The organism is Variovorax beijingensis, assembly GCF_003951285.1.
GTDB lineage: Bacteria > Pseudomonadota > Gammaproteobacteria > Burkholderiales > Burkholderiaceae_C > Variovorax > Variovorax beijingensis.
This window is the reverse complement of sequence record NZ_RXFQ01000010.1, coordinates 1-55,462: the sequence shown is the minus strand read 5'-3', so window position 1 is coordinate 55,462 and position 55,462 is coordinate 1. Positions and strand designations below refer to the sequence as shown.

Below are 55,462 nucleotides of genomic sequence, written 5' to 3'. Positions count from 1 at the left end.
GCGGCCAGCGTCCCGGCCAGCTGCAGGCTGCGGTATTTGGCCAGCACCCGCCGCGCGATCATGGGCGAGATCGGCGAGGCACCGGCTTTCATCTCCACGATGGTCTGTGCAATGTCTTCCGGCGCGGCGTCCTTGTGGATGTAGCCGACGGCGCCGGCCTCGATGCTGGCGAGCACGTTTTCCTCATCGCCGAAGACCGAGATCACCAGCGGCTCGCAGCCCGGAAAGCGCGCCACGGCCTCGCGGATCACGTCGAGTCCGCTGCCGTCGGGCATGCCGAGATCGACGAGCAGCACGTCGGGAATGATGGTGGTCTGGGCCATCCACGCCAATGCCTCGTGCACCGTGCCGGCGCTTCCGAGCCAGAAAAGGCTGCCGCTGCGCTGCACGCTCGCCTCGAAGAAGGCGCGCGCGCGGCTGTCGTCCTCGACCACGAGCACGCCCCAACGGTGCGTCTTCCCGGTGTCCGTTGCCTCGATATTCATGGGCTTGAGCATAAGCTTCGGCGCATGGCAAAAGGGCCGGCGGACCTCCCGTTTTCATGGGATGCGGACACCGGCGCGGGCCGTTGAAACTCGCTTTGACTTGCGAGTCCGGTCGCACGCTCCAGTTGAATACTTTTGGCTTCTGGGCATCGCCCATAGACCCCGTGGCAAACCAACACCTCCGTGCAGTAAGTCCTCATATCGAAGCCTCGTGCGCCGAGGACCGCGTCGAGCGCACGGTCCTCATGCAAAATCAACCGGCTCCATCAAGGGAGCTGTGTAGCCCGCACCACTTCCAGTCTCCGCCCCGCATGGACCCGCAAACCACTCACCTGTTGTACCTGCACGGATTCCGCTCTTCGCCCCGCTCCACCAAGGCGCGGCTGATGGCCGCGCGCGTGGCCCAAGAGCACCCCGATCTGCAGTGGTGGTGTCCACAGCTGCCGCCCTCGCCGCGCGAAGCCATCGACATGGTGATGAAGGGCATCGCGGACTGGCCGCGCAAGTCGATGGCCGTGGTCGGCTCCTCGCTGGGCGGCTTCTACGCCACCTACGTGGCCGGCATGACGCGCTGCCGCACCGTGCTGCTGAACCCGGCGGTGCATCCGGCGCGCGATCTCGCGCGTTACATCGGCGACCAGACCGCGTGGCACGACCCGGCCGAGCACTTCTATTTCAGGCCCGAATACATCCAGGAGCTGCGCACCATGGAAGTCGGCGCACTCACCCGCCCCGAGCGCGTGCTGGCCATCATCGCCAAGGGCGACGAGGCGCTCGACTGGCACGAAACCTCGGCGCGCTACCCCGACAGCAACATCAAGCTGATCGAGGGCGGCGACCATGCGCTGTCCGATTTCGAGGAAAACCACCTCGACGACGTGATCGCGTTCATCAATCCCGTCTGAAGCCCGGCAGGCATCGCGCAGCGCCCAGGCCCGTGCGCGTCCCCAAGTCTGGGACAATCCGGGCATGTTTGTATTGTTTGAAGAAGCCGGCAAGTACCTCGGCGGCCGCGTGCTGTCGGAGGCCGAAGCATCGGCGCAGGTCGAGCTCGACACCGGCAAGCGCGTCAAGGTCAAGGGCGCCAACGTCGTTCTGCGTTTCGAGAAGCCGGCCCCGGCCGAGCTGATCGCCGAGGCGCGTGCGCTCGCGGCCACGATGGATCTCGACCTGGCCTGGGAATTCGCGCCGGAGGGCGAGTTCGGTTTTGCCGATCTCGCATCCGACTATTTCAGCGACAAGCCCACCCTCGCGCAGCAGGCCGCGGCGCTGTTCGCGCTCTTCGAAGCGCCGCACTACTTCCGCCGCGCGGGCAAGGGGCGCTTCAAGAAGGCGCCGGCCGAGATCCTGCAGCAGGCGCTGGCCGCCATCGAGAAGAAGAAAGTGGTGCAGGCGCAGATCGTCGAATGGGCCGGCCAGCTGGCCGAGGGCATCTGCCCGCAGCCGATCCGCGAGCAGCTCTACAAGATCCTGTTCAAGCCCGACAAGAACGCGCCCGAATACAAGGCCGTGGTCGACGCCGCGCGCGCCACCCAGCGCCCGCCGCTCGACCTGCTGGAACGCGCCGGCGCCATCGATTCGCCCTACCAGTTCCACTGGCGGCGCTTCCTGTTCGAGAATTTTCCCAAGGGCACGGGCTTCCCGGCGCTCGCCGCGCCGCCCATCGTGGACGACCTGCCGCTGGCCGAAGGCGTGCAGGCGTTCTCGATCGACGACTCGCAGACCACCGAAATCGACGATGCGCTGTCGGTGCAGGGCCTTGGCAGCGGCACCGTCACGGTCGGCATCCATATCGCCGCGCCCGGCCTGGCGCTGACGCCGGGCAGCGCCATCGACCAGGTGGCGCGCGCGCGCATGTCCACGGTCTACATGCCTGGCCACAAGATCACCATGCTGCCCGACGAAGTCGTGAGTACCTACACGCTGCTCGAAGGCGGCGACCGGCCGGCGGTGTCGCTCTATGCGCGCTTCGACGAAGCCACGCTCGAGCTGCAGTCGACCGAGACGAAGCTCGAACGCGTGCCGATCGTGGCCAACCTCCGGCACGACCAGCTCGACGCGGTGGTCACGCAGCCCTGGCTCGAAGACGCTTCGTTCACGAGCGAGGACACGCCCGAAGCTGCTGCGAAGCTGCGCGCGCCGCTCTCGTTCCTGTTCCGCCTCGCCAAGCAGCTGAAGGCCCAGCGCGAAGTGGTGCGCGGCAAGCCCGAGAACTTCAACCGGCCCGACTACAACTTCCGCCTCGTCGGCAACGACGGCGAACCGAACGGCAGCGAACAGGTTCAGATCACCACGCGCCAGCGCGGCGCGCCGCTCGACCTGATCGTGTCCGAAGCCATGATCCTGGCCAACAGCAGCTGGGGCGGCTGGCTCGGCGAGCTCGGCGTGCCCGGGCTCTACCGCAGCCAGGCCAGCCTGGCGCCCGGCATCAAGGTGCGCATGGGCACGCGGGCCTTGCCCCATGCGGGCCTGGGCGTGAAGAGCTATGCCTGGAGCACCTCGCCGCTGCGCCGCTACACCGACCTCGTGAACCAGTGGCAGATCATTGCCGCCGCGCGCCACGGCAAGACCGCCGCACTGGCCGCGCCGTTCAAGCCCAAGGATGCGGACCTGTTCTCCATTCTCTCGGGCTTCGACGCCGCCTATGCAACCTACAACGCCTACCAGGGCGGCATGGAACGCTTCTGGACGCTCAAGTACCTGGAGCAGCAAGGCATCACCGAGCTCGTGGCGACCGTCATCAAGGACATTCCGAACGGCGCGCTGGTGCGTGCGGACACCCTGCCGCTGGTGTTCCCGGTGGCGGGCCAGCAGGAGCGCGGCGCGCGCCTGCGCGTGAAGCTCGGCGAGATCGACGAAATCGCGCTCGACGTGCACGGCACCGTGCTCGAGCGCCTCGATGCGCCCAAGGCCGATGTCGCGGCCGAGGAGGAAGGCGGCGACGAGGAAGTGGAAGAAGTCGCCGGCCCCATCGCCATTGCAGTCGACCTCACCGACAGCGAGGCGGCCCCGGAGAACACGCCGGCATGAGCACCGGTCATCCCATGCGCGCCAAGGAGCGTCGTCCATGAACTTCAGGGATCTGAGCACGCTGCAGATCGCACTCGGCGTGTCCGTCATCGCGCATGCCGCACTTCTTGCGGTGCGTTTCGTCGATCCCGAATCGTTCAACCGGGTCTTCAGCGAAACGGCGCTCGAGGTGATCCTGGTCAACAGCAAGACCAACGACAAGCCCGACGCCAGGACCCGCGTGATGGCCCAGACCTCGCTCGCGGGCGGCGGCGACCTCGAACGCGGCCGCGCCACCAGCCCGCTGCCGCCGTCGAGCTTCACCGCCGTCGGCGACTCGATCGAGGAGGCCCGGCGCCAGGTCGAGGCCATGCAGGCCCAGCAGATGCAGCTGCTCGCGCAGCTCAAGCGCGACCTCGCCGCCATGCCCGCGCCGGACCCCCGCGCCTCGGGCGATCCGAAGGAGGCCGTCGCGCGCGAGGAAAAGCGGCGCCAGATGGTGGAGCTGCTGGCCGAGATCGAGCGGCGCGTGAACGAAGAAAACGCACGCCCCAAGAAGCGCTACCTGAGCCCTTCCACCCGCGAGGCGGCCTACGCCATCTACGTGGACACGCTGCGCCGGCGCATCGAGGTGCGGGGCACCGAGAACTTCCCCACGGCCGCCGGCAAGAAGCTCTACGGCGAGCTCAAGATGACGATCACCATCAACCACGACGGCAAGATCCTCGACACCGTGGTCGACGAAAGCTCGGGCGACACGACGCTCGACCGCCGCGCCAAGGCCATCGTGCACAGCATCGGCAGCTTCGGAAAATTCACCGATGCGATGCGAAAAGAGACCGACCAGATCGTGCTGCAGTCGCGCTTCAAGTTCACGCGCGACGAGACCATCGAGCTCTCTTCCCAATAGACAACAGCGGATCCACGCGCCATGGACCTGTACTGCGTAATGGGCAACCCCGTCGAGCACAGCCGCTCGCCGCGCATCCATGCCCGGTTTGCCGAACTCTGCGGCCAGCAGATGGACTACAGCCGCCGGCTCGTTCCGGTCGGCGCCTTTGCCGAAGGCGTGGCCGCCTTCCGCCGGGAAGCCGCCGAGCACGGCGACACGGCGCGCGGCTGCAACGTGACCGTGCCCTTCAAGTTCGACGCCGCCGCGCTCGCGCAGCACACCAGCGAACGCGCCGTGCTCGCGCAGGCGGTGAACACGCTGCGCTTCGAAGCCGACGGCAGCATCCACGCCGACAACACCGACGGCATCGGGCTCGTCAACGACATCGTGCGCAATGCCGCCGTGCCGCTGGCGGGCCGCGAGCTGCTGCTGATCGGCGCGGGCGGTGCCGCGGCGGGCGTGCTCGGGCCGCTGCTGGACGCCGGCGCTGCGCGCATCGTGGTGGCCAACCGCACGGTCGGCAAGGCCATGGCGCTGGTGCAGCGCCATGCGGCATTGGCGCTGCGCCACGGCGCAACGCTCGAAGCCTGGGCGCTCGACGAGGTGCCCGGCAATTTCGACGTGGTGGTCAATGCCACGGCTTCCAGCCTCGCGGGCGACGCGGTGCCGGTGCGCGCGCAGGTGCTGCGCCCCGGTGCGCTCGCGGTCGACCTGATGTACGGCCCCGCGGCCGCCGGCTTCATGGCCTGGGCCGAGGCGCACGGCGCCGTGCCGCGCGACGGGCTCGGCATGCTGGTCGAGCAGGCGGCCGAGGCGTTCGAGATCTGGCGCGGCGTGCGACCGCCCTCCGCGCAGGTGCTGGCCGAATTGCGCGCCTCGCTCGCCGCCGGCCAATGAAGCGGCTGCTGCGGCTGGTGGCCTGCCTGCTGGTGGCGGGCGTGGCGATGGAGCTCTTCTTCGTGGGGCGCATCGCGGCCATGGCGGTGATCGACCCGCAGAGCACCGCGTTCCAGCGCTCCGAAGCCTGGCAGATCGCCATTCACCAGGGCCGCAAGGGCGCATGGCGCCAGGAGTGGGTCCCCTACGCGCAGATCAGCGACAACCTCAAGCGCGCCGTCATCGCGAGCGAGGATGCCGACTTCATCGACCACAACGGCGTGGAATGGGAAGCCATCGAGCGGGCGCGCCAGCGCAACGCCAAGGCCGAGGAGCTCGCCGCCAAGCGCGCGGCGCGCGCCATCGCACGCGGCAAGCCGGTGCGGCCGGTGCAGCTGCGCGGCGGCTCCACCATCACGCAGCAGCTTGCGAAGAACCTGCTGCTTTCCGGCGAGCGCACGCTGCTGCGCAAGGGCCAGGAACTGGCGCTTGCGATGGCGCTCGAGGTGCTGCTCGACAAACGGCGCATCCTCGAGATCTATCTCAACAACGTCGAATGGGGCGAAGGCGTGTTCGGCGCCGAAGCGGCGGCGCAGTACTACTTCAGGAAGCCCGCCTCGCGCCTGAGCACAGCCGAAGCCGCGCGCCTTGCCGTGATGCTGCCGAGCCCCAAGTTCTTCGAGCGCCGCATCGGCTCGTCCTACCTCAGCGGGCGGGCGTCGACGATCGTGGCGCGGATGCCGTCGGCCGAGCTGCCCTGAGGGCTTCGCGCAGCGCTTCGATGGCCAGCACAGCCGCGAAGCCGATCGCATAGGCCAGCACGTCCCACCCGTCGGCCGTGCTGCCGAGCACGATGCGCAGGGCGCGGTTCGGAATGTGCAGGTGCCAGGCCGAGGCCAGGAACTGTCCCAGCTCGACCGCCAGGCCCACGCCGAGCGCAGCCAGCGCCATTGGCAGCACGCGCGCGGCAACGAAGGTCTTGAAGACGAGGTAGACCCAGGCCACGGCCAGCACGTCGCCGAAGAAGCTTCGCAGCCAGCCCCAGCGCGCGCCGATGGTGGCCAGCAGCACGAGAACAAGGAACAGGGCCATCGCCCACATCAGAGAAAGAGGATCGAAACGCCATCGCATGCCCCGTATCATCGCGCCCATGCTGGCAAAGCTCACGGGTTGGTTGTTGTTGGGAATCGTCCGGTTGCTCACCGGCGCCCAGGCGCGCTGGTACGGCTGCCCGCCGAAGGCCGAACAGCGCATCTATTTCGCCAACCACCAGAGCCACGCCGACCTGGTGATGATCTGGGCGGCCCTGCCCGAGGAACTGCGCAGCATCACGCGGCCCATTGCGGCGCGCGACTACTGGGCCAATACGCCGGTCAAGCGCTGGATCACGACCGAGGTGTTCAACGCGGTGTATGTGGAGCGCGCAGCCACGGCGTCGGCCACGCCTGCCGCAGCGCCGGCGGAACCCGACGCTCCGTTGCCGCCCGTGCAAGATGCCGCTGCTGCGCCGCAACCCGAGCGCATCGAGCCTTCGATGGAGCCCCTGCTGCCGTTGGCGCCCATGGCACCGGCTGTCGTCGATATCACCCCTGAAGCCTTCGACGAAGTGCAAGGGCGGCTCGACCTTCCGGCTCCGCCACCACCACCACCACCACCGCCGCCGCCGGCCGCGCCGCCAGCCGTCGAGCCGGTACCGCCCGCGCCCGACCCGCTGGCACCGCTGGTCGAGGCACTGCGCAGCGGCGATTCGATCATCATCTTTCCCGAAGGCACGCGCGGCCACACAGGAGAGCCGCAGAAGTTCAAGTCGGGCCTCTACACGCTCGCGACGATGTTTCCCGAGGTGGTGCTGGTGCCGGCGTGGATCGACAACGTGCAGCGCGTGATGCCCAAGGGCGAGATCGTGCCGGTGCCGATCCTGTGTTCCGTCACCTTCGGCGCGCCGATCCGCGTCGAAGAAGGCGAGGAGCGCCGGCCGTTCCTCGATCGCGCACGTGCCGCGGTGATCGCATTGCGCGATGTCTGACATGAACCAGTTCCTGCGCAGCCTCACCCCGACCCAGCAGGTCGCGGCCCTGTTCCTGATCGTCTTCGGCCTGCTCGTGATCGTGAGCACCGCGGCCCTCTTCCTGAGCTTCAGGGAACGCCGCAACCCCGTGCACGACGCCGCCTGGCAGGCCGAGCTCGCGCACTACCGCAAGCTGCTGGGCACCACCTGGTTCATGGTGATCGTGTTCTGGGTCGGCTGGGCCCTTGGCGAGACGGTGGCCACCGTGCTGTTCGCGCTGATCGCCTTCTTCGCGCTGCGCGAGTTCATCACGCTCTCGCCCACGCGGCGCGGCGACCATCGCAGCCTGATCCTGGCCTTCTTCGTCGTGCTGCCGATCCAGTTCTGGCTCGTCGCCACCGCGCGCTTCGACCTGTTCACCGTGTTCATTCCGGTCTACGTGTTCCTCGCGATCCCGGTCGCGAGCGCGCTGGCCGACGACCCGAGCCACTTTCTCGAGCGCAACGCCAAGCTGCAGTGGGGCATCATGGTCTGCGTCTACGGCATGAGCCATGTGCCCGCGCTGCTGCTGCTGAGCTTTCCGGGCTACGAGGGCAAGAGCGCCTTTCTCGTGTTCTTCCTGGTGTTCGTGGTGCAGACCTCGGTGCTGGTGCAGCACATCATTTCGCGCCGCATGCAGCGCAAGCCCTTCGCACCCAACGTGAGCCGCAGCTTCAACTGGACCAGCTGGGGCATCGGCATCGGGGTGGCCAGCATCGTGGGCGCGCTGTTCTCGTTCATCACGCCCTTCAAGTTCGGCCAGGCCCTCGCGGTGTCCGTCATCGCCTGCATCGCGGGCTCCATGGGCCACCTGGTGATGAAGGCGCTCAAGCGCGACCGCGGCATTCCCAACTGGGGCAAGAAGGGCGTGGGCGTGACCGGCGCCAACGGCCTGCTGGACCGCGTCGATGCGCTGTGCTTCGCAGCACCGATCTTCTTTCACTCGATCCGCTGGTACTTCAACCTCTGACATGCGCATTCTCGGCATCGACCCCGGCCTCCTGACCACCGGTTTCGGCGTGGTCGATGCGGACGGCCATGCACTGCGCTACGTGGCCAGCGGCACCATCAGCACGCGCCACCTGGGCAGCGGCAACCTGCCGGCGCGGCTCAAGGTGCTGTTCGACGGCATCGCGGAAATCGCCGCGCGCTACCAGCCCGATGCCTCGGCGGTCGAGATCATTTTTGTCAACGTCAATCCGCAGTCGACGCTGCTGCTGGGCCAGGCGCGCGGCGCCTGCGTGACCTCGCTGGTCAACAGCAATCTCACGGTGGCCGAATACACCGCGCTGCAGATGAAGAAGGCGGTGGCGGGCCACGGCCAGGCCGCCAAGGCGCAGGTGCAGGAAATGGTGAAGCGCCTGCTCGACCTGCCGGGCCTGCCGGGCGCCGATGCCGCCGACGCGCTGGGCATTGCCATCACGCATGCGCAGGTGGGCCGGTCGATGGCGCGGCTGGCCGAGGCGGCCGAGCTGTCGAAGACGCACGCCGGCACCTATCGGCAGGGACGCTCGCGCTGACTCAGCGCACGATGTAGCGCAGGCCGCCGAGCCGCGTGCGGCGCTCGCGCACCTCGGCTGCCACCGATGCGCCGCCGCCCTCCAGCGCACGCGCGATCCACGACCCAAGCTGCGGCATGTCGCCGGGTGTGAAGCCCAGGCGCACGATCTCCGGCACGCCCAGACGCAGGCCGTTGATGTCTCTTTCCACCGGCGCAATCGGAAGGCCGATGCCGCAGGCCAGCAAACCGCCTTGCGCCAATTTCTTCGCGGCGCGCTGCCCACCGCCCCAACGCTCGGCCTCGAGCGCGAACTGGTGCGACTGCGTGAAGCCGCGGGCCTTCGCGAACACCGGCAAGCCCTCGGCGTCGAGCGCGCGTGCGAGCGCCTGCGCGGTCTCGCGCATTGCCGCGGCGTAGGCCCTGCCGTGCACCTTCCAGTCGAGCAGCCCGCGCGCCAGCGCCGCGGTGCGGCCCGCATCGGAGTTGGCCGTGAGGCCGGGGTAGGCGATGGCGTCGATGCGCTCCATCAGCGCCGCGTCGTTCGACACGATCAACCCGCCAGCCGGACCGCCGAGGCTCTTGTAGGTGCTCATGGTGATTGCATGCGCACCTTCCTCGAGCGGCTGCGGCCAGGCCTTGCCGGCCACCATGCCCGAGAGGTGTGCGGCGTCGAACAGCAGTTTGGCGCCCACGCTGTCCGCGATCTCGCGGATTGCCGGCACCGGGTGTGGAAAAAGATTCAGGCTGCCGCCGATGGTGATGAGCTTCGGCTTCACCTCGCGCGCGAGCCTGGCGAGCGCCGTGGCATCGACCGTGTAGCCGTCGGCATCGACCGGTGCGGGCACGGTCTTCAATCCATAGAGCCCGGCCGCGCCGGCCGCATGGTGCGTGACGTGGCCGCCGATGGCCGGCGGCGGCGCGATGATCGTGTCGCCGGGCCGGCAGGTCGCCATGAACACGTAGAGGTTCGACAGCGCGCCGGAACTCACGCGCACCTCGGCAAACTTCGAGCCGAAGACCTCGGCGGCCAGTTCGGCCGCGATGACCTCGATGCGCTCGATGGCCTCCAGCCCCACCTCGTACTTGTCGCCCGGGTAGCCCAGCGAGGCCCGCGAGCCGAGGCCGCGCGACAGGAGCGCCTCGGCGGCCGGGTTCATCACGTTGGTGGCGGGGTTGAGGTTCAGGCCCTCGCGGTCGTGGATGCGGCGGTTCTCGTCCGCGAGCCTTTCGATCTCGGCAGCAATGCCCGGCGCATCGCGCGCGGCGGCATCGCCGGCAATGGCGAGCACATGGTCTTCGCTGGCGGCGGGAACCCAGGAGCGGCGTTGGAGGGCGGCGGGCATGCGGCGGATCTCGCTGGAAGTGGCAGGTGGCCGCATGGTCGCCTGCGTCATCATTGCGGGCAACACGGATAATCTGGGCCCGAGCCCTAGAAAAACTTGGGGTTCCACATCGCATGCCGCTCGCACCACCTCGCCCTCGCCTGCCCCCGCACACGGCCGTTCGCGCCTTCGAGGCTGCGGCACGCCACGGCAGCTTCGCGCGCGCGGCCGAAGAGCTGTTCGTCACGCCGGCCGCCGTCGCGCAGCAGATCAAGGCGCTGGAGACCTGGGCCGGCGGCGCACTGTTCGAACGCCACAGCCAGGGCATCCGCCTCAGCGCGCACGGACGTCGCGCACTGCCCGCGCTCAGCGCCGCGGTCGACCAGCTCGGCCTCGCAGTGCAGGCGCTGCGCCACGAGACGCAGACCGCCGCGCGCCGCAGCACGCTGCAGGTGGCGGCCCTGCCGGCGATGGCCCAGCTGTGGCTGTCGCCGCGGCTTTCGCGGCTGAAGGCGGCGCTGCCCGGCGTGCAGGTGTCCGTGACGGCGCTCGAGCAGCCGCCGAACTTCCGCCGCGAACCCTTCGACCTCGGGCTCTTCTATGCACGCCCCGGCGATCGCATCGAAACGGCCGTCGGCGCGCAAGGCATGGCGCTCACGCGCGACCGGCTCGTGCCGGTGTGCAGCCCGCGCCTCCAGCGGGCGTTGCCCAGCGGCCGCCCGCGCGCGCTCGACGACCTGATCGATGTGCTGGCCCGCTGCGGCGGACTGCACGACACCGTGTGGCACGACGACTGGGCGCGCTGGCTGCAGGCAGCGCGCCCCGGCACCACCGCGGCCGAGGCCGATGCGCTGGCCGCCGGTCCGGACTTCTCGCTCTACAGCCTCGCGCTGCAGGCGGCGCTCGACGGTGAAGGCGTGCTCATGGGCCGCGAGCAATTGGTGGCGCCGCTGCTCGCGCAAGGCAGGCTGCACGCGCCCTGGGGGCGGCCGAAGGCATTGGGCGACACGCTGATGCTGTTGGTGCCCGCGCACCGCAGGGGCCCGCTGCTGGCGCAGCAGGTGCAGGCGTTGCAGGCGCTGTCGGAGAAGAAAACCTAGCTGAACCTAGACGACACGTTCGGCGATCAGCACCGCGAAGAAGCCGAAGGCCGCAAGCAGCGTCCACTTGAGCACGATCCAGCCGAAGCGCCGGTACTTGACCTGGCCCGTTCCCGCATAGAACGCGAACGACACGCCCGCCACCAGCAGAAGCAGCAGGATGGCCCAGCGAAAGAGAAGCATTGCCGAAGACGGCCTACCAGGCCCGCGCCACTTCGCCGAAGCCGCGCGGTGCGCGCTTTTCGTCTTCGAAGGTGACGACCTCGTAGGCATCGCTGTTGGCCAGCAGTTCGCGCAGCAGCCTGTTGTTGAGCGCATGGCCCGAGCGGAATGCGGTGTAGGCCGCGAGCAGCGGCCTGCCGATGATGTACAGGTCGCCCATGGCGTCGAGGATCTTGTGCTTCACGAACTCGTCGTCGTAGCGCAGGCCTCCGGCATTGAGCACCTTGGTGTCGTCCATCACGATGGCGTTGTCCAGGCCGCCGCCGAGCGCGAGGCCCTTGCTGCGCATGTACTCGACTTCCTTGGTGAAGCCGAAGGTGCGCGCGCGTGCGATGTCGCGGCTGTAGGAATCGGTGCCGAGGTCGAACTCCACGCGCTGGCCAGTGGAATTGACCACGCGGTGGTCGAAGTCGATCTCGAAGCTCAGCTTGTAGCCGTGGTAGGGCTCCAGGCTCGCCCACTTCTCGTTGGCGCCCTCGCCCTCGCGTACCTCGACCTTGCGCGTCACGCGGATGAAGCGGCGCGGCGCCTTCTGCAGCTCGATGCCCGCGCTTTGCAGCAGGAACACGAAGGACGAGGCCGACCCGTCGAGGATCGGCACTTCGTCGGCCGTGATGTCGATGTAGAGGTTGTCGATGCCCAGGCCCGCGCAGGCCGACATCAGGTGCTCGACCGTCTGCACCTTGGCACCGCCGGTCGAGACGGTGGAAGCCAGGCGCGTGTCGGTCACCGCTTCGGCGGTCATGCGGATGTCGACCGGCTCGGGCAGGTCGACGCGCCGGAACACGATGCCGGTGTCCACCGGAGCGGGGCGCAGCGTCAGTTCCACGCGCTGTCCGCTGTGAAGCCCCACGCCCACGGCGCGGCTGATCGACTTGAGGGTTCGTTGTTGCAGCACGCCGAGGATTTTAGGCGCGCGGCGGCCATGCCGCCCTATTCCCCTCGCTATGGCAGCGATAGACATGGGTTCTATGCCAGGCGACCGACGATGGACGCAAAGGGCACGAAGCGGACGCAGCGCCTAGAGCCGGCAGAAGTCCCTTTCAGGTCTTCCCCGTACCCCTTGCGAACCTTCGTGCCCTCTGCGTTCGGTTGCCCTGCCGTCAATCGGCTTGACGGCGCAGGAATGCCGGGATCTCGAAATCGTCCATGCCGCCCGACGACAGCGCATCCACCTTGGCCGCGGCCATGGTGCGGTTCGTGCGCCACACGCTGGGAACGGCCATGCCGTCGTAGTTCGGCTGGTTGCCGCCGCCGTGGCCGGCGTGGCCCGCATGGCCGGCGCCGAGCGTGGGCACGTTGAACGGGATGTTGTCGGTGCCGGTGCGGATCACTTCGAGCGTCGGCGCCTGGCGGCGCGCATCGGCGCGCGAAAGGCCGGTGGCGACCACCGTCACGCGCATCTGGTCGCCCAGACTCTCGTCGTAGGCCGCGCCGTAGATCACGTGCGCATCGGGCGAGGCATAGGCGCGGATGGTGTTCATCGCGAGCTTCGACTCGTTCAGCTTCAGCGAACCCTTCGACGCAGTCACCAGCACCAGCACGCCCTTGGCGCCCGAGAGGTCGATGCCTTCGAGCAGCGGGCAGGCCACGGCCTGCTCGGCGGCGATGCGCGCGCGGTCCGGGCCGGCGGCAGCGGCCGTGCCCATCATGGCCTTGCCGGGCTCGCCCATCACGGTGCGCACGTCTTCGAAGTCGACGTTCACGCCGCCGTACTCGTTGATGATCTCCGAGATGCCGCCCACGGCGTTCTTGAGCACGTCGTTGGCATGCGCGAAGGCTTCGTCCTGGGTGATGTCCTCGCCCAGCACGTCGAGCAGCTTCTCGTTGAGCACCACGATCAGCGAGTCGACGTTGGCCTCGAGCTCGGCCAGGCCGGCATCGGCGTTGGTCATGCGGCGCCCGCCCTCCCAGTCGAAGGGCTTGGTCACCACGCCCACGGTGAGGATGCCCATCTCCTTGGCCACGCGCGCGATCACGGGTGCGGCGCCGGTGCCGGTGCCGCCGCCCATGCCGGCCGTGATGAACAGCATGTGCGCGCCATCGATGGCGGCGCGGATGTCGTCCACCGCGGCTTCGGCCGCGTCACGGCCCTTGTCGGGCTTGCTGCCCGCGCCCAGGCCGCTGGTGCCCAGCTGGATGATCTTGTGTGCGTTGCTGCGCTGCAGTGCCTGCGCGTCGGTGTTGGCGCAGACGAACTGCACGCCCTGCACGCCACGCTCCATCATGTGCGCGACAGCATTGCCGCCGCCGCCGCCGACTCCGATCACCTTGATCTGGGTGCCTTGGTTGAATTCTTCGACTTCGATCATTTCGATGGTCATTTCTAACTCCTTGAATTTGCAGTTGCCGTTGTGTATCTATGAATTTTTCTGGTGTCTTGACGAGTTCAACGAAGCTGTCGTCGCGGCGGTGGACCTGTGCGCCGCCATCGCTCGTTGAAATGCAGGGGCGGACCGCCGCGTGCGAGCCAGAGTGGGGAGTGGTTCATGGTCAGAAGTTCCCCACGATGAAGTCCTTGAAACGTCCGAACGCAGTCTTTACGGATCCGTTCTTCTGCGCGACCTTGAAGCCGCGCATGCGTGCGAAGCGTGCTTCCTCGAGCAGGCCCATCACGGTGGCGGCGCGCGGCTGCGCCACCATGTCGGAGAGCGCGCTCGAATACTTCGGAATGCCGCGGCGCACCGGCTTCAGGAAAATGTCTTCCCCAAGCTCGACCATGCCGGGCATCACCGCGCTGCCGCCCGTGAGCACCACGCCCGAGGACAGCACCTCTTCGTAGCCCGACTCGCGCACCACCTGCTGCACCAGCGAGAAGATTTCCTCGATGCGCGGCTCGATCACGCCGGCCAGCGCCTGCTTGCTCAGCATGCGCGGACCGCGGTCGCCCAGGCCGGGCACTTCCACCTGCGTGTCGGGGTCGGCCAGCAGCTGCTTGGCGTAGCCGTTCTCGACCTTGATGTCTTCCGCGTCCTTGGTGGGTGTGCGCAGCGCCATCGCGATGTCGCTGGTGATGAGGTCGCCCGCGATCGGGATCACTGCCGTGTGGCGGATCGCGCCGTTGGTGAAGATGGCCACGTCGGTGGTGCCCGCGCCGATGTCCACCAGCACCACGCCGAGCTCGCGCTCGTCCTCGGTCAGTACCGCCTGGCTCGAGGCCAGTGGGTTCAGCATCAGCTGGTCGACCTCGAGGCCGCAGCGGCGCACGCACTTGATGATGTTCTCGGCTGCGCTCTGCGCGCCGGTCACGATGTGCACCTTGGCCTCCAGCCGCATGCCGCTCATGCCGATCGGCTCCTTCACGTCCTGGCCGTCGATCACGAACTCCTGCGGCTCCACCAGCAAGAGGCGCTGGTCGCTCGAGATGTTGATGGCGCGCGCAGTTTCCACCACGCGGGCCACGTCGGCGGGCGTGACTTCCTTGTCCTTCACCGCCACCATGCCGCTCGAATTGATGCCGCGGATGTGGCTGCCGGTGATGCCGGTGTAGACGCGGCTGATCTTGCAGTCGGCCATCAGCTCGGCCTCCTTCAGGGCCTGCTGGATGCTCTGCACCGTGGCGTCGATGTTCACCACCACGCCGCGCTTGAGGCCGTTGCTCGGCGCGATGCCGAGCCCCGCCAGTTTGAGTTCGCCGCCGGGCAGCACCTCGGCCACGACCACCATCACCTTGGCGGTTCCGATGTCGAGTCCGACAACCAGGTCTTTGTATTCTTTGGGCATTGAATGTCCTCGGTATTCGCTATCTATTTCTTCTTGGTCTTGGGGTCGGCAACGACCGTGGTGACGCCGCGAAGACGCAGCGCATAGGCGTCGTTGTGCCGCAGGTCGGCCCCCTCGACGTCCGCCGCAGTGCGGCGGTACTGGCCCGCGACCTGGGTCACGGTCTTCAGGAAACGCTGCGTGCGGGCCGTCACTTCCTCGGCCTGGCCGCGGCCCAGCTCGATCTCGGCGCCGGTGTCCAGCACCACCTTCCAGCTGCCCCGGCTCGACAGCGTGAGTTCTTCCACGCTGAAGTCGTAGGGCGGGAACAGCGGCGCAATCACGCGGTACATGCCAAGCACCTGCCCGGCCTGCTCGATCGGACCGTCGAGCCGCGGCAGCCGGTCGTCCACCTCGGCCACGTTGGCTTCGAACACCTCGCCGAAGCCGTTGATCAGCTTCGAGCCGGCCTCGTCACCCCAGTTGGCCACCGGCACCTGCTCGGTCAGCGTTACGCGCAGCTTGTTCGGGAACTCGCGCCGCACCACCGCCTTGCGCACCCAGGGCACCGACTCGAAAGCCGTTCTTGCACGCGCCAGGTCGACGGTGAAGAAGTTGCCCGCGAGCTGCGGCGCGACGTTGGCGCGCAGCGTCACGGCGTTGTTGTGCGTCACGTCGCCGTCGACCTTGATGCCGCCGATGGGAAAGAACGGCTGGCGCAGCACCCACCATGCGCCCGCCGCCAGCAGCATGAGCGCCACCACCACGAACGCGAGGTTCGAGACGATGTTCATGAGCTTGACGTCGAAGGGCACGGGAATGCTTTCGGCCATGGCTATTGCGCTCCCCCCGCGGCATCCAGCGAAGCCGAGGCCAGCACGCGCAGGCACAGGTCTTCGTAGGCGATGCCCGCCGCGCGCGCCGACATGGGCACCAGCGAATGGCTGGTCATGCCGGGCGAGGTGTTCATCTCGAGCAGGAAAGGCTTGCGGTCGCTCGCGCGGATCATCACGTCGGCGCGGCCCCAGCCGCGGCAGCCGAGCGTGTGGTACGCGGCCAGCGTGATGCGCTGGATCTCGTGCTCCTCGGCTTCGGGCAGGCCGCTCGGGCAGTGGTACTTCACGTCATCGGTGAAGTACTTGTTCTGGTAGTCGTAGGCGCCTTCGGGTGCGGCAATGCGCACCACCGGCAGCGCGCGCGCATCGAGCCCCTGGCCGAGCACGGCGCAGGTCACTTCCTCGCCCTCGATGAATTCCTCGCACAGCACGTCGGCGTCGTACCTGGCCGACAGCGCCACCGCATCCTGCATCTGCGAATAGCCCTCGACCTTGGTCACGCCGATCGACGAGCCTTCGCGCGGCGGCTTCACGATCAGCGGCAGCCCGAGCACGTCGGGCACGGCACGGATCTGCTCGCGGCTTTGCTGATCGAAGGCCAGGCGCACGTATCGGGGCGTCGGCAGCCCGTCGGCCTGCCAGATGCGCTTGGTCATGACCTTGTCCATGGCCACGCTCGAAGCCATCACGCCCGAGCCGGTGTAGGGAATGCCGAGCAGCTCGAGCGCGCCCTGCACCGTGCCGTCTTCGCCATGCCGGCCATGCAGCGCGATGAAGCAGCGCGCGAAGCCCTCGCGCCGCAGCTCGACCAGGTCGCGCTCGGCGGGATCGAAGGCATGCGCATCGACACCGCGCGAGCGCAGCGCCCCGAGCACGCCATTGCCGGACAGGAGCGAGATTTCGCGCTCGGCGGAGCTTCCGCCGAACAGCACGGCGACCTTGCCGAATTGCTTTGGATCCTGAAGGCTCATGATGCCTCCCCCTTGCGCCTGGTGCGCGTTGTTGGCGGCAGCGATGCCGCGGCTGCAATTTCAACCACCTTGCCCGGCACGGCGCCGATGGAGCCCGCCCCCATGCAAAGCACCACGTCGCCGGCGCGCGCGTTGTCCAGGATGGCTTGCGGCATGGCGCCGATGTCGTCGACGAACACCGGCTCCACCTTGCCGGCCACGCGCAGGGCGCGCGCCAGCGTGCGGCCGTCCGCCGCCACGATGGGCGGCTCGCCCGCGGCATACACCTCGCCCAGCAGCACCGCGTCGGCATTGCCGATGACCTTGACGAAGTCCTCGAAGCAGTCGCGCGTGCGGGTGTAGCGGTGCGGCTGGAAAGCCAGCACCAGCCGCCGCCCCGGGAACGCGCCGCGTGCGGCGGCAATGGTCGCGGCCATCTCGACCGGGTGGTGGCCGTAGTCGTCGATCACGGTGAAGCTGCCGGCCGGCTGCCCCTGCGCAGCCACCTCGCCATAGCTCTGGAAGCGGCGGCCCACGCCCTTGAAGCCGGCCAGGCCGCGCTGCACCGCCTCGTCGGGAATGCCGAGTTCCACTGCCACCGCGATCACCGAGAGCGCATTGCGCACGTTGTGCTCGCCCGGCAGGTTCAGCACGATGGGCAGGTCAGGCAGCGTGACGCCGTTGCGCCGTTGCGCCGTGAAGTGCATCTGGCCGCCCACCGCGCGCACGTCGACCGCGCGCACCTGGGCTTCTTCGCCGAAGCCGTAGCTCGTCACCGGGCAGGTGACTTCGGCCACGATGTCGCGCACCGCCGGATCGTCGGTGCACAGGATCGCCACGCCATAGAACGGCATGCGATGCAGGAAGTCGACAAAAGCCTTCTTGAGCTTCGCGAAGTCGTGCCCGTAGGTTTCCATGTGGTCGGCGTCGATGTTCGTGACCACCGCCATGATGGGCAGCAGATTCAGGAACGAGGCGTCCGATTCGTCGGCTTCCACCACGATGTAGTCGCCGCTGCCGAGCTGCGCATTGGCACCGGCACTGTTGAGGCGCCCGCCGATCACGAAGGTCGGATCGAGCCCGGCCGCATCGAGCACGCTCGCCACCAGGCTGGTGGTGGTGGTCTTGCCGTGCGTGCCCGCGATCGCGATGCCCTGCTTGAGCCGCATCAGTTCGGCCAGCATCAGCGCGCGCGGCACCACCGGAATGCGTTTCTCGCGCGCGGCCAGCACCTCGGGGTTGTCCGATTGCACCGCCGTGGAAGTGACGACCGCATCCGCGCCGTCGATGTGCGCGGCGGCGTGGCCCACGAAGGTGCCGATGCCCAGGCCCGCGAGCCGGCGCAAGGTGGCGCTGTCGGCCAGGTCGGAACCGGTGATGCGGTAGCCGAGGTTGAACAGCACCTCGGCGATGCCGCTCATGCCCGAGCCGCCGATGCCCACGAAGTGGATGTGACGAATCGCGTGCTTCATCTGGCAAGCTCCTCGCAGGCGCGGACGACCGCTTCCACAGCTTCGGTCTTCTGCATGGTCTTGGCCTTGGCGGCCTTGTCGATCAGCGCGGTGCGCTCGGTTTTCTGTAGCAAATCAGCCAGCAATTCAGGAGTGAGGTCGGCCTGCTGCACCAGCCATCCGCCGCCCGCGTCGACGAGGAAGCGCGCGTTGGTGGTCTGGTGGTCGTCGACCGCCGAGGGAAAAGGCACGAACAGCGCTGCTGCGCCGACGGCCGCGATTTCTGTCACGGTGCTGGCCCCGGCGCGCGCGACGATGATGTCGGCGTCGGCGTAGGCCTGCGCAGTGTCTTCGATGAAGGGCGTGAGCTCGCCCTCGACGCCGGCTGCCGCGTAGTTGGCGCGCAGCTCGTCAATCTGTTTGGCGCCGCTCTGGTGCAGCACCTGCGGGCGCGTGGCCGGCTCGATGCGCGCCAGCGCCTGCGGCACCACGGCGTTGAGTGCCTTGGCTCCCAGGCTGCCGCCAACCACCAGCAGGCGCAGCGGCCCGCTGCGGCCCGCGAAGCGCACCGCCGGTTCGGGTTGCGAGGTGAACGCCGCGCGCAGCGGATTGCCCACCCACTGCGCCTTCTTCAGCACATTGGGGAAGGCGGTGAACACGCGGTCGGCCACCCCCGCCAGCACCTTGTTGGCAAGGCCGGCCACCGAGTTCTGCTCATGCAGCACCAGCGGCTTGTTGAGCAGCACGCTCATCATTCCGCCCGGAAAAGTGATGTAGCCGCCCAGGCCCACCACGACGTTGGGCTGCACGCGGCGCACCACGCCAATGCTCTGCCAGAACGCGCGCAGGAGCCGCAGCGGCAGCAGGAACAGCGTGAGCGGCCCCTTGCCGCGCACGCCGCCGAACTGGACCGGCTCAAAGGCGAAGCCGCGCGGCGGCACGAGTTTTTCTTCCATGCTGCCAGGCGCGCCCAGCCAGTGCACGCGCCAGCCGCGCTCGCGCAGCGCCTCCGCAACCGCGAGTCCCGGAAAGATGTGGCCGCCGGTGCCGCCGGCCATGACGAGTGCGGTGCGGCTGCTCATATGCGGCCTCCGCGCATCAACACACGATTCTCATAGTCGATGCGCAGCACCACAGCGAGCGCCACCAGGTTCATCAGGATGGCCGAGCCGCCAAAGCTCATCAGCGGCAAGGTGAGCCCCTTGGTCGGCAGCGCGCCAAGGTTCACGCCCATGTTGATGAAGGCCTGGAAGCCGATCCACACGCCCACGCCCTGCGCCACGAGGCCCGAGAACACGCGGTCGAGCGCAATGGCCTGGCGGCCGATGTGCATGACGCGGCGCGTCAGCCAGAGGAACATGCCGATGATCAGCAGCACGCCGACCAGGCCGAACTCCTCGCCGATCACCGCGAGCAGGAAGTCGGTGTGCGCCTCGGGCAGCCAGTGCAGCTTCTCGACGCTGCCGCCCAGGCCGACGCCGAAGATCTCGCCGCGGCCGATGGCGATCAGCGAGTGCGACAGCTGGTAGCCCTTGCCCAGCGCATGCTCCTCGCTCCACGGATCGAGGTACGCGAAGATGCGCTCGCGGCGCCACGAGCTGGAGGCCACGATGGTGCCGAAGGCCACCACCACCAGCGCCGCGATCACGAAGAACATGCGCGCGTTCACGCCGCCCAGGAACAGGATGCCCATCGCGATCACGGCAATCACCATGAACGCCCCCATGTCGGGTTCGGCCATCACCAGCATGCCGACCACCACCACCGCCACGCCCATCGGCAGCACGGCGCGGAAGAAGCGCTCCTTGATTTCCATCTTGCGCACCATGTAGCTGGCGGCATAGAGCACCATCGCCAGCTTGGCGAGCTCGGACGGCTGGAAGCGCATGAAGCCCAGCGGCAGCCAGCGCCGCGCGCCATTGACGTTGATGCCGATGTGCGGAATGAGCACTGCCACTAGCAGCAGCAGCGAGGCCACGAAGAGCCAGGGCGCGGCGCGCTCCCAGGTCTTCATGGGAATCTGGAAGGCCAGCAGCGCCGCGACGACCGCGAACACCACCGAGGCCGCGTGCCGCGTGAGGAAGAACGACGCGCTGTAGCCCGCACGTGCGAAGCGCGGGTTGTCCGGCAGCGCGATGGAGGCCGAATACACCATCACCAGGCCCCAGGTGAGCAGCGCGACAGTGACCCAGACCAGCGCCTGGTCGAAGCCCAGCACGCGCATCGGCGCGGCCTTGGTCTGCGTGACGCCGGCGCCGCCCAGCCGCACCGGCAGGTGCACCGGCAGCGAATCGATGCCGCTGCGCGCGCGCCGGAACCAGCCGCCGAAACGGCTGGTCTTCGCGTTGGGCGTGGCGCCGGCGGCCGTGGTGTTCAAACCGGACCTCCCGAAGAAAAGTCGGCATCGTTCGACGACGGGCCAGCCATGCGTGGCTCGTCCGCGAGCGCCTGCACGGCCTCGCGGAACACGGCCGCGCGGTGCTCGTAGTCCTTGAACATGTCGAAGCTCGCACAGGCCGGTGACAGCAGCACGGCATCGCCGGGGTTGGCGCGCGCGGCGGCCAGCTTGACGGCCTCCTGCATCGAGCCCGCGTGCATCAGCGAAGCACCGGTGGCGGCCAGCGCCTGCTCGATCAGCGGCGCATCGCGGCCGACGAGCACCACGGCCCGCGCGTACTGCGCCACCGGCGCGGCCAGCGGTTCGAAGTCCTGGCCCTTGCCCTCGCCGCCGAGGATCACGACCACGCGCCGGTCTTCGCCCAGGCCGTTGAGCGCGGCGACCGTCGCACCGACGTTGGTGCCCTTGCTGTCGTCGAAGTATTCGACCTCGTCGACGATGGCGATCGGCTCCACGCGGTGCGGCTCGCCGCGGTATTCGCGCAGGCCGTAGAGCATGGGGCCGAGCGGGCAGCCCGCGGCGCTGGCCAGCGCGAGTGCCGCCAGCGCGTTCATCGCGTTGTGGCGGCCGCGGATGCGCAGAACGTCGGCGGGCAGCAGGCGCTGCAGGAAGATTTCCTCCTCGACCACCGCGCCGCGCTTGCGCTTCTGCGTTTCGTCGGCTTCGAGCGCGCGCACCAGCCAGGCCATGCCGTTGACGCGCTCGATGCCGTAGTCGCCCGGACGCTGCGGCATCGCGGCGCCGAAGGTGACATGGGCGCGGACCTGCGGGCGCTGCAGTTTCACCTTGACGGGCGCAGGCAGCATGGCCATCACGCCGGGGTCGTCGCGGTTGAGCACCATGAGGCCCTGGGTGCCGAAGATGCGCGCCTTGGCCGACGCATACGCCGGCATGTCGCCATGCCAGTCGAGATGGTCCTGCGTGAGGTTGAGCACGGTGGCGGCGGTCGGCTCGAAGCCCTGCACGCCGTCGAGCTGGAAGCTCGAGAGCTCGAGCACCCAGACATCGGGCAGCGTCTCGGCATCGATGTGCGCGGCCAGGGTGTCGAGCAGCGTCGGGCCGATGTTGCCCGCCACTGCGACGCTCTTGCCCGCGCGCTCGACCAGCTGGCCGGTGAGCGCGGTGACGGTGGTCTTGCCGTTGGTGCCGGTGACGGCGAGCACCGCGGGCGTGTAGCCCTTGGGCGCCGGCGGCTCCTCGATCGGCACCAGCTTGAGCTGCGGCGTGTCTTCTTCCTCGACCGCGGCGGAGGCCGGGTTGGTGGCGGAAAGTTCGGCGATCTTGGCGACGAACTCGGCGGCCTCCCTGGCGGCTGTGGGGACGTAGGCCTGGCCGGGAGCCGGCAGGCGCGACACGGTGGCGGAGGCTGGCGCTGGCGCGGGTGCCGGCAAGGGGGCATCCTGCGTCTCGGCCGCGGGCGCCTCTTCCTGCGATGGTTGCAGCTCTTCTTCGGGCGGCGGCGCGGCGGGAACGCTCAGCGACGGGTCGCGCGGCATGGCTTCGGCCTGCGCGGGGAGCGGTGCGGGTTCGGCTTCTGCTGCATCGGCAGCGATAGCGGTATCGGCAACGGGCTCGGCCGCTTCCGGCGTCTCGAGCGTTGCCGGCTCTTCCGGTGCTTCGGCAACCATCCCGTCCGCAGCTTTCGCCGATTCACCGGCGAGCGGCAATTCGCCTTGGGCTTCGGGCTCCGCTTCGGGCTCGGCCGGCACCTCCACCGCAGGCTCCTCTTCCGGCACTTCAGGCGCCGCTTCCACCACCGGCACTTCGACGGTCCGCAGGTCCAGCAGCGCGCGCGCGAACAGATCCAGTTCGCCGCCGACCGTGAGCCCCACGGCCCGCGCCGCATCGACGACCGGTGCGATGGTGGCGGGCGACAGGCCCGGCGAGCGGTACACGGCGCGGATCGGCGTGCCTTCGATCAGCGCGGCCGAGAACGGCCCGCCGATGAACGCCGCCTCGGGCCATTCCGCCCGCAGCGTCGCAAGCAGCGCCGGCGCCTCGCGCGTATCGGCCACCGTGACGACCGCGCCGTGGCGCGCGCACCAGCGCGCCATCGCCAGCCCGGACGCGCCGAGGCCGAGGATCAATACGGGGAGGTCTTTCAGATGCCGCATGTGCTTTCTCTTCTCGTCAGCGCAGCTTCAGCGTCGAAAGGCCCACGAGGCACAGCAGCATCGTGATGATCCAGAAGCGCACCACGACCTGCGTCTCGCGCCAGCCGCTCTTCTCGAAGTGGTGGTGCAGCGGCGCCATCTTGAGCACGCGGCGGCCTTCGCCATAGCGCTTCTTGGTGTACTTGAAGTACATGACCTGCGCCATCACCGAGATCGCCTCGACCACGAAGATGCCGCCCATGACGAAGAACACGATCTCCTGGCGCACGATGACCGCGATGGTGCCCAGCGCGCCGCCGAGCGCCAGCGCACCCACGTCGCCCATGAAGACCTGCGCCGGATGGGTGTTGAACCAGAGGAACGCGAGGCCCGCGCCGGCCATGGCCGAGCAGAACACCAGCAGCTCGCCCGAGCCCGGGATGTTGGGGAACAGCAGGTACTTGGAATAGACCGCGCTGCCCGTGACGTAGGCGAACACGCCCAGCGCCGAGCCCACCATCACCACCGGCATGATCGCCAGGCCGTCCAGGCCGTCGGTCAGGTTGACCGCGTTGCTCGCGCCCACGATCACGAGGTAGGTGAGGATCACGAAGCCGATGCCACCGAGCGGATAGCTCACTTCCTTGAAGAAGGGCACCAGCAGGTTGATCTTGGGCGGAAAGTCCAGGTCGAAGCCCGACTGCACCCAGGCGAAGAACAGCTGCAGCACGCGCCAGTTCGAGCTTTCCGAGATGCTGAAGAGCAGGTAGAAGCCCGCGATCAGGCCCACCACCGACTGCCAGAAATACTTCTCGCGCGAGCGCATGCCTTCCGGATCCTTGCGCACCACCTTGCGCCAGTCGTCGACCCAGCCGATGGCGCCGAAACCCAGCGTGACCCACAGCACGATCCAGACGAAGCGGTTGGAGGGGTCGAACCACATCAGGGTGGCAAAGGCAATGGCGAACAGCACCAGCACGCCGCCCATGGTGGGCGTGCCGCTCTTGGTCAGGTGCGTTTCCATGCCGTAGCCGCGAATCGGCTGGCCGATCTTGAGCGCGGCCAGGCGGCGGATCACGTAGGGGCCGGCCACCAGGCCAACCACCAGCGCCGTCAGCGCAGCCATCAGCGCACGGAAGGTGAGGTACTGGAAAACGCGCAGGAACCCGAACTCGGGCGAAAGTGTCTGCAGCCATTGGGCCAGGCTCATCAGCATGTGGTGTCGCGCGGCTCATGCGTCATGACCGGCCTCCTTTTGTTGTTGTGATTGCTCGATCGCCTGCACCACGCGCTCCATCTTCATGAAGCGCGAGCCCTTGACGAGCACGCTCCCCAACTGGGGCAGCCGCGCCAGCACCGCGGTGCCGAGCGCATCGATGTCCTGGAAATGGCGGCCGTTGTCGCCGCCATGGAACGCGGCAATGCTGTGCGCGGTTTCGGCGCCCAGCGCGTACACGGCCTCGATGCCGCGCTGCCGCGCCCAGTCGCCGACCTCGGCATGGAATTCGGGTGCGCGGTTGCCGACCTCGCCCATGTCGCCGAGCACCAGGAGGCGCGGCCCGGGCAGGGTCGCGAGCACATCGATGGCCGCACGCATGGAATCGGGATTGGCGTTGTAGCTGTCGTCCACCAGCGTGAGCGAATGCCCGCCGGGCAGAATCACCTCGCTCGCCTTGGAGCGGCCCTTGACCGGCTCGAAGGCCGTGAGGCCGCGCGCAATGGTCTCGGACGGAATGCCGGCAGCGAGCGCGCACGCGGTGGCAGCCAGCGCATTGACGACGTTGTGGCGGCCCGCGATGTGGAGCTTCGCATCGAAGTCGCCGAGCGGCGTGCGGATGCGGACCTGCCATGCGTCCTGCTGCCATTCGGCCGCCACCAGCGAGATGTCGGCGTCTTCCTGTTCGCCGAAGGTCATGCAGCGGCGCGTGGCACCGTCGCGTGCCATGTCGCTCCACAGCGGCGTGAACTCGTCGCCGTGCGGGAACACCGCGGTGCCGCCCTCCGGCACGAAGGAAAACACCGCGCCGTTCTCGAGCGCCACCGCCTCGACGGTGGCCATGAACTCCAGGTGCTCGCGCTGGGCGTTGTTGACCAGCGCGACGGTCGGACGTGCAATGGCCGCGAGCCGGGCGATCTCGCCCGGGTGGTTCATGCCCAGCTCGACCACCGCATGCTGGTGCTTCGCACGCAGGCGCAGCAGCGTCAGCGGAACGCCGATCTCGTTGTTGAAGTTGCCGGCCGTCGCGAGTGCGCGGTCGCCCCTGAAGGCAACCAGCACCGCCGCGATCATCTGCGTGACGGTCGTCTTGCCGTTGCTGCCCGTCACGGCGATCAGCGGCAGATCGAACTGCGCGCGCCAGCCTGCGGCGAGCGCGCCGAGCGCGGCCAGCGAATCGGGCACCTCGAGGCCCGCCAGGCCGGCCGCTTCCAGGCCGCCGTGCGCAATGGCGGCGACGGCGCCACGCGCCTTGGCATCGGCCAGGAATTCGTTGGCGTCGAAGCGTTCGCCCTTGAGCGCCACGAACAGGTCGCCCTCGGCGAGCGTGCGGGTGTCGGTATGGACGCGGGCAATGGTGGTTGCCGGGTCGCCCACCAGGCGTGCGCCGGGGATCCATTGCTGCGCCTGGGCCAGCGTGAACATCAACGGCGAATGGCTCATGCGGCACCTCGCTGGGTGAGTGCATCGAGCGCATGGGTCCGGTCCGAGAACGGAATGCGCTGGCCGGCGATTTCCTGCCAGGCTTCATGGCCCTTGCCGGCAAGCAGCACCACGTCCTGCGGCGCAGCCTGCGCAATGGCGTCGGCAATGGCGGCCGCGCGGTCGGGCTGCACCTGGGCCGCTTCGGGGCGCGCGAGGCCGAGCAGCACCTGGCTGATGATGGCGTCGGGGTTCTCGCTGCGCGGGTTGTCGCTGGTCACGATCACGCGGTCGGCCTGGCGCTCGGCCACCGCGGCCATCATCGGGCGCTTGATCGGATCGCGGTCGCCGCCGCAGCCGAACACGCACCAGAGCGCGCCGCCGCGCTGCTGCGCGAGCGGGCGCAGGCCGGCCAGCGCCTTGTCGAGGGCGTCGGGCGTGTGGGCGTAGTCGACCACGGCCAGCGGTGCATCCGCCGCGGCGCTCACGCGCTCCATGCGGCCCGGCACGCTGCTGAGCCTGGCGCAGGCCGCCACGGCCTGCGCGAGCGACAGCCCCAGCGCCCGCAGCGTGCCGAGCACGCCCAGCAGGTTGGCCACGTTGTACTGGCCGATCAGGCCGGTCGACATGCGCTCCACGGCGTCGTTGTCGTGCTCGGCCACCGAGAACCGCAGGCCCTGCGCGTCGTAGCCGACGTCGCGCGCCATGAGCCGCGCCGGCGCGCCGGCGGCCGACACGGTCCAGACGTCGAGCGCACCGATGCCGGCCTCGAGCAGGTTCGCGCACAGGCTGGCGCCGTGCACGTCGTCGATGTTGATCACGGCAGCGCGCAGCCCGGGCCAGCGGAACAGTTCGGCCTTGGCCTGCCAGTAGGCATCCATGCTGCCGTGGTAGTCGAGATGGTCCTGCGTGAAGTTGGTGAACACGGCCACCGCGATGCGCGCACCGTCGAGCCGGCGTTCGGCGATACCGATCGACGAGGCCTCGATGGCGCAGGCGCCGAAGCCGTGCTCGACCAGCGCGCGCAGTTCGCGCTGCATCATCACCGGGTCGGGCGTGGTGAGGCCGGTGTAGCTGAGCTGCGGCGGCACGCCGATGCCCAGCGTGCCCATCACCGCGCAGGGCGAAGGCACGCCGCGCTCGGCGCTGCCGTCCAGCCGCGGCGCGCGAACGCCGCCAGGCACGGCCAGCGTGGAAAGCGACTCGGCGAGCCACCATGCGGTGGAGGTCTTACCGTTGGTGCCGGTCACGGCCAGCAGGTCGAGCGCGGCCGAGGGGTTGTCGTAGAAGGCCGATGCGATCGGGCCGGTGGCGGCCTTGAGCCCCGGGTAGCTTGCAATGCGGTCGTCGCCATCGAAGCCGAAGGCCTCGGCGCCCTGGTGCTCGACCAGGCAGGCCGCGGCGCCCTGCGCCAGTGCCGAAGCCACGTGCTTGCGCCCGTCGGTGGCCGCGCCGGGCCAGGCGATGAAGCCGTCGCCCGCGCCCACCGGCCGGCTGTCCGCATGCAGCGCGCCTTGCACGCGCTCCTTGAGCCAGAGCGCGGCGAGCGAGGGGGAAGTGAGGGTCAGCATGCTCAGAAGCTCTCGTCGACGCCTTGCGTCACCACCAGCGGTTTGACCGCGAGGTCGGGCGGAACGTTCATCATGCGCAGGGTCTGCTGCACGACCTCGCTGAAAACGGGCGCGGCAGCCACGCCGCCGAAATACTGGCCGTCGCTCGGCTCGTCGATCATCACGCCGACGATGATGCGCGGCTTTTCGATCGGCGCCATGCCGGTGAACCACGCGCGATATTTGTTGCTCGCGTAACCTTTGCCAACCTGCTTGTGCGCGGTGCCCGACTTGCCGCCGACCGAGTAGCCGATGGTCTGCGCGCGCGTGCCGGTGCCGCCCGGGCCCGCCGCCATCTGCAGCATCTTGCGCACCGCGAGCGCATTCGACGGCGAAAACACCCGCACGCCCACGGGCGACTCGGTGCTCTTGAGGATGGTGACCGGAATGATGGCGCCGTCGTGCGCGAAGGCGGTGTACGAATGCGCCATCTGGAACAGCGACGCCGACAGGCCGTAGCCATAGGCCATGGTGGCCTGCTCGACCGGCTTCCAGGTCTTCCACGGGCGCAGGCGGCCCGTGACCGCGCCCGGAAACTGGATCTGCGGCTTCTGGCCGTAGCCCAGCGCGGTGTAGGTGTCCCACATCTCGTGCGGGGTCATCTTCTGCGCAATCTTGAGCGCGCCCACGTTGCTCGACTTCTGGATCACGCCCTCGACCGTGAGCGTGCCGTAGTTGTGCGTGTCGCTGATGGTGAAGCCGCCCAGCTGGAAGCGGCCGGGCGAGGTCTCGATCAGCGTCGAGGGCTTCACGCGGCCGGCCTCCAGCGCCATGGCCACGGTGATCGGCTTCATGGTCGAGCCGGGCTCGAAGGTGTCGGTGAGCGCGCGGTTGCGCAGCTGCTCGCCGGTGAGGTTCTGCCGCTTGTCGGGCACGTAGCTCGGGTAGTTGGCCAGGGCCAGCACCTCGCCGGTGACCGCGTCCAGCACCACCACGCTGCCGGCCTTGGCACGGCGCGCGGTCACCGCGTCGCGCAGCTTCTGGTAGGCAAAGAACTGCACCTTGCTGTCGACGCTGAGCTGGATGTCCTTGCCGTCGACCGGCGGCACCTGTTCGCCCACGCCCTCGACCACGCGGCCCAGGCGGTCCTTGATGACGCGGCGCGACCCGGCCTTGCCGGCCAGTTCCTTGTTGAAGGACAGCTCGATGCCTTCCTGCCCGTTGTCCTCGACGTTGGTGAAGCCCACCACGTGCGCCGCGGCCTCGCCCTCGGGGTACTGGCGCTTGTATTCCTTGCGCTGGTAGATGCCCTTGAGGTTGAGCGCGGCAATCTGCTTGGCAATCGGCTCGTCGACCTGGCGCTTGATCCAGACGAAGGTCTTGTCCTCGTCCTCGAGCTTCTTGTCGAAGTCCTTCTGCGGCATCTCGAGCAGCTTGGCCACCTGCTTGAGCTTGGCCCGCACCTCGGGGTCGTCGCGCTCGACGTCTTCCGGAATGGCCCAGATGCTCGGCGCCACCACGCTGGACGCCAGGATGAGGCCGTTGCGGTCGAGGATGCGTCCGCGGTTGGCCGGCAGCTCGAGCGTGCGCGCAAAGCGCACTTCGCCCTGCCGCTGGAAGAAGCTGTTGTTGAACACCTGCACATAGGCGGCGCGGCCCGCCAGCACCACGAAGCCGAAGGCGATGCCGGCGACGATGAACTTGCTGCGCCAGACCGGCGTCTTGCTCGCGAGCAAGGGGCTGGTGGTGTAGCGGACGCTGCGGCGGCTCATCGCTGGGTCCTCGCGACGGGTTTGGGCGCCGCAGTTGCGGGCGGCGCGGGCGGCGGTGCCACCACGGCCGGAATCACGGTGCCGTCGGGCCGCACGTACTGTGTGATGGCCGGCGTGGTGGTGCGCATCTGCAGCTGTTCCTTGGCCAGCTTCTCCACGCGCAGCGGCGTGGCCTGCGCGCGCTTTTCCACCTGCAGCCGGTCGTGGTCGAGCTCGAGCCGGCGGGCTTCCTGCTGGGTGCGGTCGAGCTCGGTGTAGAGCTGGCGCGACAGGTACTGCGTATGCACAAGGTAGAGCGCGGAGGCGACCACCGCGAGCAGCAGGAGCAGGTTCAGGCGCGCCATGTCAGACGGCTTCGGTGCGCTCGGCCACGCGCAGGATCGCGCTGCGCGAGCGCGGATTGCCGTGCACTTCGGCGTCGGAGGGCTTGATGCGTTCGAGCGCGCGCAGCTTCATGGCCTTGGGGGCGGCGAACGGCGCGCGGCGGTCGTACACCTCCTTCGAGTGCCTGGCGATGAACTGCTTCACGATGCGGTCTTCCAGCGAATGGAAGCTGATCACCGCGAGCCGGCCTCCGGGTTGCAGCACGGAAAGGCTCGCCTCTAGCGCCTGTTGCAGCTCTTCAAGCTCGGCGTTGATGAAAATCCGAAAAGCCTGAAATGTGCGCGTTGCAGGGTTCTGGCCCGGCTCGCGGGTTTTGACCGTGCCAGCCACGAGCTCGGCCAGTTCGGTGGTGGTTGAAATTGCGCCCCGTTCTTGTCGGCGAGCAACAATCGCCTTTGCAATCTGAACAGCAAACCGTTCTTCGCCATAGTCACGGATCACCTCTGCAATCTGCTGGAGTTCGGCCGTTGCCAGCCAATCGGCCACGCTCTCGCCGCGCGTGGTGTCCATGCGCATGTCGAGCGGGCCGTCGAAACGAAAACTGAAGCCGCGCACCGGGTTGTCGATTTGCGGCGAACTCACGCCCAGGTCCATCAGCACACCCGCCACGCTGGCATCGGGCAATTCGCCCAGCGAACGGAATCCCTGGTGCCGGATGGAAAAACGCGCATCCGAGATGCGCGCTGCTTCGGCCACCGCTTCCGCATCCTTGTCGAATGCGATCAGCCTGCCTTCCGGTGCCAGCCGCGCGAGGATCGCCCGCGCATGCCCTCCGCGCCCGAAGGTCGCATCCACGTAGGTGCCGGTGGCTGCCGTGCTGCCGGAAAGAAGGGCTTCCACCGCTTCGTTCAGCAAGACGGTCGTATGGGTCCATGGAGTGTTCACGTCGGTCCTCAGAACGCGAAGTCCTGAAACACATCCGGCATCTCGCCCTGGGTGGCCTCGGCCTCCTTGGCCTCGTAGGTCGCCTTGTCCCAGAGCTCGAAGTGGTTGCCCATGCCCAGGAGCAGCGTGTCGCGCACGATGCCCGTGGCGGCACGCAGTTCGGGCGACACCAGGATGCGCCCGGTGCCGTCCATCTCCACGTCCATGGCGTTGCCGAGGAAGACGCGCTTCCACCACTGTGCCGACATTGGCAGCGCGGCGATGCGCTCCCTGAATTTCTCCCACTCGGGACGCGGGAACACCATGAGGCAGCCGTGCGGATGCTTGGTGATCGTGAGCTGGCCGCCCGCCGTGGCGCTCAGGACGTCGCGATGCCGGGTCGGCACGGAGAGCCGCCCCTTGGCATCCAGACTGAGCGATGAAGCGCCTTGAAACACGACCAGAACCCCTGTATTGGGAATGCCGCGGCACCCGAAAGAGGCACCATCCGCACTTTTTCCCACTTAACTGCACTTTTTTGCACTGTAGCAGGAAACACTTCAGACGCAACTGGCCGTTGGTGGTATTTTTTGTAATGGAATCAACGACTTAGCGCCGATTTCCAAACCTGGAAATCGGCGAATTTCGTTGAGAATTAAGCACTTAGCTCACGCAGTGAATGTGATGCGTGAAGCGCGGCCGCCGTTACAGGGGCCGCAAAGCGGGCTTCAGAGGATGAAGCGCGAAAGATCTTCGTCGTGACTTAGTGCCGCAAGGCGCTCGTCGACATACGCGGCATCGATGTGGATGGTCTGTCCCTCGATGCGGGTCGCGTCGAAGCTTACCTCATCCAGCAAACGCTCCATCACGGTCGACAAACGGCGTGCACCGATGTTCTCCGTGCGCTCGTTGACCTCGTACGCGATGGTGGCCAGGCGGTTCACGCCTTCGGGCGTGAATTCGAGCGTGACGCCCTCGGTGGCGAGCAGCGCCTGGTACTGCTTCACGAGCGAGGCGCGGGTCTGCGTGAGGATGCTCTCGAAATCGGACACCGAGAGCGACTGCAGTTCGACGCGGATCGGAAAGCGCCCCTGCAGCTCGGGAATGAGGTCGCTCGGCTTGCTCAGGTGGAAAGCGCCGCTCGCGATGAAGAGCATGTGGTCGGTGCGCACCACGCCGTACTTGGTGCTCACGGCCGTGCCCTCAACCAGCGGCAGCAGGTCGCGCTGCACGCCCTGGCGCGACACGTCGGAGCCCTGGGCTTCGCTGCGCGTGGCGACCTTGTCGATCTCGTCGATGAAGACGATGCCGTTCTGCTCGGCGTTGGTGATGGCCTGCGCGCGGATCTCATCCTCGTTGACCAGCTTGGCGGCTTCCTCGTCGATCAGGAGGCGCATCGCCTCGGCGATCTTGAGCTTGCGCGTCTTGCGCTTGCCGCCGCCGAGCTGGCCGAACATGCCGCGCAACTGCTCGGTCATTTCCTCCATGCCGGCCGGACCCATGATCTCGAGCGGCGCGCGGGCTTCGGCCAGGTCGAGCTCGATTTCCTTGTCGTCGAGCTGGTGCTCGCGCAGCTTCTTGCGAAAGGCCTGCCGGGTGGGGTTGGGGCCGTCCAGCGCCGGCGTGGCGCCGTCGGCACCGCGCGCAGGCGGCAGCAGCACGTCGAGGATGCGGTCTTCGGCGGCGTCCTCGGCGCGCGCGCGCACCTTGGCGTTTTCGGCCTCGCGCGTCTGCTTGACGGCGATCTCGGCCAGGTCGCGAATGATCGAGTCGACGTCCTTGCCGACATAGCCCACCTCGGTGAACTTGGTGGCCTCGACCTTGATGAACGGCGCATCCGCCAAGCGCGCCAGGCGGCGCGCGATCTCGGTCTTGCCCACGCCCGTCGGGCCGATCATGAGGATGTTCTTGGGTGTGATCTCGGTGCGCAGCTTCTCCTCGACCTGCTGGCGGCGCCAGCGGTTGCGCAGCGCAATGGCCACGGCGCGCTTGGCGGCGGGCTGGCCGACGATGTGGTTGTCGAGCTCGGAGACGATTTCCTGCGGGGTCATGGACATGGTCAGAGCGCTTCCACCGTGTGGTTCATGTTCGTGTAAATGCAGATTTCACCGGCTATCGCCAGCGATTTGCGCACAATTTGCTCGGCCGTAAGATCCGTGCTGTCGATCAGCGCCTTGGCGGCCGACTGCGCATAGGCGCCGCCGGAGCCGATGGCGATCACGCCGTCTTCGGGCTCCAGCACGTCGCCGTTGCCGGTGATGATGAGCGAGGTGGTGGCGTCGGCCACGGCCAGCATGGCCTCGAGCTTGCGCAGCACGCGGTCGGTGCGCCAGTCCTTCGTGAGTTCGACGGCGGCGCGGGTGAGGTGCCCCTGGTGCTTTTCGAGCTTGGCCTCGAAGCGCTCGAAGAGCGTGAAGGCGTCGGCCGTGGCGCCGGCGAAGCCCGCGAGCACCTTGCCGTGATACAGCCGGCGCACTTTGCGCGCCGTGCCTTTGATGACGATATTGCCGAGAGTGACCTGCCCGTCCCCGCCGATGGCGACCTGATCGCCTTGGGGGGTCTTGCGGCGCACGCTCACGATGGTGGTGCCGTGAAACTGTTCCATCGAAGCCATCTGGGGATGCCGCAAGGCAATGCAAGCCCGGGGCTGCTACCGAATGTGCAGAGCGCCAAGGCGCCCTAGTTCTTTCGCAGGGCCACCGTCGCATGGTCGGCGATGCCGACCAGGTCGAACAACACCGCGATCAGGCGGTGGGCGTCCACGAACTGGACGCGCTCGCCCTGGGCGTCGCGCGCCCGCACCCAGCCGAGCAGCGTGCCGGCCGCGGCCAGGTCCATGCGCAGCAGCGCGGCGCAAGAGATGACGGGCGCCGTGGTGTTGCGCAGGTCGGTGTCCAGCCGTTGCAGGCTCGAATGCGCCTCGCCGCGCAGATCGCCGGCCAGCGCGGCAAAGCCGGTGTCGGTGGAGGGAAAGCTCTCCGATTCGCCATGGACCGAGAGCAGCGACCACACGGAGCTCGAATGGCTTGCCGCCGGTGCGGCCACCGAAGTGCAGGCGCCCTTGGGGTCTTGCCAGGCCGGCGGCGACACCTCGTAGGTGATGCAGTAGTTGAGCGCCACCAGTTCGAAGTCGTCGGGCATGTTCATCATGCGCAGCGCAGCCAGGTGCAGCTGCCACCAGACGTCCGGCGTGCCGCGCTCGTTGTTGGGTGTGGCATCGGCCAGCACGGCCAGCAATTTCGCGGCACCGATGAAGCGCAGCTGGACCGGCGAATCGGCCCAGTGCGCAAACAGCACGCGCAGCGGCGCGGCCGCGGCGGCCTCGATGGCGACCAGCGCGCGCCAGTCGAGCGTCCAGACCGAGCCGGCCTGCGACAGCGCCCGTGTGAGCTGGATCAATCCGTCGCGCGCCAGGCGCGCCGGGCTGACCCAGTCGGCGCCGGCCGGCGCCAGTTCTGCGAGCTCGCTGGCGGCCACCGCCTTCACGCTGCGTGCCAGTTCGTCGAACGAGACCCAGTCGGGCCCCATGCGCTTCATGCGCTGTGCATAGCGCATGCGCGCCGCGGCAAACCTGGCGGCATCGCCGGTGGCGCGGTACAGGTCGAACAAGGCGCGCCAGCGCGCGTCGTCGCGCTCGGTGGTGGCGTGATCGCCCTCGGCCGCTGCGCTTTCGGAGGCCAGGGCCTGAAGAAGAATGGCCTCGGCGCCGGCATCGTCGCCGTGCGCGAAGCGGATCACGGCTTCTTCGAGCGCGCCGTCGCGCGCGAGCCTTGCCGACAGCAGCGAGGTGCCGCTGGCCGCCGGACCGCCCGCGGCAGGCGCAGCGGCAGCGGCAACCACGGCCGGTGCCGGCACGACGGCGGGCGCCGGCGCGGGGCCGTAGGCCGGCGCGGCAAGCAGGCTGGCCAGCTCGGCCGCATCCACGGGCGGCGGCAGGGTCTCGGCGCCGGCATCGGGCGGCGCATTGGACAGCACCTCGCCGTTGGGGCCGCGGCCCTTCCACCACTGCTGCGACATCTGCTCCTCGATCTCGTCGATCTTCTTGAGCGTGAGCGCGCGCCCCTCGGATTTTTCCGTGGTGCTGTTCAGGTTGAAGGAAGACGGCGTAACCGTTCCTTCGAAGGCGTGGGCGGCTGCTTCGCGCTGGCGAAGCTTGCGCAGCATGTCGAACTCGCGCCGGCGAACGAAATCGTTGCGCTGGCGCCGCTCGATCATCTCCTTGAGCATTTCGCGGCTGTAGGCCTGCTCGGGCAGCGTGGAATCCGCAGTCGCATTCAGCTCGGACCAATCCTTGAGCGGATTGCGGACGAACTTTGCCACCTTGGAAAAAAGGCGGCCCGACTCTTCCTTTGGCATCGACGAGGTTTCGAGGCGAACAGGTTCTCTTCTTCGGCCGCTCAGTCCCCGAACATCTTCTGCTTGAGTTCGCGGCGCTGCTGCGCTTCGAGCGACAGCGTGGCGGTGGGACGCGCCAGCAGGCGGCCGACGCCGATGGGTTCGCCGGTTTCGTCGCAGTAGCCGTAGTCGCCGGCATCGATGCGCTGGATCGACTGCTCGATCTTCTTGAGCAGCTTGCGCTCGCGGTCGCGCGTACGCAGCTCGAGCGCGTGCTCCTCCTCGATGGTCGCGCGGTCGGCCGGATCGGGCACCACCACGGTGTCTTCGCGCAGGTGCTCGGTGGTTTCGCCGGCGTTTTCGAGAATGCCGCGCTTGAGTTCGACGAGCTTCAGGCGGAAGAACGCCATCTGCTTTTCATTCATGTACTCGGCGTCGGGCATGGCGATCACCTCGGCATCGGTCAACTCGGCAGCCGACTTGGCTTTCCAGTTGTTGGCGAGCTTCGGGTCCTTTTTCACTGCGACGGGAGGCGGCGGCACCAGCGCATTGGAAGGTGCCTGCGAGAAGGAGGACTTGGCCGCGGTGGAAGCCACCGATTGCGGCATGGAAGGCACGGTCAGCTGCGACAGCCGGGACACGCGGCCACCTCGCGCGGGGGCGGGTGCAGCGGTCTGAGCGGGCATCGAAGGTGTCGCCGTGGCGGAAGAAGAGGCGGCAGCCGTTTTTTTCATTGGGATCGGAGGGGCAGAAGGAACGGCAGCAGTGCGGCCGACGGTTTTGGATGGCGGTTGACCCGCAACTGCAGTTTTGGTTGCACTCCTGTCCGGGGCGGATGCCACCGGCGGCGCAGCAGACTTTGCAGGCTTGACGGGCTTCTTTGCAACGGTCGCGGCCTTGGCCGATGGCGTTGCTGGCTTCTTTGGAGCGCTTTTTGGTTTCGTGGCCGGGGCCTTTGCAGCGGAAGAACTCTTTTTTGCCGCGGGTACAGCCGGCTTTGCAGCCACCGCTTTCTTGGCGGCGGGCTTGGTTGCTGGCGTGGCCTTGGCGGCGGGTTTCTTCACGGTGACTGGCTCCTTGAACGAACTGGAACGCGCTTTCACTGGGTGTCTCCTCCCAAGGGAACCACCGCGGGTTTCAGGCCGCGCGGGCTCCACTCGTCGGAGTGCTCGCAGTGGCGAACCCCGGGGTTATACCCCCGAAAGCCCGCCAGGAACCTGCGGCGCCCCGCACCGTCAGCTACATCCCGTCCATCGGACGAGGGCGTGGCTGCCGGAACAGGCGCGCGATTGTATAGAGAACTCGAATCGAAGGGGGATGTGGCTGCAACCCCTTGCCTCCGGTAGCATCGCCGGCGTTGCCGGAGGGGGCAGCAAGACCTGCCGGAATCGCCGGGGGAGCGGTGCAGGTCGATCTCATTCATACAAAAGAGAAATCAATCTTGAGCAAAAAAGCAGTTCTGGGCGTGTTGGCTGCGGCCATCGCACTTGCCTATGGCGGCGGCACGTGGTTGGCCGGCGCAAAAGTAAAGTCCAGCTACGAGGCCGCGCTGGACGAGGTGCCGAAGCAGACCGCGCTGGTGCGCGTGGTCGAGCGCAGCTACGAACGCGGCTTCTTCGGCGCCGTCAGCACCGTGACGATCGAGCTCGGCTGCGCAGCCGATGCCGCCGCCGCTGTGCAGGTGCCTGCCGTCAAGCCCGGCGAGGACGAAGACGAAGAGGAGGAAGCCGCCACGCCGTTCAAGGCGGTGCGCATCACCTTCCGCGACACCATCCGCCACGGCCCGCTGGCCGGCGGCACGCTGGCGGCGGCCACCATCGACAGCGAGCTGGTGTTCGACGTGAAGGGCCAGGCCAAGGCCGAGCAGATCTTCGGCAAGGCCAAGCCCCTGACGGCGCGCACCAAGGTGGCGTTCGACGGCGCCTACACCACCGACCTGGCGGTGGCGCCCGCCAGCCTGGCCGAGGAAGGCAAGGCCCGCTTCGCCTGGCAGGGCGCGCAGGCGCGCATCGAGATGAACGGCGCCCGCACCCGCGTGCACTACGCGCTGACGATGCCGGGGCTGGATGTCAGCGATGCGCGCACCGGCGCCACGCTCAAGATGGGCAAGCTGGCCGGCAAGGCCGACATGGACAAGAGCGACGGCTGGATCCTGGCCACGGGCAAGACCGAAGCCCGGCTCGACAGCCTCGAATTCGCGGCCCCCAAGGGCCTGGGCGGCGCCGCGGACGGCGAAGGCAAGGCCCTGCCGGCGGTGCTGCTGCAGAACATCGACATGCTCGCCGAAGCCACCATCGCGGACGGGCTCTACGCATCGACCGGCACGGTCAAGGGCACCGGCAAGATCGGCGAGACGAAGATCGACAAGTTCGAGATGAGCAGCGGCGGGCGCCGCATCCACGCCGCCGGCTACAAGAAGCTGGCCGATGCCTGGATGCATTCGAGCGCCGCGAACGGCTGCGGCAAAGGCGGCAGCAAGGCCTCGCAGGCGGCGATGAAGGTGCTGTTCGACCAGCTGGCGCCCGACCTCAAGGCCATGGCCAAGTACGGCCCCGAATTCGGGCTCGACAGGATGCTGGTCGAGATCGGCGGCAAGCGCGGCGAGCTCAGCTACACGGCCGGCATGGCCGGCGTGACGGACGAAGACCTGCAGGCGCCCGGCATGGCGCTGCTCATGAAGCGCGGCGTGCTCAAGGCCAGCGCGCGGCTGCCGATGCAGTGGCTGGAGCAGATCGCCGCCGCCGGCGCCGGCAGCGGCCAGACGCCGCCGCCCGAAATGATGGCGGGGCTGGTCGAGCAAGGCGAGGAAAAGGGCTTCGTCAAGCGCGAGGGCGATGACGTCACCGCGCAGCTCGAATACGCCGAAGGCAGCCTGAAGCTCAACGGCAAGCCGCTGGGCGCGCCGGGCAAGTAAGCCCGGGCAAGAAAAAGGCGCTGCCCTTTCGGGGGGCAGCGCCTTTGCCGTTCATGCGGCGGTGCTTCTTGTCAGACCAGGCACTGCTCGAGCCCCTGCTCGAGAATTTCACGCGGCAGCTCGATGCCGATGAACACCATGCGGCTCTGGCGGGCTTCGTCCTTGCCCCACTCCGGGCCCAGGTCGCTGCCCATCAGCTGGTGCACGCCCTGGAAGATCACCTTGCGCTCGGTGCCCTTCATGTTCAGCACGCCCTTGTAGCGCAGCATGCGCGGGCCGTAGATGTTGACGATGGCGCCCAGGAAGTCTTCCAGCTTGGCCGGGTCGAAGGGGCGGTCGGCCTTGTAGACGAAGCTCTTGACGTCGTCGTCGGTGTGGTGATGGTGGCCGTGGCCTTCGTGCTTGTGCGAGGGATGGTCGCAATGCTCCCCATGCGCGTGGTCATGGTCGTGGTGGTCGTGCTCGTCTTCCTTGAGGAAGTCGGGGTCGATGTCGAGCTTGGCGTTCAGGTTGAAGCCGCGCAGGTCGAAGATGTCCTTGAGCGGCACGTCGCCGAAATGCGCCTTCTGCTGCGGCGCGCGCGGGTTCATGTGCTTCAGGCGATGAATGAGCGCATCGGTCTCCTCGGCCGACACCAGCTCGCTCTTGCTGATGAAGATCTGGTCGGCAAAGCCCACCTGGCGGCGCGCCTCCTGGCGGTCGTTGAGCTGCTGCGGCGCATGCTTGGCGTCGACCAGCGTCAGGATGGAGTCGAGCAGGTAGCTCTCGGCGATCTCGTCGTCCATGAAGAAGGTCTGCGCCACCGGGCCGGGATCGGCCAGGCCGGTGGTCTCGATCACCACGCGGTCGAAGTCGAGCAGGCCCTGGCGCTTCTTGGCGGCCAGAAGCTGCAGCGCCTCGCGCAGGTCCTCGCGGATGGTGCAGCAGACGCAGCCGTTGCTCATCTGCACGATCTGCTCCTTCGATTCGGTCACCAGGATGTCGCTGTCGATGTTCTCTTCGCCAAACTCGTTTTCGATCACCGCGATCTTCTGGCCATGGGCCTCGGTCAGGATGCGCTTGAGCAGCGTGGTCTTGCCCGAGCCCAGGAAGCCGGTGAGGATGGTGGCGGGAATGAGGGCCATGGTGTGCTCCGGAAGCGGAAAACAGGAAGAAAAGGGAATGGGCCGGCAGTTTAGCCAATGCCACTCAGTTGCGTTGGCGCGGGGTCAAGCGGGCTTTCTCACCACCACCAGGCCCTTGAGGTATTCGCCTTCGGGAAACTCGATGGTCATCGGATGGTCGGGCGCCGCGCCCAGCCTTTCGCTGATGTAGCCGTCGACTTGCGCGTCGATCCCGGCCGAAGCCACGATCTTGTGGAAAAGATCGGCGCTGATGCCGCCCGAGCACGAAAAGGTCAGAAGCACGCCGCCGGGCTCCAGCAGCTTGAGCGCGAGGCGGTTGATGTCCTTGTAGGCGCGGGCGGCGCGCTCGGCGTGGGCCGCCGTGGGCGCGAACTTGGGCGGATCGAGCACGATGGCGTCGAAGCTTCGGCCCTGCTCGATGAACTCGCGCAGCACGGTGTTGACGTTGGCGTCCAGGAATTGCGTCTTCAGGCCCGACCCTTCTGCGCCGAAGCCGTTCAGCGCCAGGTGCGCGCGTGCCCGCTCGAGCGCCGGCTGCGACGAATCGACCGACACCAGCTCGGCGCCCTCCACCGCGCCGGCCGCCCGCAGGCCCGCGAGCGCGGCCACCGTGAAGCCGCCGGTGTAGCAGAAGCAGTTGAGCACGCGCCGAAAGCGCCGATGCTGCGCGAGCTCGGCAAAGCGCTGGCGGCTGTCGCGCTGGTCGAGGTAGAAGCCGGTCTTGTGGCCGGTGGCGATGTCGAGCGAGAGCTTCCAGCCGTGCTCGCGGATCGTGATTTCCGTGGCGCCCTCCCCGCGCAGCCAGCCCGTGACCGGCTTCAGGCCTTCGCGCTCGCGGCCGCTGGCATCGGAGCGCTCATAGAGCTTGTGCAGGCCGGTCGCCGCGAGCAGCGCATCGGCAATCGCGGCCTTCCAGCGCTCGACGCCGGCCGACAGGAACTGCGCGACCAGCGTGTCGCCGTAGCGGTCGACGATCAGGCCCGGCAGCCCGTCGGCCTCGCCGTGGACCAGCCGCACACCGTCGCTCTGCAGGTCGAACAGCGCCCTGGCCGCCACCGCGCGGGCGCACACCGACGCCAGGAATGCGGCATCGATGCGCTGCGTTTCGGCAAAGCTCCAGGCCCGCGCGCGGATCTTGGACACCGGGCTGAAGGCGGCCCAGGCCAGGAAGGCGCCGTCATGGGACTCGACGCGCACCGTCTCGCCCGAATCAGCGCCGCCGCGTGCAATGGCGGACTCGAAGATCCAGGGATGGCGGCGCTGCAGCGAGCGCTCCTTGCCGGGCTTGAGGCGGAGGGTTTTCATTTGATTTGCTTTTTATCGTCGTTCTTTGGGCCGGGCCGCGTTCCCTCGGGGCGCGCCTGCGCGCGCGGATGTGCCGCGTCATACACCTTGGCCAGGTGCTGGAAGTCCAGCCGCGTATAGACCTGGGTGGTGGCGATGTTGGCGTGGCCGAGCAGTTCCTGCACCGCGCGCAGGTCGCTGCTCGACTGCAGCACATGGCTTGCGAACGAATGCCGCAGCATGTGCGGATGCACCGGCGCCGCAAGGCCGGCCTTGAGGCTGCGCTCGCGCAGCAGCTTCCACACCGCCTGCGAGGACATGCGCACGCCCTTGGCGCTGATGAAGAGCGCCGCCGCGCCTGCCGGGTCGCGCAGTGCGGCCGTCGACAGCGCCGCGCAATCGCCGCGCACCGCGAACCAGTCGCGCAGCGCCTCGGCTGCCTTGCTGCCGATCGGCACGATGCGCCGCTTGCTGCCCTTGCCGAGCACGTTGGCTTCCAGTGCGTCGAGATCGACCCAGCCGCGGGCCGTATTGCTGGCGCGCGCATCGAGGCCGGTGAGCTCGCTCACGCGCAGGCCGCAGCCGTAGAGCACTTCGACGATGGCGCCGTCGCGCGCCTCGGTCCAGGGGTCGGCCTCGGGGTCGTAGAGTTCGGCGAGCCGCACCGCATCGTCGACCGCCAGCGCCTTGGGCAGCGGCCGCGCAGCCTTGGGCGCATGCACGTCCTTCACGGGGTTGAAGCCCACCAGCCCCTCGTTGCCGAGCCAGCGGTAGAAGCTGCGCCAGCACGAGAGCACCAGCGCAATGCCGCGCGGCTCGCGCCCCGCGCCGTGCAGCTGCGCCATCCAGCGACGGATGTGCGCGGTCTGCACGCGGTCGAGCGAGAGCCCGGCCTCGGCGGCATGGGCCGCGAGCGCCTGCAGGTGGATGGCGTAGAGCTCGACCGTGCGCGCCGCCAGCCGGCGCTCGACGCGCACGTGCTCCAGGTACTTGTCGACCCAGCCGGTCCCCGCCGTCTCAGTGGAGGTAGCCATTGAACGCATTGTTCACGACAGCCAGAGGCTCGCGCAACGCACCCTTGAAAGCCATGCCCCAGCGGCGCCAGCAGCGCGTGCTCGCCGCCGCGTACTGCACGTCGAAGTCCTTGTCGAAGCCGCTGGAGCGCACCAGACGCTGCACGCGCCACAGGTGGTAGGGCTCCGACACCACGATCACGCCGCGGATGCCGGCCGCCTTCATCAGCGGACGCGACATCGCAAGGTTCAGGCGGGTCGAGGTCGATGCCGGCTCCAGCAGCAGCGGCCCGGCGTAGCCCTGGGCGCGCGCATACCGCTGCATCACCTCGGCCTCGATGCGGCCGTCCTCCTTGTCGACGCCGCCCGACAGCACGAGCTGCTTCGCGAGGCCCGTATCGGCCAGCGCGATGGCGGCATCGACACGGCCCGTCAGGCACGGATTGGGCTTGCCATCGAGGAAGGCGCGGTTGCCCAGGACCATCGCGGCATCGGCCGGCCGGCCGGGCGGGTTGGCCAGCGCCTCGACCGCGCGCCGCCAGATGACGGCGGCAATGACAAGGTAGGCCAGCAGTCCGGCCAGCAGCACCGTCCACAGAACGGGCCACGCGGCCCGCCAGGACCGGCGCCGCCCGCTCAAGGCCGCAGCCGCGACAGCGCGCCCGACGCCAGTTCGGCGATGCGTTCGAGAAAGTCGGTGCCCATTTCGGCGTTGAAGCGCTGCGCATCCGGCGAAGCCAGCACCAGCAGGCCGAAGGCCGGCGACTCGGCATCGGGCCGCAGCGGGATCAGCGCGATCGACATGGCACCGGCCGGCTCGGGCAGCCAGTTGGCCGCCTCGAAGCCCGAATTGAGCCCGCAGTAGGGCGAGGTCAGCGAGGTGGCCAGCGCCTTCACGTCGTCGCTCACCCACTGCGCATAGGCCTCGTTGAGGTAGTCAGCGCCGCAGTCCCACACCTTGATGGCGGTCTGCGGCACCAGGAACAGCGACTGCAGGTCGACCGCGATGCGGTACGGCAGGCTGCGCGGATCGCGCGTGGTCAGGAGGCCGCTGGTCCAGCGCTGCAGGCGATCGGCGATGACCACGTTCTCGGTGCCATGGCGCACCATGTCCATCAGGCGATGCTCCAGCGCCTTGATCTTCTCGCGCAGCATCTCGGCCTGGCGCTCCTGCAGGCTCACGGCGCGGTTGCCGTGCGGGCTGGTGAGCTGCACCTGCGCCAGCAGCTGTGCGTGCCGCTCGAAGAAGTCGGGCGTGTTCGCCAGGTAGTTGGCGATGTCGTCTTCGGTGATCGGGTTCATGGCGTCGTCTTTGTTGTTTCTGAAGTGGGTCATGGCAGTTCGGGCACCTCGATGTCTCCCTCGAAAACCGTGGTGGCCGGGCCGGTCATGAGCACCGGATGGCCCTCGCCTTCCCAGCCGATGGTGAGCACGCCGCCATGCGTCTGCACGTCGACACGGCGCTCCAGCAGGCCGAGCCGGATGCCCGCCACCACTGCCGCGCAGGCGCCGGTGCCGCAGGCCAGCGTTTCGCCGGCGCCGCGCTCGAACACGCGCAGCCTGACGTGCGTGCGGTCGACCACCTGCATGAAGCCCGCATTCACCCGCTGCGCAAAGCGCGGATGGTGCTCGATCTGCGGGCCCTGCCGGGCCACGGGCGCGGTGTCGACGTTGTCGACCACCTGCACCGCATGCGGGTTGCCCATCGACAGCACCGCGACCGATACGATGGCCGAGTCGGCATGCGTGCCGAGGGCCAGGTGCCAGGTGTGCCACGACCCCGTGGGCTGTGGGTCGAGGCCGGCGGTGTCGAAGGGTACGCGCGCGGGCTCGAAGATGGGCGGCCCCATGTCGACCGTGACGCGGCCGTCCTCGCCCATGCGCGGCTCGATGATGCCGGCCAGCGTTTCGACGCGCACCGTGTCCTTGTCGGTCAGGTGGTGCTCGCGCACGAAGCGCATGAAGCAGCGTGCGCCGTTGCCGCACTGCTCCACCTCGCCGCCGTCGGCGTTGTGGATCACGTACTGGAAATCGACCCCCTCGGCCGCACCCTTGGAGGGCGGCCGCACCGTGAGGATCTGGTCGGCGCCGACGCCGAAATGGCGGTCGGCCAGGAAGCGGTACTGCGCGGCCGTGAGGCCCAGCGTGCCGCGCGTTTCGTCCAGCACGACGAAATCGTTGCCGGCACCCTGCATCTTGGTAAAGCGGATTCGCATCGGGCGATTATCCGCCCGTGGCTTGGCGGCGCCTGTCGAGCGCCCGGTCCAGAAAGGCCAGGCGGTCCTGGCCCCAGAAGCGCTCGCCGTCGAGCACGAAGGTCGGCGCGCCGAACACGCCGGCCTGGATGGCGTCGGCGCTGTTGGCGCGGTAGACCGCCAAGGTCTCGGGCGCCCGCTCCAACGCCTGCAGCGCCGCGCCGTCGTAGCCGTTTTCCTCGGCCACCGCGATGCGCACCGCGGCTTCGGAAGTGTCGCGCTCCTCCGCCCAGAGCGCGCGCAGCAGCGCATGCGAGAGCGGCTGGGCGTCGAGCCCCTGCAGTTGCGCGGCAATCACCATCCAGCCCGGGTACTTGTTCCAGTTGGGGTCGACCGGCGCGCCCTTGGGGTAGTAGGCGGGCTCCAGGTTGAGCGGCATGCCGAGGTGGTCGCGCCAGCGCGCCAGTTCGAGCGCGTGGTAGCTGCGGCGCGGCTCGGGCCGCGTCTTCAGCGGAATGCCGCCGGTCTGCGGCACCACGGCCTGGAAGTCGTAGGGCTTGAGCGTGAGCCGCACATGATGGCGCCGCACGATGTCCTGCAGCTGCGGGCCACCCAGGTAGGCCCAGGGCGAGGAAAGGCTGTAGTAGCAGTCGAGCGCGATGGCGGTGGGGGTCGGGTGGGTGGTCATCGCGGAATTATTGACAACTTCCTTCAGCCGCAGCGCGCGGCGGTGATGCGGCCCTGCGGATCGACGTCGACATTGAGCCGCCCCGGATCGGCCGGCACCGGCAGCGGCGCGCCGACGGCCGAGGTGCGCGCCGATTTGGAGCCGGTGCGCGTGCGCATCTGCTCCAGCAGCATCGGATCGAGCGCCTGGCCGAGCGCATAGCGCGCCTGCGCGGCCTGGCAGGTTTCTTCGCTGGGCACGGTCACGAAAGTGGGCGGCGGCGGCGCCTCGGAGGTGAGTGGGCGGAATTCGGGCTTTGTCTGGCAGCCAGCGATGAAGAGCGAAGCCGCGCACAGGGCGGCCGCCACGACGCCGCGCGCACGCGGGGAAAAGATGAAACCGGGTTGATGGAGGATGGGCATGGTGTCTTGCGTCTTTCAATGGATCGTAGCGTCGGCGGTGGTCAAATCCTCCCGCCATGATCAATCTGAATCGTTTCGATCTCATCTCCCTGCGGCTTTTTGTCGCGGTTGTCGATGGAGGAAGCCTGACCGCGGGCGCGGATCGATTCGGCGTATCGCTTCCGGCGGCGAGCAAGCGCATCACCGATCTCGAGCAGCACTGCGGCATGGCGCTGCTCCAGCGCGGCCAGCGCGGAGTGACCGCCACGCCCGAGGGGCAGACCCTGCACCGGCACGCGATCGAAGTGATCGCGCGCCTGGAACAGCTGGTGCAGGCGGTCGACGATCTTCAATCAGGTGCCACCGGCCACCTGCGGCTGTGCGCCAATCCTTCCGCTTTCGGCGGCTTCCTGCCCAGCGTGCTGGCCGAGTACGCCCGCCGCTATCCGCAGGTGGTGATCGACATGGAAGATGCCTTGAGCGAGGACGGCATTCGCGCTGTGCAGAAAGGCACGGCGGAGCTTGCCGTCATCGGCGACAACGTGCCGCACGAAGGCCTGGAGACCCTCGTCTGCAATGTCGACCAGCTGGTGCTGCTGGTGCCCGCGGGCCATGCGCTGGACGGTCGGCAGAACGCCTGCCTCGCGGACGTGCTCGACCACGACCTGGTCACGCTGGCACGCAGCGCATCGCTCACGCGCAAGGTGATGGCGGCGGCCGACGCGGTCAAGCGCACGCCCCGCATCCGGGTGCAGGTGCGCAGCTTCGATTCGATGTGCCGCATGGTCTCGTTCGGGCTTGGCCTGGCGATCCTGCCGCGCGCGGCGGCGGCACTCTATGCCCAGGCGCTCGGCATGGTGCAGGTCTGCCTCGAGGGCATCGAGATGGAACGCGTGCTGCTGCTGGCCATGCGCAGCCGCTCGGAGCTCTCGATGCCGGCGGCTGCCCTCATGGAAATGATCGAAAGCGCGGCGCCTTTCAGCGGAGCACGGCACTCTCCGAGGCCTGGCGGATGAGGCGGTCGCGGTCCGCGGGCAGAAGAAAGCCCTCGGCGAAGGCCTTTCCGGCGGCGGCCCGCACTGCGGCCACGTAGCCCTCGTGGCTGCCGTAGCGCTCCTCGAGCGACAGGCGCGGATCGCCGCTCGCGGTCCGCTCCCCCGCTGCAGCATCGGTGCCACGGCGGCCCAGCGTGCCCGGTGGCGAGCCCTGCCCGCAAGCCGGCTGGTGGTTCACCCCGGCCCAGCTGGACAGCCGGCGCTACTTCGACAAGGGCGAGATCATGCCGATCATCAAGGGCAGTTCCTTCGGCGACACGAACTGGCAACAGACGGGCGATCCCAAGGACGACAAGTGATGGACCAGCCAGTCGATGGAACGCCGTTCGCGTTGGCGGTGAGGCAGCTGGGACGAAGGCCGCATCAAGCCGGCGCACCCGCGTCGCGCCGGCACACCGTCTGGTGCCGAACGGGTTGCGGCGAGGCCGCGGAGCGCGGACCGCTCGGTTGGTGGCCATGCTGCAGCCAGCAGTGCTGGGCGGCGTGGAAGGAATCCGAGGAGAACGCAGGAACTCGCCCGAGCAACACCCCAAGATGAGGCGCACCGCTCCCGCCCCGGCGCACCGCATCAGAGTTCGTCGCAATAGCAGCTGACAGGCTCCCAAGCCAACTCGGCTGCCATCGCGTCCCATGCGCCGGACGCCACCACGCCCGCGATATGAGCCTGATGATGACCTCGTGATTCCCACGACTCGACCAGCGTGAACGCGCAGGCGTTGTCGCCGTGCCCGAAGAGCCGCACACCGCGGCAGCCATCCGCCGACGGCAGCGACTGCTTGACCTGGTGCATGAGTTCGGCGAATGCAGATGCGCGTTCGGGCCTGGCTTCGAAAGTGATGATGACGTTGATGGGGTCCATGGGAATTTCTTTGCCGTTGGCTTGAAGGAAAAAGGGAGACGGCAGGTTAGCCAGCGCCCTCCCCCGCGCCAAGACGCAAAGCTGCGAAGAAATTGACCATGGCTGCGAAGCTTGCCGCAGCCCCTTCCCATCAACCCGACTGCGCGCGCCGCACGTATTCGGCAGGCGTCGCCTCGAAGCGCCTGCGGAACGCACGGTTGAAATGCGCCGCGCTCTCGAACCCCACCTTCGCGGCTGCATCGGCGGGCCGCAGGCCGGCGCCCAGCATCAGCACGCGCGCTTCCTCAAGGCGCAGGTCGCGGATGCAGCGCATCGGCGTGACCCCGGCGACTTCGCGAAAACTGTGCGCAAAGTGCGAAGGGCTCATGTGCACGTGGCTGGCAATCTCGGCCACCGACAGCGGCCGGCTCAGATGGCGGCGCATGAAGGCGATGGCCGTCTGTATGCGTGCACCGGCCCTGGTGACGGCACCCGCGCTGCGGATGGCAGCCGCGGCTTCCGAACGCAGCAGCCGCAGCACGATCTCTTCGACGGCCAGCGGCGCGAGCGTGCGGCGGTCCATCGGATCGTCGGTCGCCAGCAGCAGACGGGCGAAGGCCTCGACCACCTCCAGCGCCACCGGCGCCGTGAAATTCTCGGTCACGCGAGCAGGCTCGGCCGCCAGCGCGCCGCCTTCCGCCAGTGCGACGAAAGACTTGACCAGCACGTCGGGCGGCAGGTCGAGATGAATCGCGAGGTAGGGCGCGTCGGCGCTCGCCCCGACCACGGTGCCGAGGCACGCGACCTCGGCCCCGAGCACCAGGCACTGCGTGGCGCCGTAATCGAGCGAACGGCGGTCGCCACCAAGGTGTGCCGTCTTGCGGCCCTGCAGGACCACCACCACGCCCGGCGTGAGGCGCTGGGTTTTTTCGTAGCGGACCGGGCGCGAGAAGCGGTAGCAGCGCAGCCCCGGATACAGCGCATCGGTACGGCCGTCCGCGGGGGTTCGCGCTGCAACCATGTCGCGCAGGCGGACCCAGGCGGCGGGGATCAAGGCGGCTTCGGCGGGCTGGTCGATGTTGTCGTCAAGGCGCGGAACCTTCACCCGGCGTGCGCCAGTTGCAAGCCGCCCTTGCCGTCGGGAAGCCAAACCTCCGCGCCCTCCGAGCTCGCATTGAAGAACCCGACACCGTGTTTCGCGGCAACAGCGACAACGGCGTCATAGGCCACTTCAGCTTTCGACCACGCGAATGCCGCATAGATCACTTCCCGCCCGACGCTGTAGTCGGTCACTGTGGCGTCGTCCTCCGGAAACTCCTCGGACGAAAACGGGCCATTCATGGCGGGGTAGGACCGGATCATTTCCAGGAACCAAGCCTTCAACGCAGGCGTGCTCACCTCCGGGTTGTCGTAGGAATGTCCTTCCGCCCATTCGGCCTGGACTTCATACCATTCGAGAAATGCGGCCCGGTCCTTGGGCGCGGCTTCCACTGCAAACACCATCAAGTCATAGCTCATGCGGCTGCCTCCTCCTGGTTCGGAACCTGACTGTAGCTTCCGCGAAGGTCAGGCGGCGCATCGCGCATCGGCAGCCGCGAGTTCAGGGGTCGTTGGCTTCCGGTGCGGCGGCACCCGCTTTGGCGGCGCTCGCAACCGCATCGCAGGCGGCCCTCAATGCGGCCGCAACCTCTTGCGGCCCGCGGCGCAGTTCGACGATGTCGCGCTCTCCAACGCAGTAGCCGTCAAGGCGCACGTAGATGCGCTTGAAGTCGCCACCGAGTGCGCGCGCCACGTCGAGCAGGCAGTCGCCGAGCGTCGAGAAGCCGCCGTTGCTGTACGAGCTGGGCGGGATCACGCCCTTCGAACGCGGCGCGCGAACGGAATAGGCGTAGGACGCAGCATCCTTCCGCAGCTCCACCACGGGCTGCAGGCCGCATTCAACGTCCCTTGCGCTTCTCATGGCCGGAGTGTAAGTGCCTCCCCCATGACGCGCGGCTCGCCAACCCTCGCGCCTGCTTGGGATGGATACGACTTTTTCGTTTTCCATCTACCCCGAAGAGTGCCGCACCCACGGCTTCCCGTGGCATCCTGAAAGCTCCGCATCGGACCCGCGCGTTTTTTCTTGGCGCGACGCTCCTGATGCGTCTCTTCAAGCCACCAGGTTCGAGGAAAACTCCGATGCAGCTTGGCCAAAGGATGCGTGCGTTCGTATGGGTCGGAAGCTGGGCGCTCGCGCTCGGAATGTGGAGTTGCGGCGGAGGTGGTGGAGGTGGCGGTGGCGGGGCCTTCGTGCCGGTAGCCACCGTTGCGCCGCCGGCCGACACGCCCGCCACGACGCCGCCCCCCGAGGCGCCGGCCGCGCCACCCGAGCCGGCACCGGAGCCCGTGCCCGTGGCGCCCGCCGAATCGCCGCCCGCCACCAGCCGCGTCGTTTCCGACACCATCACCTCGGCCAAGACAGGCGCAAGCTACGCGCTCGAGATCTACCTGCCGGCCTCCTACGATGGCGGCTCGGCAGCTTATCCCGTCATCTACGCAATGGACGGCGACGGGGTCTTCAATCCACCCAACACGCGGTTTGCGGACCTCAGGAACATCATCGAGCAGCGCCGCACCGAAGCGATCCTGGTCGGCATCGGCGGCACGGCGCGCCGCGAGCAGGACTACACGATGCCCGGCGCCGTGCCCTACCACGACTTCCTCGCGCTCGAACTGGTGCCGTTCATCGAGTCGAAGTACCGCGCCGACGCAAGGCAGCGCATGCTGAGCGGGCTGTCGCTGAGCGGGAGCATGGCCGGCATCGCGCTGTTCCTCGAGGGCGCGGCAGGCAGCCTGACGTTCTCGCACTTCCTGGCGTTCGAAGGCGCATTCGCCTTTCAGACGGCCGAGTACGAAAGCCTCGAGCAGCAAATGCACGATGCGCTCGGTGGCAGGCCCTTGCCTGCAACGCTGGTTCTCACGCGCTGCGACAACCCCAACGAGTGCAACTTCGAGCCGGTGGGCCGAATGCACGCGCGGCTTGTGGCTCGCGGCTATCCGGGCCTGTCGATCAGCGAGACCACCTACTCGACAACGCACACCCAGACCGACATTCCATCGTTCGCCGATGCGATCGCCAGGCTGCTGCCATAGCAGCAAGCAGCCCCTTGCCGGCTCAGAAGCGGTCCTGCAGCCCCATGGCCGGATCGCTCACCGAATGCCGGCCGGTCTCGATGCGGCCGGCAAGGCGCCGGTAGAAGGAAGGATCGGCATCGCAGGTCACGACGAAGTCGTACCACTGGCCGCTCGCGTCCAGGCTCCAGCGCATGCCGGTTTCGCCGCCGCCCTTGACGCGGATGCTCCACGAGCCGTCGGGGTTGTGGCCGTAGGTGCCCTTGTCGTCATTGCCGTGCTCGTCGTTGCCACGCCCGTTGTTGCCGTTGCGGTCCCTGCCACCGGCCTGGTAGGCGTCAGGGCGCGGATAGGCCTTGTTGGGCTGTACGGTGAAGCGGCAATCGCGCCGGCCGTCGTTGCGCATCTGCAGGTAGAGGTCGCCGCGGCGCGCGTCGTAGCCCACGCGGATTTCGGGTGCGGGTGCGCTGCCGGCGCGCAGCCGGTTCAGGTCGCCCTTGAAGTGGCGATGAAAGCCGTTGGGGCCAAGCACCCACAGGTCGTACAGGCCGGCGTCGTCGGCCATGGCGTTCCAGTGGCCGTCGAGCTGCTTGCCGGGCTCGACCACGTAGCGGCGCGGCAGGCGGTCGGGCAGGTGCAGCTTGTCGTAGACATGGAACACGGCGGCGGCGCGGCCGCTGTTGGCGAACAACAGCTGGACGCGGCCGTTGAGCGCATCGCTGCGCGCGCTGGTGTGCAGCTCGTAGGGCAGCGCGCGCGAGGGGCGCACGCCGGTGGCCTGCACCGGCAGGTCGGCGTCGGCGGCCGGCACGATCTTGGGCAGCGCCTCCTGCGCGGCGGTCAGCGCATCGGCCTCGGCCTTGGTCTTGCGGCCGGCCAGCACGGGCAGCGGCTCGTCGTTGGGGCGCTCGAAGTTGAAGGCGCTGGTGAGATCGCTGCAGACGGCACGGCGGTACTTGCTGATCTGCGGCTCGGCCACGCCGAAGCACTTCTCCAGGAACATGAGCGTGGAGGTGTGATCGCAGACCTGCGAGTTGACCCAGCCGCCGCGGCTCCAGGGCGAAACCACCCACATCGGCACGCGCGGGCCCGGGCCATAGGGGCGGCCGTCCATGGCGGGCTGCTTGGGCGTGGCCGGCGTGTGGTTGTGGTACTCGACGGCCGTGTCGGCCTCGGCCAGCGTGGTGGCGCCGGCCAGCGAGCCGTCGGGGTTGCGCGAGGGCACCGCGGGCGACGGCAGGTGGTCGAAGAATCCGTCGTTCTCGTCGAAGTTGATGAGCAGTACGGTCTTGCTCCAGACCTCGGGGTTGGAGGTCAGCGCATCCAGCACTTCCTGCACGTACCAGCCGCCCTTGGCCGGACTCGACGGGCCGGGATGCTCGCTGTAGGCCGACGGCGAGATGATCCACGACACCGCAGGCAGGGTGCCGTTGCGGATGTCCTCGCGGAAGGTTTCGAGAAAGCCCTGCGGCATGGTGTTGCCGAAGCCCTTGGCCAGCGGGCTGAGCGCATCGTCGATCGCCGGGTCGTAGAACGGCCCGGCGGCGGTCACCGGCTGCGTGATGTCGGTCGCGGGAACATACACGGGGCGGCGCGCCGCCGGCATCTGCTCGATGGCGGTGCGCCAGTGGCGAAAGCTCATCATCTCGTTGCAGCCGAAGTTGTCGATCAGGCTCTGGTAGACCTTCCACTTCACGCCGGCCTTCTCGAGCCGGTCGGCATAGGTGGTCCAGGTCCAGCCTTCGGTGGATGCGCCGATGTCGTTGCCGGCGTTGAACTGGTTGTTCAGCACCGCGAGCTGAACCTTGCTGCCGTCGACGGGGCTGATGCCGTTCGGGCCATTGGTGCCGCTCCAGTAGAACAGGCGGTTCGCGATGGTGCCGGTGTGCATGCCGCAGTGGTAGTGGTCGCACAGCGTGAAGGCCTCGGCCAGCGCGCGCTGGAACGGCACCTCGGCGGTGTCGTAGTAGCCCATCGACAGCAGGTTCTTGACGTCCGGCCACTTGAACATGCGGCCGTGGTCCCATGCGGCCTGCGAGTCGGACCAGCCGTGCGGCGTGCTGCCTGCGCGCTGCGCGTTGCCTTTGCTCTCGTCGAGCCGGTAGGGCGTGTAGGTGCTGGGCGGCGTGGTCTTGGTGTAGGTCTGGTGGAAGATGGTCTTGCCGTTGGGCGCGGGCACGGCAAAGCGGTCGCCATAGCCGCGCACACCCTTGAAGGTGCCGAAATAGCTGTCGAAGGAACGGTTCTCCTGCATCAGCAGCACGACGTGTTTGACGTCCTTGATGGTGCCGGTCTCGTGGTGCGCGGGAATGGCCAGCGCGCGACGGATGCTGGGCGGAAAGGTGGCCAGCGTGGCGGCGGCAATGCCGGAGCCGGTGGCGGTCTGGAGAAACTTGCGGCGTGTGGTCATGGGGGTTTGTTCTTGATATTGAGAATGCCGGGAAGCGATGGCGCCTCAGGGCGCGTAGCTCACGCTGGGCTCGCTGCCCGCGCCGGACGAGGCTGCATCGGTCTTGCCGGCCGTGCTTGCATTGGCCTGGTCGGAGACGAGCGCGTTGCCCGGCGTGGCAGCGGCGCCGCTGAAGCCGCCAGCGCCTGCGCCATCACCGCCGCCGCAGGCGGTCAATGCAAAGGCCAATACCGACAGCGCGAGTGGTGCGCGCAAGATGAATCGTGGATGCATGGATGAAGGCACTCCTTTTTTCTCGAGGCGGTGGGACGACCTCCAGCGTAAGAAAGAGCTGTGACATCGCGATGTAGCGGCGATGACGGCGTGCTGGTGGCGCGATGCTCAGCCCGCGCTGCGCCACCGGCCGGATTCCCGGCACACGCTGGCCGGCTCGCCATTGACCTGGACCTGTTCTTCATCGAGTTGCGATGCGGTCGGCGCGTCGATGTCGAAGGCAATGCGAAGCGCGCGTCCGACATGCGCATCCTCGATCGGAAGCTCCCAACTCAGGAACACCTGGGTGCAATCCTGGCCGGGTGCGAAGTGGGACGCATCGAAGCCGCTGCTGCTGCGCCGGATCACGGCATGCGGCTGGCCCGTATCGAAGAGCAGGACCGTGCCGCGGGCCAGGGGAATTCGCTCTCCAGTAGAGGGAAAGTGCACATCCAGTTCCTTGTCCTCGCAGAGGAACAGATTGCAGAACGCGGCGCCGCCGTATTGCGCGCCGTCATGGTGGTAGCTCGCGCCGCGGCAGGCCATGAGGGCGACCTCGCTGGACGCGAGCAACTCGTGCAATCCAAGGCCGCGCGTCCAGTCGGACACCGCCTGCACGCACTGCCTGTAGTCCGGCCAGCGCGCACGCGCGCGCGCCAGCGGCAAGGGTTCGACGTCGCCGGGCTCCAGCGCCAGGCGCGAGGAAACCTCGCGCTCCCAATCCGCGACCAGGCGTGCGGGAGGCACGGGCACGTCGACCCTGCCCGACAGCACCACATCGCTCACGTTGCGGCTGCGCATGGCGTCGCCGCTCAGGAAATAGGAAACGAGGCGGTCTTCTCGCACGCGATGCGGTGGAGGGGAAAGGCTCATCCTCAGCAGTGTAGTGAGGCGGGTTCCGCCTGCCCGCTGTCGCCGCCGGCGACGTCAGGGCCTGAGCGTGGGCCCCCGCTTCGCATAGGCCAGCGCCGCGAGCAGGCCGAGGCCCGCCATGGCTGCGGCACCCCAGGCCACCGCGGGGCTGCACAGCATGCGGACCAGCGGCGAGCGTTGTCCGCTGCCCGTTTCGATGCCCGTGGCGGCCTGCTCGAGCGGCGTGAGCGGCCGCGCTGTGTTCGGGTTTTCTTCGCCCTGGAGCATGGCCTGGGAAATTTCCAGCGGCGTCAGTTCATCGGCGACGGGTCCGGACAGCGATTTGTCGTTGGCACGCATGGAAAGCCTTTCGTTCGGAGATTGGATCTGCGGCGCAGACTCTCCCGCCGCCGGCCCGGCGCTCTACAGCCGGCAGCGTACTTTTGCGTAGGCCGAGGGCGCACATGGCGGCGCGGGCTACAAGGACGCCGCCTCGGCATGCAGCACGCCGTTGCGCGCCACGACACGGCCGCCCGCCACCACCAGCCTGCGCACCGGCCGCGCGACCACGGCCTGCGCCACCGTCTGCGCATCGACCAGCACCAGGTCGGCGCGGCAGCCGGCGTCCAGGCCATAGGCCTCGAAGCCGCAGCCGCGCGCGCCGGCGTGGGTGACGGTGTCGAGCGCCACTTCGAGCTCGTCATCGCGGCGCAGGTTGTAGCGCATGCCGAGCAGCATCGCGCGCTCCAGCATGTCGGGGGTGCCGTAAGGCGACTAGGTGTCGCGGATGCCGTCGTTGCCGCCGAGCACCGTCACGCCGGCCTTGCGGCAGGCCATGAGCGGCGGCACGCTGCGCGATGGCGGCGCGCTGGTGACGAGCACCACGCCGAGCCTGGCCATGCGCGCGAGCAGCGCGTCGCGCTCGCGCTCGCCCAGGTCGCCCAGGCAGAAGCCGTGGCTCACCGCGACCTTGCCCTGCATGCCCAGCGCCTCGGTGCGCTGCAGGATCAGCTCGAGCGAGAACGCACCCATGGCGCCGGGCTCGTGCAGGTGGATGTCGACCGGGCGCTGGTGCCTGTCGGCGATGCCGAACAGCACATCGAGCGAGCGCACCGGATCGCCGTCGATCGCGCAGGGGTCGAGGCCGCCCAGCACATCGGCGCCCTGCGCGAGCGCCTGCTCGAGCAGTTCGGCCGTGCCCGGCCGGCCCAGGAGGCCCGACTGCGGAAACGCGACGACCTGGATCTGCAGCACCTCGCGCAGCGTCTGGCGCGTGCGCAGCGTGCCTTCGAGATGGCGCAGGCCCGCTTGCGTGTCGACGTCGACATGCGTGCGCAGCCGCGTGGTGCCGAGCGCGAGAAAAGCCTTGGCCAGAACCAGCGACTGCGCGGCCGCGTCATGCCCGCTCGCATGCCGGAAAGCGCGCTCGTTCTCGATCTTGTCGATGAGATTGGTGCCGACCTCGTTGCGGTACCAGTCCATGCCCCACAGCGTCTTGTCGAGGTGGGTGTGGCCTTCGACCAGGCCGGGCAGCAGCAAGGCGCCGCCGCCCTCCTCGACGGCGGCATCGGCGGGCGCGGAAAGCGCGGCGCCGGTTTCCGCGATGCGGCCATCGCGCACCAGCACATCGACGGGGGAAGCGCCCATCGGGCGCACATTGCGGATCAGGAGCGAGGGCATGGAAGGTCGGTCGTTCGTTGAATGCGTCAGGATCAGGGCCGTGTGCAGCGTACCCAGATTCGGGCCTGGGGTCATCCCGCGCACGTTTCGTTGCAGGCCGAAGTGTCCGTCGCGCAAACTCCCGATGATCGGCGCACCATGCCAACGACCCCACTCGCCGCCACCGCCAATCCCCCGCCCCGCATCGCCGTCGAATGGATGCTGCTCGCCGTACTCGCCACCTGCTGGGGCGCCTCCTACACCTTCATCAAGATCGGCGTCCAGACGCTGCCGCCCGTGACGCTGATCGCGGCGCGCACGCTGATTGCCGGCCTGCTGCTGCTCGCGCTGCTGCGCCTGCGCGGCGTGCGGTTGCCGCGGGGGCCCGCGATGTGGCGCCGCTTCGCGCTGCAGGCCTGCCTCAACAGCGTGCTGCCGTTCACGCTCATCGCCTGGGCCGAGCGCAGCGTGGATGCCGGGCTCGCCACCATCCTCAACTCGACCTCGCCGATCTTCATCTTCCTGCTGGGCCTGGGCATGGGCGGTGCGGAGAAGCCGACGCTGCGCCGCCTCTTCGGCGTGGCGGCGGGCCTCGCGGGCATCTGCCTGATCGTCGGCTTCGAGGCGCTGAACGGGCTCGGGCATTCGCTGCTCGCGCAACTGGGGCTGGTGGCGGCAGCCGTCTGCTACGGCTGCGCGGCGATGTTCGGCCGCGTGTTCAAGGGACTCGACCCGATGGTGCCGGCCGCGGGTTCGCTGCTCTGCGGCGCGGCGATGCTGCTGCCCGCGAGCCTTGCGGTCGACCGGCCGTGGACGCTCGTGCCTTCGGCCGCGTCGATGGTCGCCGTGCTGGCGCTGGCGGTGCTCTCCACGGCCCTCGCCTTCACGATCTACTTCCGGCTCATCAGGACGCTCGGGCCGATGTCGACGGCAGCGCAGGCCTACCTGCGCGTGCCCATCGGCGTGATGATCGGCGTGGTGTTCCTCGGCGAGACGCTCTCGCCCACCGCGTGGGCCGGGCTCGCGTGCATCGTGGCGGGCGTGGTCGCGATGACGGTGCCCGCGCGGGGCGGACTGCCCATGATCCGGCTCCGGGCGCGATGAAGAGCCGCATGGTCCGCTCAAGACTTTTGCGCCGCGGCCATCATTTTTTACACGGCTTTTAGACGCGCGCTCCTACGCTGCCGGCTCCTCCATTCGCCAGCAATTTTTTCGATGAAACACCTCTTTCGCATCGCCCTGCCGGTGCTCGTTCTTCCC

The 55,462-nt window shown here is 68.3% G+C and carries 55 protein-coding genes and 1 pseudogene (1 of these 56 cut by a window edge); 14 read left to right on the top strand and 42 right to left on the bottom strand.

Annotated features, from left to right (window positions below; all coding sequences use genetic code 11):
- Positions 1–497 carry the 5' portion of a response regulator transcription factor gene (locus EJO66_RS18415; protein WP_124960415.1) on the bottom strand. It extends 247 nt beyond the left edge of the window, so the window shows 497 of its 744 coding nt (coding positions 1–497); the start codon lies at positions 495–497; its stop codon lies beyond the left edge, outside the window.
- A 299-nt stretch (positions 498–796) separates the two neighbouring features.
- Here EJO66_RS18415 and EJO66_RS18410 point away from each other — a divergent pair, with 299 nt between their 5' ends.
- The 5 genes from EJO66_RS18410 to mtgA all read left to right on the top strand — a co-directional run bounded on the left by EJO66_RS18410 (position 797) and on the right by mtgA (position 6,023).
- Positions 797–1,390 (top strand): YqiA/YcfP family alpha/beta fold hydrolase, encoded by a 594-nt coding sequence (locus EJO66_RS18410; protein WP_124960414.1) that lies wholly within the window; start codon positions 797–799, stop codon positions 1,388–1,390.
- Positions 1,391–1,454: 64 nt separating this feature from the next.
- Entirely contained in the window at positions 1,455–3,515 is a 2,061-nt protein-coding gene (locus tag EJO66_RS18405; protein WP_124960413.1) for a ribonuclease catalytic domain-containing protein, read from the top strand.
- 37 nt (positions 3,516–3,552) lie between these two features.
- Positions 3,553–4,404: an energy transducer TonB gene (locus EJO66_RS18400; RefSeq protein WP_124960412.1), complete on the top strand. Its 852-nt coding sequence runs from the start codon at positions 3,553–3,555 to the stop codon at positions 4,402–4,404.
- A gap of 21 nt (positions 4,405–4,425) precedes the next feature.
- The gene (gene aroE / locus EJO66_RS18395; RefSeq protein ID WP_124960411.1) at positions 4,426–5,283 is read left to right on the top strand and encodes a shikimate dehydrogenase; all 858 of its coding nucleotides are present in this window, start codon (positions 4,426–4,428) and stop codon (positions 5,281–5,283) included.
- The gene (gene mtgA / locus EJO66_RS18390) at positions 5,280–6,023 is read left to right on the top strand and encodes a monofunctional biosynthetic peptidoglycan transglycosylase (protein ID WP_124960410.1); all 744 of its coding nucleotides are present in this window, start codon (positions 5,280–5,282) and stop codon (positions 6,021–6,023) included. The genes aroE and mtgA overlap by 4 nt, the downstream gene beginning before the upstream one ends.
- On the opposite strand, the gene EJO66_RS18385 is transcribed toward mtgA, so the two are convergent.
- A complete protein-coding gene (locus tag EJO66_RS18385; protein ID WP_124960473.1) occupies positions 5,968–6,405 on the bottom strand; it encodes a ribosomal maturation YjgA family protein in 438 nt (145 codons plus the stop codon). The genes mtgA and EJO66_RS18385 overlap by 56 nt on opposite strands.
- A 7-nt stretch (positions 6,406–6,412) precedes the next feature.
- Between EJO66_RS18385 and EJO66_RS18380 the strand changes: the two genes are divergently transcribed.
- The 3 genes from EJO66_RS18380 to ruvC are packed head-to-tail and all read left to right on the top strand — an operon-like array spanning position 6,413 to position 8,829.
- The gene (locus EJO66_RS18380; protein WP_125965799.1) at positions 6,413–7,288 is read left to right on the top strand and encodes a lysophospholipid acyltransferase family protein; all 876 of its coding nucleotides are present in this window, start codon (positions 6,413–6,415) and stop codon (positions 7,286–7,288) included.
- 1 nt (position 7,289) lies between these two features.
- Positions 7,290–8,279, top strand: a complete 990-nt coding sequence (locus EJO66_RS18375; protein ID WP_124960472.1) for a phosphatidate cytidylyltransferase — start codon at positions 7,290–7,292, stop codon at positions 8,277–8,279.
- A 1-nt stretch (position 8,280) separates the two neighbouring features.
- Complete coding sequence (gene ruvC, locus EJO66_RS18370; protein ID WP_124960408.1) at positions 8,281–8,829, top strand: crossover junction endodeoxyribonuclease RuvC; 549 nt, start codon at positions 8,281–8,283, stop codon at positions 8,827–8,829.
- A gap of 1 nt (position 8,830) precedes the next feature.
- Here ruvC and EJO66_RS18365 read toward each other — a convergent pair whose 3' ends face one another.
- Complete coding sequence (locus EJO66_RS18365) at positions 8,831–10,153, bottom strand: serine hydroxymethyltransferase (RefSeq protein ID WP_124960407.1); 1,323 nt, start codon at positions 10,151–10,153, stop codon at positions 8,831–8,833.
- Between the two features lie 113 nt (positions 10,154–10,266).
- On the opposite strand from EJO66_RS18365, the gene EJO66_RS18360 reads away from it, so the two are divergent.
- Positions 10,267–11,232: a LysR family transcriptional regulator gene (locus EJO66_RS18360; RefSeq protein ID WP_124960406.1), complete on the top strand. Its 966-nt coding sequence runs from the start codon at positions 10,267–10,269 to the stop codon at positions 11,230–11,232.
- Between the two features lie 6 nt (positions 11,233–11,238).
- Here EJO66_RS18360 and EJO66_RS32590 read toward each other — a convergent pair whose 3' ends face one another.
- The 21 genes from EJO66_RS32590 to dksA all read right to left on the bottom strand — a co-directional run bounded on the left by EJO66_RS32590 (position 11,239) and on the right by dksA (position 35,068).
- The gene (locus EJO66_RS32590) at positions 11,239–11,415 is read right to left on the bottom strand and encodes a hypothetical protein (protein WP_164547854.1); all 177 of its coding nucleotides are present in this window, start codon (positions 11,413–11,415) and stop codon (positions 11,239–11,241) included.
- A gap of 13 nt (positions 11,416–11,428) precedes the next feature.
- Positions 11,429–12,352: a UDP-3-O-acyl-N-acetylglucosamine deacetylase gene (gene lpxC, locus EJO66_RS18355; RefSeq protein WP_164547853.1), complete on the bottom strand. Its 924-nt coding sequence runs from the start codon at positions 12,350–12,352 to the stop codon at positions 11,429–11,431.
- Positions 12,353–12,557: 205 nt separating this feature from the next.
- Positions 12,558–13,778, bottom strand: a complete 1,221-nt coding sequence (ftsZ, locus tag EJO66_RS18350; RefSeq protein ID WP_012746073.1) for a cell division protein FtsZ — start codon at positions 13,776–13,778, stop codon at positions 12,558–12,560.
- A 169-nt stretch (positions 13,779–13,947) separates the two neighbouring features.
- Complete coding sequence (gene ftsA, locus EJO66_RS18345) at positions 13,948–15,177, bottom strand: cell division protein FtsA (RefSeq protein ID WP_007832444.1); 1,230 nt, start codon at positions 15,175–15,177, stop codon at positions 13,948–13,950.
- A gap of 23 nt (positions 15,178–15,200) precedes the next feature.
- Complete coding sequence (locus tag EJO66_RS18340) at positions 15,201–15,989, bottom strand: cell division protein FtsQ/DivIB (RefSeq protein ID WP_124960404.1); 789 nt, start codon at positions 15,987–15,989, stop codon at positions 15,201–15,203.
- 2 nt (positions 15,990–15,991) lie between these two features.
- Entirely contained in the window at positions 15,992–16,963 is a 972-nt protein-coding gene (locus tag EJO66_RS18335) for a D-alanine--D-alanine ligase (protein WP_124960403.1), read from the bottom strand.
- On the bottom strand, positions 16,960–18,414 hold the full coding sequence (murC, locus tag EJO66_RS18330; protein WP_124960402.1) for a UDP-N-acetylmuramate--L-alanine ligase: 1,455 nt from the start codon (positions 18,412–18,414) through the stop codon (positions 16,960–16,962). Before murC ends, EJO66_RS18335 begins: the two co-directional genes overlap by 4 nt.
- Positions 18,411–19,475: an undecaprenyldiphospho-muramoylpentapeptide beta-N-acetylglucosaminyltransferase gene (gene murG / locus EJO66_RS18325; protein WP_124960401.1), complete on the bottom strand. Its 1,065-nt coding sequence runs from the start codon at positions 19,473–19,475 to the stop codon at positions 18,411–18,413. The genes murC and murG overlap by 4 nt, the downstream gene beginning before the upstream one ends.
- A complete protein-coding gene (gene ftsW / locus EJO66_RS18320; RefSeq protein WP_125965749.1) occupies positions 19,472–20,770 on the bottom strand; it encodes a putative lipid II flippase FtsW in 1,299 nt (432 codons plus the stop codon). Before ftsW ends, murG begins: the two co-directional genes overlap by 4 nt.
- A complete protein-coding gene (gene murD, locus EJO66_RS18315; protein WP_125965748.1) occupies positions 20,767–22,905 on the bottom strand; it encodes a UDP-N-acetylmuramoyl-L-alanine--D-glutamate ligase in 2,139 nt (712 codons plus the stop codon). Before murD ends, ftsW begins: the two co-directional genes overlap by 4 nt.
- Positions 22,906–22,921: 16 nt before the next feature.
- Positions 22,922–24,100, bottom strand: a complete 1,179-nt coding sequence (mraY, locus tag EJO66_RS18310) for a phospho-N-acetylmuramoyl-pentapeptide-transferase (RefSeq protein WP_124960398.1) — start codon at positions 24,098–24,100, stop codon at positions 22,922–22,924.
- A 15-nt stretch (positions 24,101–24,115) separates the two neighbouring features.
- Entirely contained in the window at positions 24,116–25,543 is a 1,428-nt protein-coding gene (locus EJO66_RS18305) for a UDP-N-acetylmuramoyl-tripeptide--D-alanyl-D-alanine ligase (protein WP_125965747.1), read from the bottom strand.
- Entirely contained in the window at positions 25,540–27,093 is a 1,554-nt protein-coding gene (locus tag EJO66_RS18300; protein ID WP_125965746.1) for a Mur ligase family protein, read from the bottom strand. The genes EJO66_RS18305 and EJO66_RS18300 overlap by 4 nt, the downstream gene beginning before the upstream one ends.
- Positions 27,094–27,095: 2 nt before the next feature.
- Entirely contained in the window at positions 27,096–28,844 is a 1,749-nt protein-coding gene (locus EJO66_RS18295) for a peptidoglycan D,D-transpeptidase FtsI family protein (protein WP_124960395.1), read from the bottom strand.
- Complete coding sequence (gene ftsL / locus EJO66_RS18290) at positions 28,841–29,188, bottom strand: cell division protein FtsL (RefSeq protein WP_124960394.1); 348 nt, start codon at positions 29,186–29,188, stop codon at positions 28,841–28,843. The genes EJO66_RS18295 and ftsL overlap by 4 nt, the downstream gene beginning before the upstream one ends.
- 1 nt (position 29,189) lies before the next feature.
- A complete protein-coding gene (rsmH, locus tag EJO66_RS18285; RefSeq protein WP_124960393.1) occupies positions 29,190–30,113 on the bottom strand; it encodes a 16S rRNA (cytosine(1402)-N(4))-methyltransferase RsmH in 924 nt (307 codons plus the stop codon).
- An 8-nt stretch (positions 30,114–30,121) separates the two neighbouring features.
- Entirely contained in the window at positions 30,122–30,550 is a 429-nt protein-coding gene (mraZ, locus tag EJO66_RS18280) for a division/cell wall cluster transcriptional repressor MraZ (protein WP_012746060.1), read from the bottom strand.
- A 270-nt stretch (positions 30,551–30,820) separates the two neighbouring features.
- Complete coding sequence (gene hslU, locus EJO66_RS18275) at positions 30,821–32,149, bottom strand: ATP-dependent protease ATPase subunit HslU (protein WP_125965745.1); 1,329 nt, start codon at positions 32,147–32,149, stop codon at positions 30,821–30,823.
- A gap of 2 nt (positions 32,150–32,151) precedes the next feature.
- On the bottom strand, positions 32,152–32,697 hold the full coding sequence (hslV, locus tag EJO66_RS18270; protein ID WP_125965744.1) for an ATP-dependent protease subunit HslV: 546 nt from the start codon (positions 32,695–32,697) through the stop codon (positions 32,152–32,154).
- 74 nt (positions 32,698–32,771) lie between these two features.
- A complete protein-coding gene (locus tag EJO66_RS18265) occupies positions 32,772–34,412 on the bottom strand; it encodes an STAS domain-containing protein (RefSeq protein WP_240648605.1) in 1,641 nt (546 codons plus the stop codon).
- Positions 34,413–34,489: 77 nt separating this feature from the next.
- Positions 34,490–35,068, bottom strand: a complete 579-nt coding sequence (gene dksA / locus EJO66_RS33300) for an RNA polymerase-binding protein DksA (protein WP_317617013.1) — start codon at positions 35,066–35,068, stop codon at positions 34,490–34,492.
- 800 nt (positions 35,069–35,868) lie between these two features.
- Between dksA and EJO66_RS18255 the strand changes: the two genes are divergently transcribed.
- On the top strand, positions 35,869–37,341 hold the full coding sequence (locus EJO66_RS18255) for a YdgA family protein (RefSeq protein WP_223262362.1): 1,473 nt from the start codon (positions 35,869–35,871) through the stop codon (positions 37,339–37,341).
- Positions 37,342–37,412: 71 nt separating this feature from the next.
- Here EJO66_RS18255 and EJO66_RS18250 read toward each other — a convergent pair whose 3' ends face one another.
- From EJO66_RS18250 to EJO66_RS18215, 8 genes are all read right to left on the bottom strand, one after another.
- Positions 37,413–38,465 (bottom strand): CobW family GTP-binding protein, encoded by a 1,053-nt coding sequence (locus EJO66_RS18250; RefSeq protein WP_124960389.1) that lies wholly within the window; start codon positions 38,463–38,465, stop codon positions 37,413–37,415.
- Positions 38,466–38,549: 84 nt separating this feature from the next.
- Entirely contained in the window at positions 38,550–39,770 is a 1,221-nt protein-coding gene (locus EJO66_RS18245) for a class I SAM-dependent rRNA methyltransferase (RefSeq protein ID WP_124960388.1), read from the bottom strand.
- A complete protein-coding gene (locus EJO66_RS18240; protein ID WP_124960387.1) occupies positions 39,767–40,783 on the bottom strand; it encodes a tyrosine recombinase XerC in 1,017 nt (338 codons plus the stop codon). Before EJO66_RS18240 ends, EJO66_RS18245 begins: the two co-directional genes overlap by 4 nt.
- The gene (locus tag EJO66_RS18235; protein ID WP_240648604.1) at positions 40,767–41,351 is read right to left on the bottom strand and encodes a YdcF family protein; all 585 of its coding nucleotides are present in this window, start codon (positions 41,349–41,351) and stop codon (positions 40,767–40,769) included. The genes EJO66_RS18240 and EJO66_RS18235 overlap by 17 nt, the downstream gene beginning before the upstream one ends.
- A gap of 47 nt (positions 41,352–41,398) precedes the next feature.
- Positions 41,399–42,097, bottom strand: a complete 699-nt coding sequence (locus EJO66_RS18230) for a DUF484 family protein (RefSeq protein ID WP_021005622.1) — start codon at positions 42,095–42,097, stop codon at positions 41,399–41,401.
- Complete coding sequence (gene dapF, locus EJO66_RS18225) at positions 42,094–42,978, bottom strand: diaminopimelate epimerase (RefSeq protein WP_124960385.1); 885 nt, start codon at positions 42,976–42,978, stop codon at positions 42,094–42,096. Before dapF ends, EJO66_RS18230 begins: the two co-directional genes overlap by 4 nt.
- A 7-nt stretch (positions 42,979–42,985) precedes the next feature.
- Positions 42,986–43,645, bottom strand: a complete 660-nt coding sequence (locus EJO66_RS18220) for a 2-hydroxychromene-2-carboxylate isomerase (RefSeq protein WP_124960384.1) — start codon at positions 43,643–43,645, stop codon at positions 42,986–42,988.
- 23 nt (positions 43,646–43,668) lie between these two features.
- The gene (locus tag EJO66_RS18215) at positions 43,669–44,046 is read right to left on the bottom strand and encodes an I78 family peptidase inhibitor (protein WP_124960383.1); all 378 of its coding nucleotides are present in this window, start codon (positions 44,044–44,046) and stop codon (positions 43,669–43,671) included.
- Between the two features lie 56 nt (positions 44,047–44,102).
- On the opposite strand from EJO66_RS18215, the gene EJO66_RS18210 reads away from it, so the two are divergent.
- Positions 44,103–45,041 carry a LysR family transcriptional regulator gene (locus EJO66_RS18210; RefSeq protein WP_124960382.1) on the top strand — a complete coding sequence of 313 codons (939 nt, stop codon included), beginning with the start codon at positions 44,103–44,105 and terminating at the stop codon, positions 45,039–45,041.
- On the opposite strand, the gene EJO66_RS33005 is transcribed toward EJO66_RS18210, so the two are convergent.
- Positions 45,004–45,105 (bottom strand): hypothetical protein, encoded by a 102-nt coding sequence (locus tag EJO66_RS33005; RefSeq protein ID WP_240648611.1) that lies wholly within the window; start codon positions 45,103–45,105, stop codon positions 45,004–45,006. The two genes, EJO66_RS18210 and EJO66_RS33005, sit on opposite strands and share 38 nt — an antisense overlap.
- A gap of 91 nt (positions 45,106–45,196) precedes the next feature.
- Between EJO66_RS33005 and EJO66_RS32585 the strand changes: the two genes are divergently transcribed.
- A complete protein-coding gene (locus tag EJO66_RS32585) occupies positions 45,197–45,379 on the top strand; it encodes a hypothetical protein (RefSeq protein WP_164547852.1) in 183 nt (60 codons plus the stop codon).
- Positions 45,380–45,648: 269 nt separating this feature from the next.
- On the opposite strand, the gene EJO66_RS18200 is transcribed toward EJO66_RS32585, so the two are convergent.
- From EJO66_RS18200 to EJO66_RS18185, 4 genes are all read right to left on the bottom strand, one after another.
- Positions 45,649–45,939: a putative quinol monooxygenase gene (locus tag EJO66_RS18200; RefSeq protein WP_124960380.1), complete on the bottom strand. Its 291-nt coding sequence runs from the start codon at positions 45,937–45,939 to the stop codon at positions 45,649–45,651.
- 130 nt (positions 45,940–46,069) lie between these two features.
- Positions 46,070–47,023, bottom strand: coding sequence for an AraC family transcriptional regulator (locus tag EJO66_RS18195; RefSeq protein ID WP_223262361.1), 954 nt, complete (start codon positions 47,021–47,023; stop codon positions 46,070–46,072).
- A complete protein-coding gene (locus EJO66_RS18190) occupies positions 47,020–47,436 on the bottom strand; it encodes a hypothetical protein (RefSeq protein WP_124960379.1) in 417 nt (138 codons plus the stop codon). The genes EJO66_RS18195 and EJO66_RS18190 overlap by 4 nt, the downstream gene beginning before the upstream one ends.
- Positions 47,437–47,518: 82 nt before the next feature.
- A complete protein-coding gene (locus EJO66_RS18185; RefSeq protein WP_125965742.1) occupies positions 47,519–47,878 on the bottom strand; it encodes a hypothetical protein in 360 nt (119 codons plus the stop codon).
- Between the two features lie 329 nt (positions 47,879–48,207).
- Here EJO66_RS18185 and EJO66_RS18180 point away from each other — a divergent pair, with 329 nt between their 5' ends.
- Positions 48,208–49,050 (top strand): alpha/beta hydrolase, encoded by an 843-nt coding sequence (locus EJO66_RS18180; RefSeq protein ID WP_223262360.1) that lies wholly within the window; start codon positions 48,208–48,210, stop codon positions 49,048–49,050.
- A gap of 22 nt (positions 49,051–49,072) precedes the next feature.
- Here EJO66_RS18180 and EJO66_RS18175 read toward each other — a convergent pair whose 3' ends face one another.
- The 5 genes and pseudogenes from EJO66_RS18175 to EJO66_RS18155 form a co-directional block, all read right to left on the bottom strand.
- Positions 49,073–51,439, bottom strand: coding sequence for a phosphocholine-specific phospholipase C (locus EJO66_RS18175; protein ID WP_125965741.1), 2,367 nt, complete (start codon positions 51,437–51,439; stop codon positions 49,073–49,075).
- Positions 51,440–51,484: 45 nt separating this feature from the next.
- Complete coding sequence (locus tag EJO66_RS18170) at positions 51,485–51,712, bottom strand: hypothetical protein (protein WP_124960375.1); 228 nt, start codon at positions 51,710–51,712, stop codon at positions 51,485–51,487.
- A 108-nt stretch (positions 51,713–51,820) separates the two neighbouring features.
- The gene (locus EJO66_RS18165) at positions 51,821–52,564 is read right to left on the bottom strand and encodes a hypothetical protein (protein WP_124960374.1); all 744 of its coding nucleotides are present in this window, start codon (positions 52,562–52,564) and stop codon (positions 51,821–51,823) included.
- A gap of 54 nt (positions 52,565–52,618) precedes the next feature.
- Complete coding sequence (locus tag EJO66_RS18160; RefSeq protein ID WP_124960373.1) at positions 52,619–52,903, bottom strand: hypothetical protein; 285 nt, start codon at positions 52,901–52,903, stop codon at positions 52,619–52,621.
- Between the two features lie 117 nt (positions 52,904–53,020).
- A pseudogene (locus EJO66_RS18155) lies at positions 53,021–54,223 on the bottom strand (amidohydrolase family protein).
- A gap of 138 nt (positions 54,224–54,361) precedes the next feature.
- Between EJO66_RS18155 and EJO66_RS18150 the strand changes: the two are divergent.
- Positions 54,362–55,306 (top strand): DMT family transporter, encoded by a 945-nt coding sequence (locus EJO66_RS18150; protein ID WP_206168861.1) that lies wholly within the window; start codon positions 54,362–54,364, stop codon positions 55,304–55,306.
- The last annotated feature ends 156 nt before the right edge of the window (positions 55,307–55,462 follow it).

Excerpts from the sequence above, each read along its gene's own strand:
- EJO66_RS18150 (WP_206168861.1), top strand. The coding sequence starts at position 54,362 with ATGCCAACGACCCCACTCGCCGCCACCGCCAATCCCCCGCCCCGCATC.
- EJO66_RS18380 (WP_125965799.1), top strand. The coding sequence starts at position 6,413 with ATGCTGGCAAAGCTCACGGGTTGGTTGTTGTTGGGAATCGTCCGGTTG.
- EJO66_RS18215 (WP_124960383.1), bottom strand. The coding sequence starts at position 44,046 with ATGCCCATCCTCCATCAACCCGGTTTCATCTTTTCCCCGCGTGCGCGC.
- EJO66_RS18160 (WP_124960373.1), bottom strand. The coding sequence starts at position 52,903 with ATGCGTGCCAACGACAAATCGCTGTCCGGACCCGTCGCCGATGAACTG.
- EJO66_RS18385 (WP_124960473.1), bottom strand. The coding sequence starts at position 6,405 with ATGATACGGGGCATGCGATGGCGTTTCGATCCTCTTTCTCTGATGTGG.
- EJO66_RS18245 (WP_124960388.1), bottom strand. The coding sequence starts at position 39,770 with ATGAAAACCCTCCGCCTCAAGCCCGGCAAGGAGCGCTCGCTGCAGCGC.
- EJO66_RS18240 (WP_124960387.1), bottom strand. The coding sequence starts at position 40,783 with ATGGCTACCTCCACTGAGACGGCGGGGACCGGCTGGGTCGACAAGTAC.
- murD (WP_125965748.1), bottom strand. The coding sequence starts at position 22,905 with ATGCGGCATCTGAAAGACCTCCCCGTATTGATCCTCGGCCTCGGCGCG.
- EJO66_RS18250 (WP_124960389.1), bottom strand. The coding sequence starts at position 38,465 with ATGGCCCTCATTCCCGCCACCATCCTCACCGGCTTCCTGGGCTCGGGC.
- ruvC (WP_124960408.1), top strand. The coding sequence starts at position 8,281 with ATGCGCATTCTCGGCATCGACCCCGGCCTCCTGACCACCGGTTTCGGC.
- ftsA (WP_007832444.1), bottom strand. The coding sequence starts at position 15,177 with ATGCCCAAAGAATACAAAGACCTGGTTGTCGGACTCGACATCGGAACC.
- hslV (WP_125965744.1), bottom strand. The coding sequence starts at position 32,697 with ATGGAACAGTTTCACGGCACCACCATCGTGAGCGTGCGCCGCAAGACC.
- mraY (WP_124960398.1), bottom strand. The coding sequence starts at position 24,100 with ATGCTGATGAGCCTGGCCCAATGGCTGCAGACACTTTCGCCCGAGTTC.
- ftsL (WP_124960394.1), bottom strand. The coding sequence starts at position 29,188 with ATGGCGCGCCTGAACCTGCTCCTGCTGCTCGCGGTGGTCGCCTCCGCG.
- EJO66_RS18410 (WP_124960414.1), top strand. The coding sequence starts at position 797 with ATGGACCCGCAAACCACTCACCTGTTGTACCTGCACGGATTCCGCTCT.
- EJO66_RS18375 (WP_124960472.1), top strand. The coding sequence starts at position 7,290 with ATGAACCAGTTCCTGCGCAGCCTCACCCCGACCCAGCAGGTCGCGGCC.
- ftsZ (WP_012746073.1), bottom strand. The coding sequence starts at position 13,778 with ATGACCATCGAAATGATCGAAGTCGAAGAATTCAACCAAGGCACCCAG.
- EJO66_RS18400 (WP_124960412.1), top strand. The coding sequence starts at position 3,553 with ATGAACTTCAGGGATCTGAGCACGCTGCAGATCGCACTCGGCGTGTCC.
- EJO66_RS18170 (WP_124960375.1), bottom strand. The coding sequence starts at position 51,712 with ATGCATCCACGATTCATCTTGCGCGCACCACTCGCGCTGTCGGTATTG.
- EJO66_RS18190 (WP_124960379.1), bottom strand. The coding sequence starts at position 47,436 with ATGAGCTATGACTTGATGGTGTTTGCAGTGGAAGCCGCGCCCAAGGAC.
- EJO66_RS18185 (WP_125965742.1), bottom strand. The coding sequence starts at position 47,878 with ATGAGAAGCGCAAGGGACGTTGAATGCGGCCTGCAGCCCGTGGTGGAG.
- EJO66_RS18220 (WP_124960384.1), bottom strand. The coding sequence starts at position 43,645 with ATGACCACCCACCCGACCCCCACCGCCATCGCGCTCGACTGCTACTAC.
- murG (WP_124960401.1), bottom strand. The coding sequence starts at position 19,475 with ATGAGCAGCCGCACCGCACTCGTCATGGCCGGCGGCACCGGCGGCCAC.
- EJO66_RS18405 (WP_124960413.1), top strand. The coding sequence starts at position 1,455 with ATGTTTGTATTGTTTGAAGAAGCCGGCAAGTACCTCGGCGGCCGCGTG.
- EJO66_RS32590 (WP_164547854.1), bottom strand. The coding sequence starts at position 11,415 with ATGCTTCTCTTTCGCTGGGCCATCCTGCTGCTTCTGCTGGTGGCGGGC.
- EJO66_RS18165 (WP_124960374.1), bottom strand. The coding sequence starts at position 52,564 with ATGAGCCTTTCCCCTCCACCGCATCGCGTGCGAGAAGACCGCCTCGTT.
- EJO66_RS18335 (WP_124960403.1), bottom strand. The coding sequence starts at position 16,963 with ATGAGCCTTCAGGATCCAAAGCAATTCGGCAAGGTCGCCGTGCTGTTC.
- EJO66_RS18340 (WP_124960404.1), bottom strand. The coding sequence starts at position 15,989 with ATGGCCGAAAGCATTCCCGTGCCCTTCGACGTCAAGCTCATGAACATC.
- EJO66_RS18360 (WP_124960406.1), top strand. The coding sequence starts at position 10,267 with ATGCCGCTCGCACCACCTCGCCCTCGCCTGCCCCCGCACACGGCCGTT.
- dapF (WP_124960385.1), bottom strand. The coding sequence starts at position 42,978 with ATGCGAATCCGCTTTACCAAGATGCAGGGTGCCGGCAACGATTTCGTC.
- EJO66_RS18175 (WP_125965741.1), bottom strand. The coding sequence starts at position 51,439 with ATGACCACACGCCGCAAGTTTCTCCAGACCGCCACCGGCTCCGGCATT.
- murC (WP_124960402.1), bottom strand. The coding sequence starts at position 18,414 with ATGAAGCACGCGATTCGTCACATCCACTTCGTGGGCATCGGCGGCTCG.
- hslU (WP_125965745.1), bottom strand. The coding sequence starts at position 32,149 with ATGTCCATGACCCCGCAGGAAATCGTCTCCGAGCTCGACAACCACATC.
- EJO66_RS18230 (WP_021005622.1), bottom strand. The coding sequence starts at position 42,097 with ATGACCCACTTCAGAAACAACAAAGACGACGCCATGAACCCGATCACC.
- mtgA (WP_124960410.1), top strand. The coding sequence starts at position 5,280 with ATGAAGCGGCTGCTGCGGCTGGTGGCCTGCCTGCTGGTGGCGGGCGTG.
- EJO66_RS18300 (WP_125965746.1), bottom strand. The coding sequence starts at position 27,093 with ATGCTGACCCTCACTTCCCCCTCGCTCGCCGCGCTCTGGCTCAAGGAG.
- aroE (WP_124960411.1), top strand. The coding sequence starts at position 4,426 with ATGGACCTGTACTGCGTAATGGGCAACCCCGTCGAGCACAGCCGCTCG.
- EJO66_RS18200 (WP_124960380.1), bottom strand. The coding sequence starts at position 45,939 with ATGGACCCCATCAACGTCATCATCACTTTCGAAGCCAGGCCCGAACGC.
- EJO66_RS18295 (WP_124960395.1), bottom strand. The coding sequence starts at position 28,844 with ATGAGCCGCCGCAGCGTCCGCTACACCACCAGCCCCTTGCTCGCGAGC.
- EJO66_RS18305 (WP_125965747.1), bottom strand. The coding sequence starts at position 25,543 with ATGAGCCATTCGCCGTTGATGTTCACGCTGGCCCAGGCGCAGCAATGG.
- EJO66_RS18210 (WP_124960382.1), top strand. The coding sequence starts at position 44,103 with ATGATCAATCTGAATCGTTTCGATCTCATCTCCCTGCGGCTTTTTGTC.
- EJO66_RS18365 (WP_124960407.1), bottom strand. The coding sequence starts at position 10,153 with ATGCCCGCCGCCCTCCAACGCCGCTCCTGGGTTCCCGCCGCCAGCGAA.